This is a genomic window from Flavobacterium sp. NPDC079362 (assembly GCF_050267765.1).
Classification (GTDB): domain Bacteria; phylum Bacteroidota; class Bacteroidia; order Flavobacteriales; family Flavobacteriaceae; genus Flavobacterium; species Flavobacterium azizsancarii.
Map to the genome: position 1 here is coordinate 1 of NZ_JBNNFM010000023.1, position 57671 is coordinate 57671.

56 protein-coding genes and 2 pseudogenes (1 of these 58 running past the window's edge) are annotated in these 57671 nt (G+C 33.2%); 21 read left to right on the forward strand and 37 right to left on the reverse strand.

Annotated elements, in window-relative coordinates; all coding sequences use genetic code 11:
- Window positions 1-92 precede the first annotated feature (92 nt).
- The 5 genes from ACQKCJ_RS17355 to ACQKCJ_RS17375 all read right to left on the reverse strand — a co-directional run bounded on the left by ACQKCJ_RS17355 (window position 93) and on the right by ACQKCJ_RS17375 (window position 5401).
- Window positions 93-680, reverse strand: a complete 588-nt coding sequence (locus ACQKCJ_RS17355) for a hypothetical protein (protein WP_427402545.1) — start codon at window positions 678-680, stop codon at window positions 93-95.
- Between the two features lie 86 nt (window positions 681-766).
- Complete coding sequence (locus tag ACQKCJ_RS17360; RefSeq protein WP_271335536.1) at window positions 767-1411, reverse strand: alpha/beta hydrolase; 645 nt, start codon at window positions 1409-1411, stop codon at window positions 767-769.
- Window positions 1412-1676: 265 nt separating this feature from the next.
- A complete protein-coding gene (locus tag ACQKCJ_RS17365; protein ID WP_042564123.1) occupies window positions 1677-2003 on the reverse strand; it encodes a membrane protein in 327 nt (108 codons plus the stop codon).
- 5 nt (window positions 2004-2008) lie between these two features.
- Window positions 2009-3265: a dihydroorotase gene (locus tag ACQKCJ_RS17370; protein WP_271335537.1), complete on the reverse strand. Its 1257-nt coding sequence runs from the start codon at window positions 3263-3265 to the stop codon at window positions 2009-2011.
- Window positions 3266-3472: 207 nt separating this feature from the next.
- Window positions 3473-5401: a BatA domain-containing protein gene (locus ACQKCJ_RS17375; RefSeq protein WP_427402546.1), complete on the reverse strand. Its 1929-nt coding sequence runs from the start codon at window positions 5399-5401 to the stop codon at window positions 3473-3475.
- Between the two features lie 285 nt (window positions 5402-5686).
- Between ACQKCJ_RS17375 and ACQKCJ_RS17380 the strand changes: the two genes are divergently transcribed.
- Window positions 5687-6799: a lactonase family protein gene (locus ACQKCJ_RS17380; RefSeq protein ID WP_271335539.1), complete on the forward strand. Its 1113-nt coding sequence runs from the start codon at window positions 5687-5689 to the stop codon at window positions 6797-6799.
- Window positions 6800-6940: 141 nt separating this feature from the next.
- Here ACQKCJ_RS17380 and ACQKCJ_RS17385 read toward each other — a convergent pair whose 3' ends face one another.
- The 4 genes and pseudogenes from ACQKCJ_RS17385 to ACQKCJ_RS17400 all read right to left on the reverse strand — a co-directional run.
- Window positions 6941-8293, reverse strand: coding sequence for a DEAD/DEAH box helicase (locus tag ACQKCJ_RS17385; protein ID WP_271335540.1), 1353 nt, complete (start codon window positions 8291-8293; stop codon window positions 6941-6943).
- 202 nt (window positions 8294-8495) lie between these two features.
- Window positions 8496-9260, reverse strand: coding sequence for a TIGR02757 family protein (locus ACQKCJ_RS17390; RefSeq protein WP_271335541.1), 765 nt, complete (start codon window positions 9258-9260; stop codon window positions 8496-8498).
- Window positions 9261-9490: 230 nt separating this feature from the next.
- Window positions 9491-9940, reverse strand: a pseudogene (locus ACQKCJ_RS17395) (ABC transporter ATP-binding protein); the annotation flags it as partial.
- 216 nt (window positions 9941-10156) lie between these two features.
- Window positions 10157-10369 (reverse strand): annotated as a pseudogene (locus tag ACQKCJ_RS17400) (ATP-binding cassette domain-containing protein); the annotation flags it as partial.
- A gap of 132 nt (window positions 10370-10501) precedes the next feature.
- On the opposite strand from ACQKCJ_RS17400, the gene ACQKCJ_RS17405 reads away from it, so the two are divergent.
- Both ACQKCJ_RS17405 and ACQKCJ_RS17410 read left to right on the forward strand, forming a co-directional pair.
- Window positions 10502-11224 (forward strand): phosphodiester glycosidase family protein, encoded by a 723-nt coding sequence (locus ACQKCJ_RS17405; protein ID WP_427402547.1) that lies wholly within the window; start codon window positions 10502-10504, stop codon window positions 11222-11224.
- A 116-nt stretch (window positions 11225-11340) separates the two neighbouring features.
- Window positions 11341-11640 (forward strand): hypothetical protein, encoded by a 300-nt coding sequence (locus tag ACQKCJ_RS17410; RefSeq protein ID WP_427402548.1) that lies wholly within the window; start codon window positions 11341-11343, stop codon window positions 11638-11640.
- On the opposite strand, the gene ACQKCJ_RS17415 is transcribed toward ACQKCJ_RS17410, so the two are convergent.
- The 7 genes from ACQKCJ_RS17415 to ACQKCJ_RS17445 form a co-directional block, all read right to left on the reverse strand.
- Complete coding sequence (locus ACQKCJ_RS17415; protein ID WP_427402549.1) at window positions 11637-11945, reverse strand: DUF6787 family protein; 309 nt, start codon at window positions 11943-11945, stop codon at window positions 11637-11639. The genes ACQKCJ_RS17410 and ACQKCJ_RS17415 overlap by 4 nt on opposite strands.
- A gap of 32 nt (window positions 11946-11977) precedes the next feature.
- Window positions 11978-12418 carry a DUF6146 family protein gene (locus ACQKCJ_RS17420; protein ID WP_271335545.1) on the reverse strand — a complete coding sequence of 147 codons (441 nt, stop codon included), beginning with the start codon at window positions 12416-12418 and terminating at the stop codon, window positions 11978-11980.
- Between the two features lie 232 nt (window positions 12419-12650).
- Window positions 12651-13214 (reverse strand): hypothetical protein, encoded by a 564-nt coding sequence (locus ACQKCJ_RS17425; protein ID WP_271335546.1) that lies wholly within the window; start codon window positions 13212-13214, stop codon window positions 12651-12653.
- Between the two features lie 154 nt (window positions 13215-13368).
- Window positions 13369-13731 (reverse strand): hypothetical protein, encoded by a 363-nt coding sequence (locus tag ACQKCJ_RS17430; RefSeq protein WP_427402550.1) that lies wholly within the window; start codon window positions 13729-13731, stop codon window positions 13369-13371.
- 100 nt (window positions 13732-13831) lie between these two features.
- Window positions 13832-14782, reverse strand: a complete 951-nt coding sequence (locus ACQKCJ_RS17435; RefSeq protein ID WP_271335548.1) for a D-2-hydroxyacid dehydrogenase — start codon at window positions 14780-14782, stop codon at window positions 13832-13834.
- 234 nt (window positions 14783-15016) lie between these two features.
- A complete protein-coding gene (gene serC, locus ACQKCJ_RS17440; RefSeq protein ID WP_271335549.1) occupies window positions 15017-16087 on the reverse strand; it encodes a 3-phosphoserine/phosphohydroxythreonine transaminase in 1071 nt (356 codons plus the stop codon).
- A gap of 93 nt (window positions 16088-16180) precedes the next feature.
- A complete protein-coding gene (locus ACQKCJ_RS17445) occupies window positions 16181-17254 on the reverse strand; it encodes an acyl-CoA reductase (protein WP_271335550.1) in 1074 nt (357 codons plus the stop codon).
- Between the two features lie 139 nt (window positions 17255-17393).
- Between ACQKCJ_RS17445 and ACQKCJ_RS17450 the strand changes: the two genes are divergently transcribed.
- The 9 genes from ACQKCJ_RS17450 (at window position 17394) to ACQKCJ_RS17490 (ending at window position 29642) form a co-directional block, all read left to right on the forward strand.
- Window positions 17394-17747, forward strand: coding sequence for a 4Fe-4S dicluster domain-containing protein (locus tag ACQKCJ_RS17450; protein WP_271335551.1), 354 nt, complete (start codon window positions 17394-17396; stop codon window positions 17745-17747).
- 142 nt (window positions 17748-17889) lie between these two features.
- Window positions 17890-19050 (forward strand): hypothetical protein, encoded by a 1161-nt coding sequence (locus tag ACQKCJ_RS17455; RefSeq protein WP_271335552.1) that lies wholly within the window; start codon window positions 17890-17892, stop codon window positions 19048-19050.
- Between the two features lie 338 nt (window positions 19051-19388).
- Window positions 19389-20483 carry a redox-regulated ATPase YchF gene (ychF, locus tag ACQKCJ_RS17460; RefSeq protein ID WP_271335553.1) on the forward strand — a complete coding sequence of 365 codons (1095 nt, stop codon included), beginning with the start codon at window positions 19389-19391 and terminating at the stop codon, window positions 20481-20483.
- 421 nt (window positions 20484-20904) lie between these two features.
- A complete protein-coding gene (locus ACQKCJ_RS17465; RefSeq protein WP_414655390.1) occupies window positions 20905-21849 on the forward strand; it encodes a YihY/virulence factor BrkB family protein in 945 nt (314 codons plus the stop codon).
- Window positions 21846-22370 (forward strand): NADPH-dependent FMN reductase, encoded by a 525-nt coding sequence (locus tag ACQKCJ_RS17470; RefSeq protein WP_271335555.1) that lies wholly within the window; start codon window positions 21846-21848, stop codon window positions 22368-22370. Before ACQKCJ_RS17465 ends, ACQKCJ_RS17470 begins: the two co-directional genes overlap by 4 nt.
- A 3-nt stretch (window positions 22371-22373) precedes the next feature.
- Complete coding sequence (locus ACQKCJ_RS17475) at window positions 22374-23354, forward strand: transglutaminase domain-containing protein (protein WP_427402551.1); 981 nt, start codon at window positions 22374-22376, stop codon at window positions 23352-23354.
- A 119-nt stretch (window positions 23355-23473) separates the two neighbouring features.
- Window positions 23474-24649 carry a nicotinate phosphoribosyltransferase gene (gene pncB, locus ACQKCJ_RS17480; protein ID WP_271335557.1) on the forward strand — a complete coding sequence of 392 codons (1176 nt, stop codon included), beginning with the start codon at window positions 23474-23476 and terminating at the stop codon, window positions 24647-24649.
- Between the two features lie 163 nt (window positions 24650-24812).
- Window positions 24813-26684 carry a DNA topoisomerase IV subunit B gene (locus tag ACQKCJ_RS17485; protein ID WP_271335558.1) on the forward strand — a complete coding sequence of 624 codons (1872 nt, stop codon included), beginning with the start codon at window positions 24813-24815 and terminating at the stop codon, window positions 26682-26684.
- Window positions 26685-26921: 237 nt separating this feature from the next.
- Window positions 26922-29642, forward strand: a complete 2721-nt coding sequence (locus ACQKCJ_RS17490; RefSeq protein WP_271335559.1) for a DNA gyrase/topoisomerase IV subunit A — start codon at window positions 26922-26924, stop codon at window positions 29640-29642.
- A gap of 98 nt (window positions 29643-29740) precedes the next feature.
- On the opposite strand, the gene ACQKCJ_RS17495 is transcribed toward ACQKCJ_RS17490, so the two are convergent.
- The 10 genes from ACQKCJ_RS17495 to ACQKCJ_RS17540 form a co-directional block, all read right to left on the reverse strand.
- Window positions 29741-30367, reverse strand: coding sequence for a 3'-5' exonuclease (locus ACQKCJ_RS17495; protein ID WP_271335560.1), 627 nt, complete (start codon window positions 30365-30367; stop codon window positions 29741-29743).
- 2 nt (window positions 30368-30369) lie between these two features.
- Complete coding sequence (locus ACQKCJ_RS17500; RefSeq protein ID WP_271335561.1) at window positions 30370-32289, reverse strand: DUF294 nucleotidyltransferase-like domain-containing protein; 1920 nt, start codon at window positions 32287-32289, stop codon at window positions 30370-30372.
- A gap of 204 nt (window positions 32290-32493) precedes the next feature.
- Window positions 32494-33267 carry a TerC family protein gene (locus ACQKCJ_RS17505; protein WP_427402552.1) on the reverse strand — a complete coding sequence of 258 codons (774 nt, stop codon included), beginning with the start codon at window positions 33265-33267 and terminating at the stop codon, window positions 32494-32496.
- Between the two features lie 25 nt (window positions 33268-33292).
- Window positions 33293-33664 carry a DNA topoisomerase IV gene (locus tag ACQKCJ_RS17510; RefSeq protein WP_271335563.1) on the reverse strand — a complete coding sequence of 124 codons (372 nt, stop codon included), beginning with the start codon at window positions 33662-33664 and terminating at the stop codon, window positions 33293-33295.
- A gap of 187 nt (window positions 33665-33851) precedes the next feature.
- The gene (locus ACQKCJ_RS17515; protein ID WP_427402553.1) at window positions 33852-34427 is read right to left on the reverse strand and encodes a DUF1572 family protein; all 576 of its coding nucleotides are present in this window, start codon (window positions 34425-34427) and stop codon (window positions 33852-33854) included.
- Window positions 34428-34568: 141 nt separating this feature from the next.
- Window positions 34569-35141 (reverse strand): pentapeptide repeat-containing protein, encoded by a 573-nt coding sequence (locus tag ACQKCJ_RS17520; protein WP_427402554.1) that lies wholly within the window; start codon window positions 35139-35141, stop codon window positions 34569-34571.
- Between the two features lie 55 nt (window positions 35142-35196).
- A complete protein-coding gene (locus ACQKCJ_RS17525) occupies window positions 35197-35418 on the reverse strand; it encodes a DUF6095 family protein (protein ID WP_271335566.1) in 222 nt (73 codons plus the stop codon).
- Between the two features lie 207 nt (window positions 35419-35625).
- Complete coding sequence (murQ, locus tag ACQKCJ_RS17530; protein WP_271335567.1) at window positions 35626-36438, reverse strand: N-acetylmuramic acid 6-phosphate etherase; 813 nt, start codon at window positions 36436-36438, stop codon at window positions 35626-35628.
- Window positions 36439-37147: 709 nt separating this feature from the next.
- Window positions 37148-37816, reverse strand: coding sequence for a ZIP family metal transporter (locus tag ACQKCJ_RS17535; RefSeq protein WP_271335568.1), 669 nt, complete (start codon window positions 37814-37816; stop codon window positions 37148-37150).
- A gap of 84 nt (window positions 37817-37900) precedes the next feature.
- Window positions 37901-38665, reverse strand: a complete 765-nt coding sequence (locus ACQKCJ_RS17540) for a class I SAM-dependent methyltransferase (protein ID WP_271335569.1) — start codon at window positions 38663-38665, stop codon at window positions 37901-37903.
- Between the two features lie 132 nt (window positions 38666-38797).
- Here ACQKCJ_RS17540 and ACQKCJ_RS17545 point away from each other — a divergent pair, with 132 nt between their 5' ends.
- The 3 genes from ACQKCJ_RS17545 (at window position 38798) to ACQKCJ_RS17555 (ending at window position 41038) form a co-directional block, all read left to right on the forward strand.
- Window positions 38798-39961, forward strand: a complete 1164-nt coding sequence (locus ACQKCJ_RS17545) for a THUMP domain-containing class I SAM-dependent RNA methyltransferase (protein WP_271335570.1) — start codon at window positions 38798-38800, stop codon at window positions 39959-39961.
- Between the two features lie 138 nt (window positions 39962-40099).
- Window positions 40100-40336: a hypothetical protein gene (locus ACQKCJ_RS17550; protein WP_271335571.1), complete on the forward strand. Its 237-nt coding sequence runs from the start codon at window positions 40100-40102 to the stop codon at window positions 40334-40336.
- 9 nt (window positions 40337-40345) lie between these two features.
- Window positions 40346-41038, forward strand: coding sequence for an aspartate/glutamate racemase family protein (locus ACQKCJ_RS17555; RefSeq protein ID WP_271335572.1), 693 nt, complete (start codon window positions 40346-40348; stop codon window positions 41036-41038).
- 73 nt (window positions 41039-41111) lie between these two features.
- Here ACQKCJ_RS17555 and ACQKCJ_RS17560 read toward each other — a convergent pair whose 3' ends face one another.
- From ACQKCJ_RS17560 to rlmD, 3 genes are read right to left on the reverse strand one after another with little or no spacing between them, the layout of a single operon-like run.
- Window positions 41112-41930, reverse strand: a complete 819-nt coding sequence (locus ACQKCJ_RS17560; protein ID WP_271335573.1) for a DUF6048 family protein — start codon at window positions 41928-41930, stop codon at window positions 41112-41114.
- Window positions 41902-42459 carry a DUF6452 family protein gene (locus ACQKCJ_RS17565; protein WP_271335574.1) on the reverse strand — a complete coding sequence of 186 codons (558 nt, stop codon included), beginning with the start codon at window positions 42457-42459 and terminating at the stop codon, window positions 41902-41904. The genes ACQKCJ_RS17560 and ACQKCJ_RS17565 overlap by 29 nt, the downstream gene beginning before the upstream one ends.
- 10 nt (window positions 42460-42469) lie before the next feature.
- Window positions 42470-43882, reverse strand: coding sequence for a 23S rRNA (uracil(1939)-C(5))-methyltransferase RlmD (gene rlmD, locus ACQKCJ_RS17570; protein WP_271335663.1), 1413 nt, complete (start codon window positions 43880-43882; stop codon window positions 42470-42472).
- 195 nt (window positions 43883-44077) lie between these two features.
- Between rlmD and ACQKCJ_RS17575 the strand changes: the two genes are divergently transcribed.
- Window positions 44078-45091: a sensor histidine kinase gene (locus ACQKCJ_RS17575; RefSeq protein ID WP_427402555.1), complete on the forward strand. Its 1014-nt coding sequence runs from the start codon at window positions 44078-44080 to the stop codon at window positions 45089-45091.
- Between the two features lie 451 nt (window positions 45092-45542).
- Here ACQKCJ_RS17575 and ACQKCJ_RS17580 read toward each other — a convergent pair whose 3' ends face one another.
- From ACQKCJ_RS17580 to epsC, 3 genes are all read right to left on the reverse strand, one after another.
- On the reverse strand, window positions 45543-46529 hold the full coding sequence (locus tag ACQKCJ_RS17580) for an aldo/keto reductase (RefSeq protein WP_427402556.1): 987 nt from the start codon (window positions 46527-46529) through the stop codon (window positions 45543-45545).
- A 110-nt stretch (window positions 46530-46639) separates the two neighbouring features.
- Window positions 46640-47527, reverse strand: coding sequence for a cysteine synthase CysM (cysM, locus tag ACQKCJ_RS17585; RefSeq protein WP_427402557.1), 888 nt, complete (start codon window positions 47525-47527; stop codon window positions 46640-46642).
- Complete coding sequence (epsC, locus tag ACQKCJ_RS17590; protein WP_427402558.1) at window positions 47524-48315, reverse strand: serine O-acetyltransferase EpsC; 792 nt, start codon at window positions 48313-48315, stop codon at window positions 47524-47526. The genes cysM and epsC overlap by 4 nt, the downstream gene beginning before the upstream one ends.
- 193 nt (window positions 48316-48508) lie before the next feature.
- On the opposite strand from epsC, the gene ACQKCJ_RS17595 reads away from it, so the two are divergent.
- From ACQKCJ_RS17595 to ACQKCJ_RS17605, 3 genes are all read left to right on the forward strand, one after another.
- On the forward strand, window positions 48509-49210 hold the full coding sequence (locus ACQKCJ_RS17595) for a DUF1003 domain-containing protein (RefSeq protein ID WP_271335579.1): 702 nt from the start codon (window positions 48509-48511) through the stop codon (window positions 49208-49210).
- Between the two features lie 408 nt (window positions 49211-49618).
- Window positions 49619-49804, forward strand: coding sequence for a hypothetical protein (locus ACQKCJ_RS17600; protein ID WP_427402559.1), 186 nt, complete (start codon window positions 49619-49621; stop codon window positions 49802-49804).
- Window positions 49794-50345 carry a Smr/MutS family protein gene (locus ACQKCJ_RS17605; protein ID WP_271335581.1) on the forward strand — a complete coding sequence of 184 codons (552 nt, stop codon included), beginning with the start codon at window positions 49794-49796 and terminating at the stop codon, window positions 50343-50345. Before ACQKCJ_RS17600 ends, ACQKCJ_RS17605 begins: the two co-directional genes overlap by 11 nt.
- 152 nt (window positions 50346-50497) lie before the next feature.
- On the opposite strand, the gene ACQKCJ_RS17610 is transcribed toward ACQKCJ_RS17605, so the two are convergent.
- Complete coding sequence (locus ACQKCJ_RS17610; RefSeq protein WP_427402560.1) at window positions 50498-51493, reverse strand: hypothetical protein; 996 nt, start codon at window positions 51491-51493, stop codon at window positions 50498-50500.
- 87 nt (window positions 51494-51580) lie between these two features.
- Here ACQKCJ_RS17610 and ACQKCJ_RS17615 point away from each other — a divergent pair, with 87 nt between their 5' ends.
- A complete protein-coding gene (locus ACQKCJ_RS17615; RefSeq protein WP_427402561.1) occupies window positions 51581-52705 on the forward strand; it encodes a cysteine desulfurase family protein in 1125 nt (374 codons plus the stop codon).
- A 60-nt stretch (window positions 52706-52765) separates the two neighbouring features.
- Here ACQKCJ_RS17615 and ACQKCJ_RS17620 read toward each other — a convergent pair whose 3' ends face one another.
- The 3 genes from ACQKCJ_RS17620 to ACQKCJ_RS17630 form a co-directional block, all read right to left on the reverse strand.
- Window positions 52766-53326: an L-threonylcarbamoyladenylate synthase gene (locus ACQKCJ_RS17620; RefSeq protein ID WP_271335584.1), complete on the reverse strand. Its 561-nt coding sequence runs from the start codon at window positions 53324-53326 to the stop codon at window positions 52766-52768.
- Window positions 53327-53425: 99 nt separating this feature from the next.
- The gene (locus ACQKCJ_RS17625; RefSeq protein ID WP_427402562.1) at window positions 53426-54580 is read right to left on the reverse strand and encodes an acyltransferase family protein; all 1155 of its coding nucleotides are present in this window, start codon (window positions 54578-54580) and stop codon (window positions 53426-53428) included.
- Between the two features lie 225 nt (window positions 54581-54805).
- Window positions 54806-55762 carry a hypothetical protein gene (locus ACQKCJ_RS17630; RefSeq protein WP_427402563.1) on the reverse strand — a complete coding sequence of 319 codons (957 nt, stop codon included), beginning with the start codon at window positions 55760-55762 and terminating at the stop codon, window positions 54806-54808.
- Between the two features lie 657 nt (window positions 55763-56419).
- Between ACQKCJ_RS17630 and ACQKCJ_RS17635 the strand changes: the two genes are divergently transcribed.
- The gene (locus ACQKCJ_RS17635; RefSeq protein WP_427402564.1) at window positions 56420-57184 is read left to right on the forward strand and encodes a Kdo domain containing protein; all 765 of its coding nucleotides are present in this window, start codon (window positions 56420-56422) and stop codon (window positions 57182-57184) included.
- A gap of 84 nt (window positions 57185-57268) precedes the next feature.
- Here the strand turns inward: ACQKCJ_RS17635 and ACQKCJ_RS17640 are convergent, their stop codons facing one another.
- Window positions 57269-57671 carry the final stretch of a glycosyltransferase family 9 protein gene (locus ACQKCJ_RS17640; protein WP_427402565.1) on the reverse strand. The gene runs 662 nt beyond the window's last position, so 403 of the gene's 1065 nt are visible here — the last part of the coding sequence; its start codon lies beyond the right edge, outside the window; the stop codon is at window positions 57269-57271.

Below are 57671 nucleotides of genomic sequence, written 5' to 3' on the forward strand. Positions count from 1 at the left end.
TATCGTAAATTAAGAACCGCCTTGGTACGGATCCGTATGCCGGGTGGTGTGGAAGGTCGCCTAGGGAATTAATCCCTAGGCTCCTATCCGATTTAGGAAAAATATATTGTCATGAAAATGATGGCATAAATCCAAAAGTTGTAAAGGATTGTAAAACTGAATCCGTACAATGTACTATTTAAATAATTGCCTTTGCACTTGCCTGATTTCTTAAAAACCAGTCTCAATGCCCTAAAGAAAATCCAATAGAGCATAGCGATAAAAGTTAAGATAGAAAACCACAATATTGCACCAAAAGCCCAGCACAAATAGCTAATTACAATAGCCATAATAAACCATAAAATTAGGCTTATTATAATTCCGAAAATTCCTTCGCCCCCATCTGGTAGATCGTCAATACTTCGATCTGCAACGGCTTCTCTTATAAATTCAATTTTTAATGCATCAAAACGATCTGTTATTTGGCCAAGATTATCTTTTATTTTAATTCCCTTAAATAATCCAATAGATATAAATAAAAAGAATGCCGTAGATAAAATTGTTGTTGATAATAGCGAATTTTCAAAAAAAGAGCTATGATCGCCAAGTCCAAAAAGCCAAACAGTTAAAATAGTTAGGGATATAACAATGAGCGTAATTACAAATATATTCCTGGAGTTCAGAATTTTATAGTTGCTCATTTTGCTTAATTGATTGAAGATTAAATTATTATTTAATTGACTTAAAAACTGAGAACGAGACTCAATACTGCGAGTAAGTACTAAAACTACTCAGCCAGCCAATTTTTAAAATCAAAGAAATTTTGAGGAGCAACACCATGACCAACAGGATATTCCTTATAAGTCACGGGAATATTTAGTTTTTCAAGAATAGCAGGAGTTTTTCTTGCCCAATCAATCGGGATTACTTGATCTACAGTTCCGTGTGACGCAAATATTTTCAGGTTTTTAAAGTTATTTTTCTCAAAACCTTCTTTAATGATTTCTTCATTAAAATAACCGCTCATAGCCACTACTCTCTGAATTTTTTCAGGATAAGAAAGTGCGACAGCGTAACTCAAAATCGAACCTTGACTAAAGCCAACCAAAGTCACATTGTTAGCATCGATAGGGTAATTGGTAACTAATTCATCAACAAAAGCAGCAATTGCATCACGGGAAGTTTTTGCTTGTTCGTTATCCGAAAATTTATTCTGATCGGCATCAAAATTAATCGCGTACCAGGCATATGCACCATATTGCAAATCATAAGGCGCACGAGCAGAAATAATGTAGTAGTTATCAGGAAGTTCAGTAGCAAACGAAAACAAATCGGCTTCGTTGCTGCCGTATCCGTGTAACAAAAGTAAAACAGGATTTTTATCTAAGATTACTTTTGGCTCTTGTATTTTATATTCTAAAGATAGATTCATTTTATATTAGTTTTCAGTCGCAGTCTCAGTTTTCACTTAAGCTTCGACAAAGTTTATTTTGAATTTCTGCTTTGTCAAAGTTTTAAATTTTGATAAAGCTTGTTGAGATTGTTATAATAAGATTTGTTTTTATCTGCGTTTTAGTTTGCAAATCAGCGTCATCTGTGTTCTAAATTTACACGCTGATAAAACAGGTTCACTAACGCAAAAACGCGGATTGTAACGGTTTCTTTTTGGAATTTGGATTTTTAAAAATTTAGAATTTCTACCCGATAGATTTAAACCATTTCTGAAATAAATTTCCAACCAACGGTATTGGTCTCATTTGTCCCTGAATAGCACTAAAAATACCGTAAGTCCATAATATAGAAATACAAATCCACATAGGGAAAGTAATCATAAAGCTGTCGAAATTGCTGATAATCGCTCCAAAAGAGATAAAAGCAAGCGATAATCCTAAAGCCTGACGAATATGAAAAGAGGCAAAACTATTTTTATTTTCAGAGTTCATAGACATTGCGATCAAAACACCAATAATTAAAATATAACTGGTAATAGCGATTGATTTTCCTTCTTCGATTGAATTATTCATTGTAATTATTTAGTGATAACAAGTTGATTTTGATTTAAAATTCCGTACACAGAACCTTTTATTTCGGTTCCTAAAAAAGCAGAATTTTTAGATTTCGAAAGAATATTTGCTTTCGTAAAAGTTGATTTTCCTTCAGGATTAAAGAAAGTAAAGTTAGCTTTAGAACCTTCGGCAATCGAATTATTTTCAATTCCGAAAATAGCTTTTCCTGAGGTTAATTTTTCAATTATAGTTTCGATTGGTAAGACGGTGTGTAAAGCTCCAAAAGCACTTTCTAGTCCAATAGTTCCATTTTTAGCCGTGTCGAATTCCATTTTTTTGAATTCAATATCAATTGGGTTATGGTCTGATGTAATAATATCAATAGTTCCGTCCGTAACTCCGTTTAATAATGCTTGTCTGTCAGTTTCCGTTCTTAGTGGTGGCGTAACTTTAAAACGCGTATCAAAACCTTCTAATTTTTCGTCGGTCAAAACCAAGTGATGCACAGCAACGCTCGTAGTTACTTGTAATCCTTTTGCTTTAGCTTCTCTAATTAATTCAACTGATTTAGCTGTAGAAATTGTCGGAATATGAAGTTTTCCACCGGTATATTCTAATAGAAATAAGTTTCTGGCGATTTGTAATTCTTCTGCTAAATTCGGAATTCCTTTCAGGCCTAATCCGGTCGAAACGATTCCTTCATTCGCAACACCATTTCCTTTTAGATTAGCATCTTGTGTGTATGTAATTACCAATCCGTCAAAATCCTGTACATATTGCAAAGCTATTTTCAAAAGATTAGCATTGTCGATACTTTTATTGTAATCTCCAAAAGCAACAGCTCCGGACTTTTTCATGTCAAACAATTCTGCCATATCTTTTCCTTCGCTTGCTTTGGTTAAAGCACCAATTGGGAAAAGTTCCGTGGCAAAACCATTTGCTTTATTTTTTACAAAATTTACTTGTGACTGATTGTCGATAACAGGGAAGGAGTTGGGTTGCAGGGCAATTGCCGTAAAGCCGCTTTTTGCAGCAACATTCAATCCGTTTGCGATAGTTTCTCTGTCTTCATAACCTGGTTCTCCAAAAGAAACGCTGCTGTCAAACCAACCTTGCGACAGATGTAAGTTCTCCAACTTTACTTCGGTTGTGTCCTGGATATCAAGAATCGAAGTTCCTATTTTTTCTATTAAACCATCTGCAATTAAAAGATCAACCGTCTGATTATGAAACGGACTTTTTGAATCTATAATTTTGGCGCTTCTGATGATTATTTTCATATGTAGATAAATTTATTTTGTATACAAATAGTATTTTATAGCGTTCTATTTGTCATTTCGACGAAGCAGAAATCACATCCAATATTCTATGCAGTGCGTTCTCAGCGCATGTGATTTCTGCTTCGTCGAAATGACAATCTGTGTGTATGTCGTATTTCAACTTTATAAACTTAATCTCTTAATGGTTCAAAAAAGAAAACTTTAAGTTTATTTCACAAACTTGATAATTGCCATTTCTAATGCTAAAAATAACAGTGCAAAGATAACAAACCATTTCCAAATTTGGCTGTCAGTTCGTTCAGTTTGTAGCGTATTAAAAATGGTCGAAATCGTATCAGCAGTTTTAAAATCAGAAACCACGTTGGTATTCACCTGACTTAAATCGCTTTCGCTTCGTTTGTAATTGAAGCTCAGGTTTTCTACCCATTCTTTTTTATCAAAAACCCCATAATTCCCAGCTGTTTCAGGGAAATCATTGAAGATTAATTTTACTTTATTATTCATTATTTGCTGAATCGGAATAAAAGAATCTTCAGTTCCTCTGACTTCCAGAATGGCGTCTTTTGTCAATAAAACATCTGTAAAATAAGGTTGATTATTTCCAATGGTCAATGCATTAACACCGGTTTTCTGATTGTTTTGCCCCATTTTATAAAACAAAGGAACAATCAAAGGCGATTGCTGAAAGTTCGAATTTGTTGTATTTATTGGTGCTGAAAAAACAGTAATTCCTGAAACCGGATTCTGAATCGCTGTTACAAAAACACTTTGGTCTTCATACGATAAAACTGCCGGATATGGACTCGAAATATTAAATGAACTGTTTGTTTTTGGATATTGAAAATTAGTAATTTTATTCTCGAAAACGCCTGAAAACAAAGGATGATCAAAATTGATTTTGGTAATTAACTTATTTTTATTTTCAAGATCCTTAAACTGAATTTTTCCAAAATTCCCCAGAAAAGTATTCAGATTTGAAACAGAACTTTTTTCAGAAGGAATAACGACTAAATTTCCACCTTTAGAAACAAATGCTTTTAAGGTGGTTTGCAAAGCCTGAGGAATTTCAATTAATTCATTCAGGATAATAGTGTTTTGTTTTTCTAAACTATTATAATCTAAAGTACTAATAGAGTAATTGTTATAATTGAATTCAGCTGAAGTATAGATTCGGGATAAGAAATTACTTTTCTCCGGTTCTCCAATACTAATAACATTCGTTTTTTTGTTTTTCGAAATGCTAAAATAAAGTGTGTTGTCATACGTCAAACCATTGTCTTCGATAGTTACATAACCATGAAAGGCTTCTTTTGGAATCGTAAAATTGACTTTCTTTTTCTTTGCATCAAATTTGATAATGGTTTTTGCAATCAATTTGTTTTGATTGTATAATGCCATCGATACTGGTTTTAAATCCTCTCCGTAAGCGGATAGATTTACGCTGATTTCATAGAAATTCTCCAAAGTCTGATTGATAAAAACACTATCAATTGCGACATTATTTTTTTGCTCGGCTTGCGGAATAATAAAATACGGTTTCTCTTCTCTATCAATGTTTTTTACATCTTTTTCTGCGAGACCAACAGCATCTGTAATAATAACAATATCTTTTTTATAAGCCGATTTATGCGCTTTGATTTTTGCCATTATTGACGAAAGCTCAAAAGGAGTGGCACTGTATTTTAGATTTTGTAAAGCGCTTTTTGATGATTTTATATCCGTATTCCAGTAGTTTTCAGTGTTGGTTAATAACGAAAACTGAGTTGTTTCAGGAGTATTTTCGAGTAATTCCTGAACAGCACGTTTTAGTAATTCTCCTTTTTTACCTTTAGCCTGCATACTAAACGAATTGTCCAGAATAATATACATTTCGTTAGTTGCATTTTTACTATCCTTAGCTTCAAAAAAAGGTTGTGCGAAAGCAAAAATAATACAAGTCAGCAATAGTAAACGAGTCGCTAATAAAAGTCTCTTTTTGATTTTAGAACTTTTTCGGGTTTGTATCGAAAGTTCTTTTAAGAAGCGAACATTGGTAAAATAGGATATTTTAAAACGTCGTAATTGAAATAAATGAACCAAAATTGGAACGATCAATAAAAACAGAAAGTATAGAATTTCGGGATGTTTAAAATGCATTCTGGCTTAGATTTATTTCACTACGTTTTGTAGCTGCTGGTCAAAAATACAAATTTTTAGTCAAACCATATAGGTAATAGTATTTAAACCATATAAGTAATATACCGGATACAAGCTAGATTCGAATTTTGCAAAAGTTAAATGAACTTATCGTACTTGTATGGTTTAAAAATAGCAAAACAGAGTTTGAATAATGTAACTTATGTAATTTCTTTTGTAACAAAAAATAACTTTCCGAAAGGTATTATTGATTATTTTAGCCTATTCAAAAAACAAATGAAAACTATGAAAAGATTATATATAGTTCTTTTTTCGACTTTAGCTTTTACAGCTTCACAAGCTCAGAATAAATTCAATTTATTGGTGGGAACTTACACCAATACTTGCGAAAGTAAAGGAATTTACGTTTACGAATTTGATGCAGCTTCGGGTAATTTTAAATTAAAGAATTCTACCGAAAATGTAGTAAGTCCTAGTTATGTATCCGTTTCGACAAATAATAAATTTGTTTATGCGGTAAACGAAAACGGAACACAAAGTGCTGTAACGGCATTAGCATATGACGCGCCAACAGGTAAACTTAAGGTATTAAATACGCACTCTTCTCTGGGAGCGGATCCTTGTCATCTAATAAACGATGATAAAAACGTGATTGTTGCTAATTATTCCGGAGGAAGTATTGCAGTTTTTAAGAAAAATGCTGACGGGAGCATCACAGAAGGTCAACAAATGATTCAGCATGAAGGAAAAGGACCAAATGCTGCGCGTCAGGAAAAGGCACATGTGCATCAAGTTGTTTTTTCTCCGGACAAAAAGTTTGTTTTATCGAATGATTTGGGGCAGGATAAAGTTTTTATTTATAAATACAATCCGGGTGCGAGCCATGAAGTTTTAACTTTAAAAGGAACTGTAGATGTAAAAAAAGGAAGTGGCCCAAGGCATTTAACCTTTAGTAAAGACGGGAAATTTGTGTACATGGTTCAGGAATTAGATGCGACTCTTACTACTTTTAGTTATGATAAATCAGGAAATTTAAAACTTCTTGCCGAAACGAGTATTTTACCAAAAGGATTTACTGGAGGAACTGGCGCAGCAGCGATTAAAATTTCGCCTGACGGAAAATTTTTATACGTAACAGATCGTGTGGATGCCAATAATATTTCAGTTTATAAAATTCAGAAAGACGGAAGCATTAAGTTTGTAGAGCAGGAAAGTACTTTAGGAAAAGGCCCAAGAGATTTTGCCATTGATCCAACAGGAAATTACCTTTTGGTAGGTCATCAATATACAAATGATATCGTTATTTTTAAAAGAGATAAAACCACAGGAAAGCTTACCAATACCGGAAAAAAGATTGAATTGTGTTCTCCGGTTGGATTGGTTTTTACGAAGATATAGTTTTCTTAAAAGGTACTAAGGCTCTAAGTTGCTAAGGTTTTGAGTTAAAATAAAAAATCCTAAAGATTGTATCAATCTTTAGGATTTTTTATTTTATATCGTCTAAAAAGAAAGCCTTAGCTACTTAGAACCTTTAAAAATCTATTTATTCTTATCTTTTCTCTTCTTGTCTCTCGTTTTCAACATATTTCGATTGACAGATCCGTGGGTTTTCTTTTTGGTTTTAGAAGGTCCTCCAAGATTTACTTTTTTATTCTTTTTATCTTTTTCATGAAAAGCACCATCACCGGAAAGTTTTTGTTTTTTCATTAAAAACTTAATCGGCTGTTTGTCTTTTTCAGGCTCAATTAATTTTAATGAAATTTCAACTTCTTCAGGAAAATCTGCAATTGCAAGTTCTTGATTCATCAATACTTCAACTTCGACTTTAAATTCTTCTTCACGAGGCGTGATAAAACTAATCGCGGTTCCTGTTGCATCTGCACGACCTGTACGACCAATTCTGTGCATGTACAATTCAGGAAATTCAGGAAGTTCAAAGTTAATAACGTGAGAGATATTCGAAATATCCAAACCTCTCGCCATAATATCAGTGGTGATCAATCCGCGAAGATTTCCTTCCTGGAATTCTGCCATGGTACTCAAACGATAATTTTGAGATTTGTTCGAGTGAATTACTCCAAACTGACCTTCAAAATCTTCTTCGATTCTGGTATGAAGCATGTCTGAAATCTTTTTATTATTCACAAAAACCAAAACACGTTCCATGCTTTCGTTTGTTTCTAATAAATGTTTCAACAGGTTTACTTTTGTATTAAAGTTAGGAACATTGTATGTAACCTGAGTAATGTTTTCAAGCGGAGTTCCGGAAGCGGCAAGTGTAACTTCTTCAGGGAAATCAAAAAAGTCATTCAAAACAGCATCAACTTCATCAGTCATGGTTGCAGAGAAAAGAATGTTTTGACGTTTGGTTTTCATCATCGCCAAAAGCGCTGTCAATTGTGTACGGAAACCAAGATTCAGCATTTCGTCAAACTCATCGATTACTAATTTTTGAGTTTCATCAAAACGAATAACAGCATCAAGCGCTAAATCCATTGTACGACCCGGCGTTCCAACAAGAATGTCGACACCTTCGTAAACAGCTTTCTTTTGTGTATTGATATTTACTCCACCAAAGATACCAAGTGTACTAACTGACATGTATTTGGTTAATTTCTCGACTTCTTCTACAACCTGAACTACTAATTCACGGGTTGGAACCAGAATTACGATTTTAGGCGTATTGGTTGGTGTAAATTTATATAATTTTAAAAGAGGTAGTAAGTAAGCAAATGTTTTACCGGTACCGGTTTGCGCAATTCCCATCATATCACGGCCAGACATAATCACAGCAAAGGATTTTTCCTGAATAGGTGTAGGCGTAACAAAGCCTAATTCGTCGATTGCTTTTTGTACTGATTTTGGAAGATTGAATTTTTCGAAAGTGCTCATTTACATTAAATTTTGTGCAAATGTACGTTAAATTCATGGTTTTTTGTTAGATTTTATGTTTTTGATAGCGATGTATCACCCTGAGCGAAGTCGAAGGGCATGCCAATTGCAACTTTGGCTTCGACTTCGCTCAACCTGACATTTATGGAAACCAGTATGATATTTGTTGAGATCAGCTTTGATGTACGCTATTTTTAAAACTTTAAAACCCTTCAAAAACTCCCAGTCCAAACAGGGCAAAATCGTATTTTACAGGATCTTGAGCATCCATTTTTCTAAGCTTAAGATCCAATTCTGTCAAAGCTTTTCCGTCATTTTGTTTTCGGGTAAGAATTCCAAGTTTTCGTGCAACATTACCGGAATGTACATCTAGCGGACAAGATAATGCAGATGGCGAAATGGTTTTCCAAATTCCTAAATCGACTCCTTTTGTGTCCTGACGCACCATCCAGCGCAAATACATGTTGATTCTTTTTGCTGCCGAATTATTTAATGGATCTGAAATGTGTTTTTGAGTTCTTGGCAAATGATCTATTTCGAAGAATATTTTTTTAAACTCGTGAATGCTTTTTTGCAAACTGTCCTTTTCCTGATGTTTAGCAAAAACAGCTTCTAAACCATTATGGTTTTGATAGATGTGTTGTAGGCCTTTTATAAAGCCACCAAAATCTTTTCCGTTAAAGGTTCTGTGAACGAAATTTTCTAAACTCAACAAGTCTTCCTCAGAATGGGACATCACAAAATCATAAGGTGTATTGCCCATTAATTCCATCATTTGATGGGAATTTTTGATGATCATTTTGCGATTTCCCCAGGCAATTGTAGCACTCAGGAAACCGGCAATTTCAATGTCTTCTTTTTGAGAAAATAAATGCGGAATCTGTACAGGATCACTGTCAATAAAATCCTGATTATTATATTGAATGACTTTTTCGTCGAGGAATTCTTTAAGCTCTTTTTGGGTCATGATTGAAATGAAAATTCTTGTTATTCGGGTGTTCTGATGTGAACATATTAATGTTATGAAAATAAGAACACTAATTTCGCAAATTGACACTAATTTTAGTGCTTAACTTATTTCGTGTAATTAATTAAACAAACCAATCTGTGACAATTCGTGAAATTAGTGTTTACTTATTCGGGTTTCTTTGTTAGGAAGAGATAATATTGGCATACAGCAGTAAATAGCTCCTTATTCTAATTACTAATTAAACCATCGACCATTACTAATTTTCGATCCGCCATATTTGCCAGTTCTTCGTTATGTGTTACGATAACAAAAGTTTGCCCAAATTCGTCGCGAAGCTGAAAGAATAACTGATGTAAATTTTCGGCCGAAAGCGTGTCTAAGTTCCCTGAAGGTTCATCGGCAAAAATAACGTCCGGTTTATTGATTAAAGCCCTCGCAACGGCAACCCTTTGTTGTTCTCCTCCGGATAACTCGTTTGGTTTATGATGTATTCTGTGAGATAGACCAAGATATTCTAAGATTCGTTTGGCTTCTTTTTCCGTTTCGGCTTTTGGTTTATTAGCCATAAATGCGGGAATACAAACATTTTCTAAAGCTGTGAATTCAGGTAATAATTGATGAAACTGGAATATAAAACCAAGATTTAAATTGCGAAAACTCGACAATACTTTGTCTTGTTTGCTTTTCTTTTTAAAATAACGGTTCATATAAATTACAAATAACAAAACAGGCAAAATTAAAATGCCAACGGTGATGTTTCTCACTAAATCATCAAGAATTATATGCTTGAAAAAGAATGCGAAAATTACTAAAGCAATGGTATAAACAGCACCAATCCAGGATATCCATTTAAAAGCTTTTTCTTGTTTTGTATTGTCAGTTTCAACATCCTGTAATTTCAATACATTTTCACCGTTAATAGTCAGAGATGATTCAGTGTTTATTTCAGGCTTGTCCAGCGTTCCCAGAATTTGCAAAAGTGTAGTTTTTCCAGCACCTGAAGCGCCAACAATCGAAACAATTTCTCCTTTTTTGATGTGCAAGTCAACTCCTTTTAAAACCTCTAATTTATCGTAGAACTTATGTATGTTTTTTGCGTGTATCATTTTTGAAACTGTTTCTACAAAGAAACAAAGATTCTGCCGATATAAAAATGTGTTGTAACAGAATTTTAAGAAGAAGGCTATTTAATAAGTATTGAAAATTTATTTTACATTTATCATAAATATTTTAAAAAGATGAAAATAAAAATTGGTCTGGTAATCTTGATCATTGTACTTGCAGGAATATTTGTAAATGCAAAAATATATGCTGATGATCAATTTTTAGTATACAAAGTCGATCTTAAGAAACAAGATTTAAAATTATGCTGGAAGGATGATAAAGATCAAAATTTCGGAAGTATTCAGAATTTAAAATCTTGGTTAGAAGAAAACAATAAAACTCTTGATTTTGCGATGAATGCCGGAATGTACAAAAAAGACAATTCGCCTCAGGGACTTTATATTGAAAAGCAAAAAATATTATCGCCTTTAGATACCATAAAAGCCGCAGGGAATTTTTATTTAAAACCCAATGGTGTATTTTATTTAACGACGAAAAAAACGGCTGCAATATGTACGACCCAGGATTTTCGAAATAACGGAAAAATAGAATATGCGACTCAATCAGGTCCAATGTTGATTATTGACGGGCAAATTCATCCGGAATTAAAAAAGGGATCCAGTAATTTGAACATTCGAAATGGAGTGGGGATTTTGCCTGATGGAAAAATAGTCTTCATATTATCTAAAAAAGAAATTAATTTTTATGATTTCGCAAGTTATTTTAAAAGCTTAGGTTGCAAGAATGCTTTGTATCTGGACGGATTTGTATCACGTGCATTTGTCCCGTCTGAAAATTGGATTCAGACATATGGAAACTTTGGTGTGTTATTTGCAGTATCGAGATCTAAGAAATAATGAAAAGTGTTTTAACCGGATGATTATATGGTAATTAAGAAATAAAATTATGCTTAGACATAATTTTAATTTGACTAATTCTTTATAAATTCGAATAATATCTAATTTGAAATAACATGCAGGAAGTAAAAATGATAAACGAAGACGAGAGAACTAGAAAGCTGTTTTTAGGTCTGCTTTTGGATGCGATTGGAATGGTTTCCTTTACAATTCCGTTAGTTGGAGAATTTACGGACGTTATCTGGGCGCCGGTCGCCGCTTTTATAATGACCAGAATGTATAAAGGCCGAGTAGGGCGTGTTGCGGGTATTTTGACTTTTGTTGAAGAGATATTACCTTTTACAGATGTAATTCCATCCTTTACACTTACGTGGATTTATACTTATTATTTTCAAAGAAATAATAATGACGCTTAATTTTTATCTTTGAATAAAAATCCTAGTCCCATATTTTTGAGCATTTTTTTTTCGAAATTCCAAAAGAATCGAAATTGCCCAAAAATAGTTCCTATGGCAACCAGTAAAACCTGATAAATAGGAAAAATAATCAACAATCGGATTAAAGTAAACCAGCCACCAAAATCTTCTTTGGTGATGCCTAATAAAACGCAAAAAGGTTTAGACAACCATGCAGATGCCGATCCTGTGATGGCAAAAACAACAATTATAATGATGGCTTGTAGATTTGAGGTAATTCCCCAACGTTTCTTTAATCTGTTCATTTTTATATGCAATGATTACAAATATAAGAACATTATCTTATAGGAACATGGCCCGCGAGCTTTTGTTTGTATGTATTTTGAAAATAAATCATATAATTATAAATCAAATAATTTACTTCATATCCGTAATGAATATTTGGTCTGTAATCAATAGTCATTTCGTATAAATTAGGACTATATCTTTGTGGTTGTAAAACGCGATTATTCCATTCTGTAACGTATAGATAATTCTTGTTTTCAAGGTAAGATAAAGAATAGTAATTTCGAGGAAGCGCTGTAGAGGCTAACCAGGTACTAAAACCATTGTCGATAATAATTACTTCATATTCTAAAGAATCATTCGCAATTCGTACCGTATCATTTACTGCAAGACTTGTTTTAGTTGAAGGATTTACGGCAACAGTATTTTTAGAAGTTGTAGAACATGCTACTATTGTAAGCAAAAGAACTAATGAGGAAAGTATTTTTTTCATAATTTTTAATTTCAAACTTTAATTTACAGCTAGGGCAGCTTGCTATTTTATTGCTTAACAGCAGCATTGTGATTCTTGGCTGTAGATTTAAGTTTATTTATAAATTGAAATACTAAAATCTTGCCATTATTAGTTTTTAACTAAAAAAAAGCCATTTACACTAAAGTAAACAGCTTAGGATATTTTATGTCTTTGCATTTAATATGCAGAACCTTAGTGGTTTATTGGTTATTTATTTGCTGCCAAATATTTTCCCAATAAATCCTGCAATTCCACCTTTGCTTTTGGTAACTATCAGAACATCGGCAACATCGACTTTTCCATCATTGTTTTGATCTAAACCAAATTGCATTCCGTATTTATTAATAGTTTCCATAATTCCGGAAGCTTGTCCGCCATTTCCTGTAATTGAACTAATAATATCCGAAAGCTGAAAACCGCTGTCATTAGGATCCTTCGTCTTATTTACCAGTGAACTTAAAATTTGAGGAATCATCCCTGAAGCGACACCGGCTGAAGCCTCGCTGCTTAATCCAAATTTTTCACCAAGATTTCCGGACAATTGTTGTGTTATTTGTTGCACAACAGGATTAGAACTGTCGATAGGAGTTTTTCCACTAAATAAACTGGCTAATTGTTCGCCTCCGCCTTCTGAAGCAATCTTTTGCAATCCTGCAAATATTGACGTACTGGTTTCAGTTATGACAGCTTCATTATGCTCATTTGGGACAGCAGCGTTGTTTACTACAGCGTTGCCTCCGTATTGTTGTACTAATTGTGTTAATTGTTCAAACATAATTTAAAGAATTTAGATTAGAACTCAAATTTAATCAAAAAAAGAAAGAAATTTATTAAACAATGTTAATAAATTTCTTCTAACCGATTTAATTATAATTAATTAGCCCAATAAATTCTAAAAAATATTTATCCCTTATTTATATGGTTTTGAATTAAAGCTGTGCAGGGTTTGGTACTTTTACACCACACCACGTAGTTATATCTTCAGGATCAAATCCCAGGCAATTATTAATGTTCTTTTTAGGAAAGAATAAAACATCGTAAGTAAACGTACTTAGGTTGAAATAATAATTGGTAAAATCTTCCCCGTATCTCCACACATCACTTGAACCCTCATTTTGAACAGTTTCATTAAAAGTAAAAATTGATGATTGCTTTGGGATAAAATATTCTTTTTCGATAACAAGCGAAAAGATATTTCCAAATATAGAGGTACAGAATAGAGCAATTACAGCAATAAATAGTATAAAAATAATGATCCACTTACGACCAGAACTTTTTTTATCTGTTTTCATATTCTAGCTTAATTATGGTGTAAAAATATAAAAAAAGAAAGGGATTTACTACGGTTGAGTAGCAAATCCCTTTAATTGATTTTAATCTTTTTTTAATTGATTAGCTCAACAAAGTAATAATTTGTGATGCTAATTCAGTACCAATTCTATCTTGTGCTTCTCCCGTTGCAGCTCCAATATGTGGAGTCAAAGAGATTTTAGTATGCATTAAAATTGCCATTTCCGGTTTTGGTTCGCTTTCAAAAACATCCAATCCTGCAAAAGCAACTTTTCCAGAATCTAAAGCTTTTACTAAAGCTACTTCATCAATAACACCACCACGAGCACAGTTTACGATTCCAACACCGTCTTTCATGATTGCAAATTCTTTTTCACCAACGATGTAACCATCCTGAGCAGGAACGTGTAATGTAATGAAATCAGCTTCTTTGAATAAAGACTCTAATGACTGAGAAACGATTGTTGTAGTGATTGACTGACCATCAAAAAACTCCACTTTAATGTCTATAGACGGAATAAAACTATCTGCAGCAATTACTTTCATACCTAAACCAAGAGCCATTTTTGCAGTAGCTTGTCCGATACGGCCAATACCAACAATACCAAGAGTTTTACCTCTTAATTCAACTCCGTTAGCATAAGCTTTTTTCAAACCATCAAAGTTTGAATCCCCTTCAAGAGGCATATTTCTGTTAGAATCATGCAAGAAACGAACACCAGAAAATAAGTGTCCAAATACCAATTCAGCAACAGATTCTGATGATGAAGCAGGTGTATTAATTACGTGAATTCCTTTGCTTTTTGCGTAATCAACATCAATATTATCCATACCAACACCACCACGACCAATAATTTTTAATCCCGGGCAAGCATCAATAATATCTTTACGAACTTTAGTTGCGCTACGCACTAAAACTACGTCTACATTGTTTTCGTTTACAAAATTAGCTACTTGTTCCTGAGCTACTTTTGTAGTTATAACTTCAAATCCACCTTTTTCTAAGGCAAGAATTCCACTTTTAGAAATTCCGTCATTTGCTAATACTTTCATTTTAGTTTATGTGTTTATTTGTTTTATCGTTTAATCGTATAGACTAGATGATAAACATAATATTATATTTTTTCTTTTTTGATTTAGGAGCTAATCCCGCTATTCGTTACAATCTTTTATTTTTTTATAGAAAAAAAATAAAAGGATTTCCACTTCTATCGGGGCTAGAAACTCAGTTTGCAGTCTCAGTTTTCAGTAATAGTAAGACTGAAAACTGAGACTGCGAACTGAAAACTAAACTTTACCTTCCAATGCTTTCATTACATCAACCAATACCTGAACACTTTCGATAGGCATAGCATTGTAAATAGAAGCTCTGTAACCACCAACAGAACGGTGTCCTGGCAATCCTGAAATGCCTGCTTCTTTCCATAAAGCATCAAACGCAGCAGTATGATCCGCGTTGTTTAATAAGAAAGTAACATTCATTTTAGAACGATCTTCAACAGCTGCAGCACCTTTGAAAAGTGGGTTTCTGTCAATTTCAGTATAAATTAAATCAGCTTTTGCGTCGTTTAATTTTTCAACAGCAGCAACTCCGCCTTTTTCTTTGATCCATTGTAAAGTCAATAACGAAACATAAACAGCAAAAACAGGAGGAGTATTATACATACTTTCTGCTTTGATATGTTTAGCATAATCTAACATACTAGGGATAGTTCTTCCGCTTTTCTCCAAGATATCTTCTTTAACAACTACCAAAGTAGTTCCTGCAGGACCCATATTTTTTTGAGCTCCGGCGTAGATTAAGTCAAATTTAGAGAAATCTAAATTGCGTGAAAAAATATCAGAACTCATATCGCAAACAACAGGAACGTTAGTTGCAGGGAATTCTTTCATTTGAGTTCCAAAAATGGTGTTGTTACTTGTACAGTGAAAATAATCAGCATCACTAGGTATTTCGTATCCTTTTGGAATATGATTGTAATTTTGTTCTTTTGAAGAAGCTACAACAATAGTTTCTCCAAAATATTTTGCTTCTTTTATTGCGGCAGTTGCCCATGTTCCTGAATCTAAATAAGCCGCTTTTCCGCCTTCTTTCAATAAATTATATGGAGCCATTAAGAATGCTGTACTTGCACCACCTTGTAAAAATAGTGCCTGATATCCTTTTCCTGTAAGACCTAGTAATTCTAACGCAAGGGAACGAGCTTCATCCATAACGGCAACGAAATCTTTGCTTCGGTGCGAAATTTCAAGAATAGAAAGTCCTGAATCATTAAAATTTAATATAGCTTTTGATGCTTTTTCAAAAACCTCTTGAGGTAAGATACTTGGTCCTGCGCTGTAGTTGTGTTTTTTCATGGTTGTTGTTAAAAGTCGAAAATTTTAAAGAGGCAAATTTCGGCAATAGGAGCTTAAAAAGCGATAAATTATTCGAAATAATTAAACATATTTTTACTTTGTTGTTAACAAAAACGTTATAGTATCTACGTTATCTGCATAATCCCACAATTGAGGATTTTGCGTTTGACCAAACGGTATGCTGTTTTTGATCAAATCGTTGCTAACAATGCACTGAATTTGTTCAGCATCAGCTTCAAGGCGAGCCTGTAAATCTTCGATGCTTTCGTAAAACTCATAAAAAACGCTGGAAATAGGAGAGGCGTAACTTGAATCTTCTTTCAAAGTCAAAAAGCCATTATCCAGCAACTTGAAATTGCTCATTAAAAAAACCGCTTTATTATAGTCGTAATTATTGGCGTACTTCTCATAATGTATAACATCCTGATATTTGAAAATAGCTTCAAAAAAAGCAACAAATGAGTAATCTTTCGGAACAAAAAGTTTCGAAACGTTACGGCATCCTAAACCAAAATACCTGAAAATATCTTCGCCTAAAGCTTCTAATTCTTCGTGCGTTTCTTTTCCGTTTAAAACGGCTACCGAATTTCTGTTTTTTCGGATGATTGAAGGCTTATCTTTAAAGTAATATTCAAAATATCGGGCAGTATTGTTGCTTCCGGTGGCGATTACGGTATCAAAGTTTTCCAGTTTTCCATCTACGAAAGTAATCCTGTTTTTTAAGCTTTCATCAGCGAAAATCAAATATTTGGCTAAAAATGGTAATAAATGCTGATCGTTTGAGGATGTTTTTATTAATGCTTTATTTCCTGTGATTAATACTGATAAAAAGTCATGAAAACCAACTAACGGAATATTTCCGGCTAATATTAATGCTACATTTTTTTGATTTTTTTCTTCATGAGAAAAGTCAAATGAATACTCAGAAAGCCATTTGTCAATATTTTCTTGAGTTAGAGCATTCGCCCATGATTGTATTGCAAAGTACACTTGTTCAGGTGTATACCATCCGTTGTGTGATTGCGAAAGGGCTATCAGTTTTATAAAATCATTAAAAAACAAGTCATTACCTAAAACCGATTCATTTCGTGTGTTTTCTCGTTCAGAAAACTGACTTAAAAATCGACCTAGTGCTATAAAAGATTGTTTTTTTTCGTTTTGTAACATAAGTAATTTGTTTATGAAAGGTTTTGATTGTAATTTTGCACAAAAATAAGCTATATTAAGTTATAAGGCAAAGCCGATTATAATGTTTGACATTTTTAACGCATAACCTATAGCTTTTAACTCGTAACCAAGAACAAAAATGGCAATAATTATAACTGACGAATGCATAAACTGTGGGGCTTGTGAACCAGAGTGCCCAAATACAGCAATTTATGAAGGCGCTGATGATTGGAGATATAAGGATGGAACTAAACTTTCTGGGAAAATAATTTTACCTGACGGAACTGAGGTTGATGCTGATGATGCACAAACGCCAATTTCTGATGAAGTATATTATATTGTTCCTGGAAAATGTACTGAATGTAAGGGTTTTCATGATGAACCTCAATGTGCTGCCGTATGTCCTGTTGATTGTTGTGTGCCTGATGATAATCACGTAGAAGATGAAGAAACCTTGTTGAACAGACAAGCGTTTTTGCATGGTGATGAATAAAATATTATTTAAATTTAGATAAGTAAAAAATCCTGAGTCAACGCTCAGGATTTTTTTGTAATTAACTTTTTTTTGTATTGTCTAGGATTTTAATGTTTTATTTGTAGTTTTATAGTGGTTAATTTTGTATTAGCAACTATCTATGAGGAGATTACTACTTTTGTCTATTGTGTTTTTTAGCGTTAGTGTTTTTGCACAAAACACAGAATATTCTATTGTTGTTAAGGATATAGAAACTCAATTGCCTATAGAAAATGCGACAGTACTTATCATGAAAACGAAGCAAGTTTTGTTAACTAATGAAGAAGGTAAGGTTGGTTTTGTATTAAATGGTGCGTCGAACATTCAGGTTTCCGATATTGACTATGAAAATCTGACAATTCGTTGGGGGACTTTAAAAGACAATGATTTTGTGGTTTATCTAAAGAATAAGAATAAATTGGATGAAATTGTTGTGTCCAGAGAAAATCCGCAGAAAACACTACAAAAAATTGTTTCTAATTCGATCAAAAAACTCTCAACACCTTATCGTCTGAAGGTGTATGTGAGAGAGTTTTTTATGCTGGATAATAAATACTCCTATTATAATGACGGTCTTGTGAATTTTCAGTTTTCGGGAAACGAGAAAAAAATAAAAACAACATTACTGGTAGAACAAAATAGGTCGTACGGTTTATTAGAAACCGATATAAGTACTGATCTTAGAGGATATAATTTGAATAATATTATGGAAAATTATTCTAACCTTAAATATTTTGATCCTGTTTTAGATTCAAAAAAGAAGAAAGAATATGATTTCATAGTAAAAGGGCATCCTAATAATAGGAATTATCATGTAATGAAAATTACTCCTTTGGACTCTTCTAAAAAAGAACTCGAGAATTTTGAAATTATCTACGATCCGGAGAAAAAAGTAATTATAGAATTTATAATTAGCACGACTCCACAAAATTTTGATAAAATAGAAGTGAAACCCATTGTTGGATCTAAAAATATTACAAGATCATTTGTAAAAGTAGATTATAGATTAGATGGTGAAAATTATTATTTACTCAATTCAAATGAAGAAATTGCTTATAATATTATTTTAAAAGATAAGGTCAAAAATATTCAGGTTCGCAATAGTTTTATAACGACCAACTTTAATAAACAAAAATTTACTTATCGTGAAAGTGATGTTTTTAAAGAAAAAACACTTTTTAATAAACAGAATAAAATTCTGACGAACTATTGGGATATTTCCGGTTTTACAGCCACAGATCAGGAAAAAGCCATTATAAGTGCATTGGATTTTAAGATGTAACTTTTCGAAATGAGTATAAAATGAAAAGAATTCTAAATGTTTGAACCAAGGATTTTTTGTTTTATAATGTTGAGTAAAAGAGCTGTTTTTTAATAAAATTTTGAATGTATTTTAAAGAAGATGTTTTAAAATACATTAATCGTCATTTTTACTTCACTTACCAGCTATTAAATCTTATATTTGCAAAATTTTAAAGCCAAAAAATATCATTTTGGCAGAAGCAAAAAGCAAAGACACAAATAAAGATCATTAAAATAATTGCCTTTATATTAAGGTAAATTTATTAATGATAAGGCCTGAGAGATCAGGATCACATAAAAAATAAATAGAAACAACAAATGAAAGCAGGAATTGTAGGATTACCAAATGTTGGAAAATCAACATTATTTAATTGTTTATCTAATGCAAAAGCGCAAAGTGCTAACTTTCCGTTTTGTACAATCGAACCTAATATTGGTGTTGTAAACGTTCCGGATCCAAGAATCAATAAGTTAGAAGAATTGGTAAAACCAGAGCGCGTACAAATGGCAACAGTTGATATTGTTGATATCGCAGGTTTGGTAAAAGGTGCAAGTAAAGGTGAAGGTCTTGGAAACCAATTTTTAGGAAACATTAGAGAGTGTAATGCTATTATTCACGTTGTACGTTGTTTTGATAACGATAACATTGTTCACGTTGACGGAAATGTAAATCCAATTCGTGATAAAGAAACGATTGATATCGAATTACAGTTAAAAGACTTAGAAACGATAGACAAACGTTTAGAAAAAGTAAAACGTGCTGCAAAAACAGGAAACAAAGAAGCTCAGACAGAAGAAGCTTTGTTAAACCGAATCAGAGAAGCATTATTGCAGGCAAAATCGGCGAGAACAATTATTCCTCAAAATAATGACGAAGAAATTTTAATGGAAGCTTTCCAGTTAATTACTTCAAAACCGGTTTTATATGTTTGTAATGTTGACGAAAGTTCAGCTGTAAACGGAAACAAATACGTAGATCAGATTCGTGAACTGGTAAAAGATGAAGGTGCTGAAGTTATTATCCTTTCAGTAGGAGCAGAGGCTGATATTACAGAGTTAGAAAGCTACGAAGAGCGTCAGGTTTTTCTTGAAGATATGGGATTGACTGAGCCAGGAGCATCAGTTTTAATTCGTGCAGCTTACAAGTTACTAAAACAACAAACTTATTTTACAGCAGGTGTAAAAGAAGTTCGTGCCTGGACAATCAATATTGGTTCAACAGCGCCACAAGCAGCCGGAGTTATCCATACTGATTTCGAAAAAGGATTCATTCGTGCCGAAGTTATCTCATACGAAGATTACGTTCAATACGGTTCAGAAGCAAAAGCAAAAGAAGCAGGGAAATTCAAAGTCGAAGGAAAAGAATATATCGTAAAAGACGGTGATGTAATGCACTTTCGTTTCAACGTATAGATTTCTGGAGAATAAAGAATAAAGAATAAAGAATAAAGAATAAAGAGAATAGGCTAAACTGCTGGAGAGATTCAGCAGTTTTTTTATGCGCAAAAAACAATCAGCAGGTAGTGTGTTATTCTGAGTGTTATTACTTCGTATCTTCGTTATCGCTGCGGTCTTCGTTCGGTCGAAATTGACAAAAAATGTGAATAAAATCTGCTCAATCTACTTGAAACAAAAAACAGGCGACATAAAAAAAACCATACAAATCTGCGTTTTCGCTTTAGCAAATCCGTGTCATCCGCGTTCCATTTTAAGAATTTGGAATATTCATATTCAATATGGTAAAAATGTAAAATTTCCTCAAAAAGCGAGAATTAAAAGTTTTTAAATTTTTCTTAAATTTGAGAGAACATCTAAAACCAGAAATATCGTGAAAATCAAAAAATTATTCTCCAAGTCATGGTTTCTGCTCAAGAACACCTTTTTAGAATTTAATGATGACAATGCTATTAAATTGAGTGCTGCATTATCCTATTATACCATATTTGCCTTACCGCCTTTGTTGATTATCATCATCACTGTATGCGGATTTTTCTTTGGTGAAGATGCTGTAACAGGACAACTTTACGGGCAAATAAATGGTTTGGTTGGTAATGGCGCTGCAATCCAGATTCAGGAAGCAATAAAAAATGTGCAATTGTCAGGAGATAATGTTTTTGCCACCATATTTGGAGTTGCAATGTTGTTAATTGGAGCATCGGGAGTTTTTGCCGAGATACAAAGTTCTATAAACTTTATATGGGGTTTACGAGCAAAACCTGATAAAGGAATTAAAAAATTCATTCAAAATCGCTTAATGTCATTTTCAATGATCGCTTCAGTTGGTTTTTTAATGCTTGTCAGTCTTTTTATAAGTACCACATTAGATTTAATGAGTGCTCGTTTAAAAATGTATTTCCCGGAAAGTACCGTCTATTTATTTTATATAGTCAATATAGTGATCGTTCTTGCAAGTATTACGCTTCTTTTTGCAATTATTTTCAAGACATTACCTGATGGAAAAATTAGATGGAAAGACGCTTTTATTGGTTCCGGAGTTACAGCAATACTTTTTATGATTGGTAAATTTGCAATTGGTTTTTATTTAGGAAGCTCTACAGTTGCTTCAGTCTATGGCGCAGCAGGTTCTGTAATAATTATTTTGGTTTGGGTCTATTATTCGGCAATTATTCTGTATTTTGGAGCAGAATTTACCAAAGTATATGCAAAGTCATACGGAGGTAAAATCGAACCTAATGAATACTCTGTTGAAATTCAAAAGGAGATTTACGAAATAAAAGATCCAACAGAAAAAGAACCGTTAAAAAAAGCATCTTTATGAAAATTATAGCCTTTGGAGGAAGTAACAGTCAACATTCAATCAACAAACATTTTGCGACTTACGCAGCAAGCTTATTTGAAAATGCTGATGTTGAAGTTTTGGATTTGAATGATTTTGCTATGCCTTTGTTTAGTGTCGATGTTGAAAAAGAAATTGGTCAGCACGAAACGGCAAAAGCATTTTTGGCGAAAATTGGAACAGCAGATCTTCTTGTTGTTTCCTTAGCGGAGAATAATGGTAATTATTCCGTTGCTTTCAAAAATATTTTTGACTGGAGTTCCAGAATCACCAAAGAAGTTTTTCAGCAAAAGTCAATGTTGTTATTGGCAACATCGCCAGGCACAAGAGGTGGAGCTTCTGTGTTAGAAATTGCTAATAATGCATTGCCACGATACGGCGCACAAATAAAAGCTACATTTTCATTACCAGCATTTAATGCTAATTTTGATCTGGAACAAAATAAAATTTCAAATGCCGAGTTAGATATAGAATTAAAAGACATAATAAAGTCTGGTTTTTAATCGATGATAATAAAAAAGATTACTGTTATATTCCTTCTCCTGAATTTTGTTTTTATAAATTCATCTTACTCACAAAAAGATAGTGATGTAGACAGGATAGTACTAAAATACCCAAAACATTTTAGTTCTACAGAGGATTTAGCAGAAAGAATTCAAAAAGATTTTACTTCAGAACACGACAAGGCAAGAGCTATTTACAGTTGGATTGCCTTTAATGTAAAATATGATTATGCGGTATATTTAAATCCACCGCGAACACAAGGGTTTAGTTATTCTACTGAAGCTGAAAAGCAAAGAAAAATTCAACAAATCAATGATAAATTGATTGAAAAGAGTTTTAGTTCTCAAAAGGCAGTTTGTGAGGGTTTTACAGCTTTATATCAGCATTTGTCCGGATTGGTAGGGCTTAAATCAGAAATAATCAGAGGAGATTCAAAGATAAGATTAGCAGATATTGGCCGAAAAAAACTTTCTTCAAATCATGCCTGGAACATTGTTTTAATTGATGAAAAATGGCGACTGATTGATGTTACATGGGGTCAGGGATATTATGACAATAGTAAAGGAAAAATGGTCAATGACTTCACATCCATTTATTTTGATACAGATCCTGAATATTTTTTTGCTAAACATTTTCCGGATTCCGGTTCTTATTTAGGAAACAGATTAAGTAAGGAAGATTTTCTTAATGGACCTTTAATTTATAATAAAACAATCGAAGGCGATTATAAAATTAAAGCACCGGATTCCGGAATAGTGGAAGCGAAATATGGAGATAAAATTACTTTTGAAATTAAAAACGTTTCAAAATCAGATTTACTCTTCTATTTAAATAAAAAAAATCAGCCAGTAAAAATTCAAAACTCTAAAGCGAAACGCGGAGGTATAGAATTTGATATTACTTATGACAAAAATATAAGCGATTACATTACTATTTATCTGGATACATTTAGCATCGTTTCATTTAAAATAATTCCGAAATAAAGATATTTTGCATCTTTGTTTAAACGTTTTTCTTCTTTTATAGAATTGACGTATCTTAGCGATAAAGAGATGAATTTAATGATAGCAGTCAATAAAACTGTTGAAATGCAACCAAGGCTATGGAAACTACTTTCCTGAAATCTATTTTAGATAATGATTTCTATAAATTTACAATGCAGCATGCTGTAATTAAGCTTTTTCCAAAGGCAAAAGTGCGTTATGGTTTTATCAATAGAGGCAAACATATTTTTCCTCCCGGTTTTGGTGATTTACTTCGACGATCTGTTGATGCCATGGCTGATTTGCGTCTGACTAAAGACGAAAAAAATTATTTAGCCCACTTTTGTCCGTATCTTGATCCTACATATTTAGATTTTTTACAAGGATATAATTATGATCCGTCAGAAGTCCACATTACTCAGGAAGGATCAGAAATAAAAGTCACAATCGAAGGATTTTGGTATCGAACTATTTTGTGGGAAGTTCCTTTGATGGCTTTAATCTCAGAACTTTTTTATAAGGCGAATCACTTAATTCGGCTGAATGATGATGCGATAAAAAAATTAACAAAAGATAAAATTGATAACTATAATAAATTAGGGGTTTCAATTTTGGAATTTGGAACAAGACGTCGCCATTCTTATGATGTACATGTTTTGATCAACGATACTTTGCAGACTTTTGGTTCTGAAAGTTTTATTGGTACAAGTAATGTGCATTTTGCAATGGTCAATAATAAAAGACCCTTAGGAACGCATGCACATGAATGGTTTATGTTTCATGCGGCTCAGTTTGGTTTTAAAATGGCCAATTTAATTAGCCTGGAAAATTGGACACAAGTTTACGGAGGTGATCTCGGGATCGCTTTAACGGATACTTATACAACAGATATTTTTTTCGAACAATTTGATAAAAAATATTCTAAACTTTTTGACGGAGTCCGTCATGATAGTGGAGATCCCATCGAATTTGCGCAAAAGGTACTTTCGCATTATACAAAAATGGGGATTGATCCAAGATCGAAAGTGATTGTTTTTTCGGATTCGCTGAATTATGATAAAGTAAAAAGTATCACTGATTTTTGTAAAAATAAAATTAAAATGTCGTTTGGTATCGGAACCAATTTTAGTAATGACGTAGGTTTGCCGCCTATGAATATGGTTATAAAATTGACCGAAGTTAAACTGGATAATACACATTGGCAAGGCGTTGTTAAGCTTTCTGATGAAAAAAATAAAAATACGGGAACGCCCGAAATGATTGCTTTAGCAAAAGAAGTACTGGGAATCAAATAGCATTTTTTGGTTAAAAACATGATTTTTTTTATTTTTGACACCTGTATTATTTTAAAATCAATTTAAATAGGATTTAAAGCTGTTATTAATCATAACAAAAAAAAAAATACGCTTTCATTTTTTGACTATAAATGGTACATTAGCCAAAAATCCAATTCACTTTATGCTAGAGCAAAATCAATATACCGAAGATAACATTCGATCACTCGATTGGAAAGAACATATTCGTATGCGTCCCGGAATGTATATCGGGAAACTAGGAGATGGTTCTTCACCGGATGATGGTATTTATATTCTTTTAAAAGAGGTTTTAGACAACTGTATCGATGAGTTCGTGATGGGGTCAGGAAAGACTATTGAGGTGACTATCAGGGATAAAACGGTTACGGTTCGTGATTACGGACGTGGAATTCCGTTAGGAAAGGTAGTTGATGTAGTTTCGAAAATGAATACAGGAGGAAAGTATGATTCTAAAGCTTTCCAGAAATCAGTAGGTTTAAATGGTGTAGGAACAAAAGCAGTAAATGCACTTTCGAATTACTTTCGTGTAGAATCAGTTCGTGATGATAAACAAAAAGGAGCTGAATTTTCTGCTGGAAATTTAGTTTTAGAAGAAGATATAATCGAGACGACAAAGCGAAAAGGAACAAAAGTAACCTTTACGCCGGATGAATCGATCTTTAAAAATTACAAATTCCGTATGGAATATGTCATTAAAATGGTCAAAAACTATTGTTACCTAAACAATGGTTTGACGATTATTTTTAATGGAGAAAAATACATTTCTGAAAATGGTCTTAGAGATTTATTAGAAGAAACAATTAGTGCGGATGATCTTGAATATCCAATTATTCACCTGAAAGATCATGATATCGAGATCGCTTTAACGCACAGTAAAACACAATACAGCGAAGAGTATCACTCTTTTGTCAACGGACAGAATACAACTCAGGGAGGAACGCACTTAGCGGCTTACAGAGAAGCAATTGTAAAAACCATTCGTGAGTTTTACAATAAAAACTTCGAAGCTTCTGACGTTCGTAAATCGATTGTGAGTGCGATTAGTATTAAAGTTATGGAGCCGGTTTTTGAGTCTCAGACCAAAACCAAATTAGGTTCTACAGATATGGGTTCTGACGATGGAACGCCTGCTGTATCTGTTCGTACTTTTGTAAATGATTTTGTTAAAAATAAATTAGACAATTATTTACACAAAAATCCTCCAACTGCAGATGCTTTATTGCGTAAAATTTTACAGGCAGAGCGTGAGCGAAAAGAATTATCCGGAATTAGAAAGCTGGCAACGGATCGTGCTAAGAAAGCCAATCTTCATAATAAAAAATTAAGAGATTGCCGCGCGCACCTTCCAGATACAAAAAACCCGAGAAACTTAGAAAGTACGCTTTTTATTACCGAGGGAGATTCGGCTTCCGGATCGATCACAAAGTCACGTGACGTAAATACACAAGCCGTATTTAGTTTACGTGGTAAGCCTTTGAACTCGTACGGAATGACGAAGAAGATTGTATATGAGAATGAAGAATTCAACTTATTACAAGCAGCTTTAGATATCGAAGACGGACTGGAAAAATTGCGTTACAACAATATCGTAATTGCAACCGATGCCGATGTCGATGGAATGCACATTCGTTTGTTGTTGATTACTTTCTTTCTTCAGTTTTTTCCTGAATTAATCAAAGAAGGACATTTGTATATTTTGCAAACGCCACTTTTCAGGGTTCGAAATAAAAAGGAAACCATCTATTGTTATTCAGAAGAAGAGAGAAGAGATGCGATCGAAAAACTAAAACCAAAACCGGAAATCACCCGATTTAAGGGTTTGGGAGAGATTTCGCCGGATGAGTTCAAAAACTTCATTGGAGAAACCATTCGCCTTGATCCAATTATGATGGATAAAAATACTTCGATTGAACAATTGTTATCTTTCTATATGGGGAAAAATACTCCGGACAGACAAGAATTTATCATCAAGAATTTGAAGGTGGAATTGGATGCTGTTGAAGCTGAAGTTTAGAAAGAAAATAAAAATATGAAAACCTCAGTCAATGACTGGGGTTTTTGAAATATAAAATTCTGCGACAGTGTTGCTGAATTTATAATTTGAATTTCGTTATAAGTGTCGATGAATTTTTAAGTTAGCACACTAGATAATTTTGCCAGTAAATATAAAACCGTTTTACCAAGTGAGTCAGATTTAAAACGACTTTTGGAGAATAAATAATATCAAATTTATAATTTCGAATATAAATAAATGAAAGACGAAGAAGACGATAACATAATTCCAAACGACGACGAGAATAATTCTGAAGAGAACCAGATTGATGAAAATCAGGATGGAGATGATTCTGAGGAAATTATAAACGTAGATGCTAAGAATTTTGAAGGAAAGCATTTTTACGAAAACCAGGAAGAAGAAGGAGACGACGTTATTACAAAAGTAACGGGAATGTACAAAGACTGGTTTCTGGATTATGCTTCATACGTAATTCTGGAACGTGCAGTTCCGGCGATTGAAGATGGTTTTAAACCTGTTCAGCGTCGTATTATGCACTCTTTAAAGGAGTTGGATGACGGTCGTTATAATAAAGTTGCCAATGTTGTTGGTCACACCATGCAGTATCACCCACACGGAGATGCCAGTATTGGTGATGCGATGGTACAAATTGGTCAAAAAGATTTACTAATTGATTGCCAGGGAAACTGGGGAAATATCTTAACAGGCGATGGAGCTGCGGCTTCTCGTTATATCGAGGCACGTTTGTCTAAATTTGCTTTGGAGGTTTTGTATTCTCCAAAAATTACCGATTGGGGTGTTTCTTATGATGGTCGTCGTGCAGAACCCAACAATCTTCCGGTAAAGTTTCCGTTACTTTTGGCACAAGGAGCAGAGGGAATTGCGGTTGGTCTTTCGACTAAAGTTCTGCCTCACAACTTCAATGAATTAATTGATGCTTCGATCAAGATTTTAAAAGGAAAACCATTTACATTATATCCTGATTTCATGACACAAGGTATTGCTGATGTGTCGAATTATCATGATGGACTTCGTGGCGGACGTGTGCGTGTGCGTGCTAAAATTGCCCAATTAGACAAGAACACGTTGGTAATTACGCAAATTCCGTTTTCGACCAATACCACAACTTTGATTGACAGTATTTTGAAAGCCAATGATAAAGGTAAAATCAAAATCAAGAAAATTGAAGATAATACAGCGGCAGATGTTGAGATTTTAATTCATCTTTTTCCGGGTGTTTCTCCAGACAAAACTATTGATGCTTTGTTTGCTTTTACAGCCTGCGAAACTTCTGTAGCGCCTTTAGGTTGTGTTATTGAAGATAATAAGCCGTTGTTTATTGGAGTTTCTGAAATGTTGAAAATTTCGACTCACAGAACCGAAGATTTACTTCGCCAGGAACTAGAAATTCAATTAGAAGAATTAAAAAATAAATGGCATTTCTCTACTTTAGAGAAAATCTTCATTCGTGAAGAAATGTACATTGATTTCAAATTGTATTCAGATAGAGAATCGCTGTATAAGTATTTGTATGACAGATTTGAGATTTTCAAAAAATCATTCGTTAGAGAAATCAATGATGATGATTTGCAAAGACTAACTCAGATCCCAATGATTCGTATTACTCGTTTTGACTCTGATAAAGCAGATGATTTTATCTCTAAGTTAGAAGACGAGATGAAAGAAGTAGAGCATCATTTAGCAAATTTGACAGATTTCGCAATTGCTTATTTTACGAAATTAAAAGAGAAATACGGAAAAGGCCGCGAACGCCAGACGGAACTTCGTGTATTTGATAATGTCGAAGCTACCAAAGTAGTTTTGCGTAACACAAAATTATACGTAAACCGTGAAGAAGGATTCGTAGGAACCAGCCTTAAAAAAGATGAATATCTTACAGATTGTTCTGATATCGATGATGTAATCGTGTTTTTACGTGACGGAAAAATGCTGGTAACAAAGGTAGATTCCAAAACATTTGTGGGTAAAGATATTATTCATGTCGCTATTTTTGATAAGAGTGATAAACGTACGATTTACAACATGATGTATCGTGACGGAAAATCAGGTCCATCCTATATCAAACGTTTTAATGTTTCTGGTGTAACACGTGATAAACCTTATGACTTGACGAATGAAACGAATGGTTCACAAGTAGTTTATTTTTCGCATAACCCGAATGGGGAAGCAGAAGTCATTACGATCTTATTGCGTCAGGTGGGAACGATCAAGAAATTGAAATTTGATATTGATTTTGCCAAATTAGCGATTAAAGGACGTGCTTCAAAAGGAAATTTGGTAACCAAATATCCAATCAAGAAAATTGAATTAAAAGAGAAAGGAATTTCGACTTTATTACCAAGAAAAGTTTGGTTTGATGATACCGTAAAACGCTTAAATGTTGATGCAAGAGGTGAATTATTAGGTGAATTTAAGCCAAGTGATAAAATCTTAATCATCAATCAAAGTGGTAAATTAAAAGTAATCATTCCGGAATTATCGACTCATTTTGAGGAAGATATGATCGTATTGGAGAAGTTTAATCCTAAAAAACCAGTTTCGGCAATTTATTTTGACGGAGAAAAAGAACGTTACTATTTAAAACGTTTTCTCGTAGAGACTGATAAAGAAGAATGCTTTATTACAGAACATCCAAATTCGCAATTAGAGATTGTATCAACAGATTATCGTCCGGTGGCACAACTTATTTTCGCAAAAGTAAAAGGAGTTCAGAAAGAGGATTTACATATAGATGTTGAAGATTTTATTGCTGTAAAAGGCTTTAAAGCATTAGGAAATCAGTTGACAGCGGATAAAATAAAACAAGTAAATTTACTTGATCCTTTACCTTATGAAGAACCTGTCGAAGAAGTTCCTGAAAAACCTGAATTATCAGATGATGATTCAGTCGAAACAGAATTAGACGACGACGGCCAGATTGGTTTGGTCTTAGATTAATATAAAAATGAAAAACGCTAAGATTCTCTTAGCGTTTTTTTATATGATTGTTTTTCTAAAAATAATGCCCTATTTAATGATTAACGCAAACCTGATTGTTACTTAAACAGCGAATTCAAATTAACGTGTTTCTTCTCTTTTAGTTTTTTTATAATTTTCAAAAAGGCAATTGCGGTAATATAAGCATCTCCCAAAGCAGTATGTCTGTCCTTTTTAGAAATGTCAAATTTATCGGCAAGATCGTCAAGAGTATAATGATCTTTTCGCTCGAACAAATGCGATTGGATGAGTGTCTTTTTGTATAAAATAGCAGTATCTAATCGTTTATTAGTCAATTCAGGATCACCATTTCGTTCTAACGCTTTATTGATCATTGTAACATCAAAAACAGTATGATGCGCAATAATAATCGAATCACCCAGAAAAGCTAAAAATTGTTCTAAAGCCTCTTTTTCACTTGGTCGTTGAACAACGAAAGCCTTTAAAATACCATGAATCTGAGCCGTCGATTTGTCGTAATGATCTTGTTGTATATAAACTTCAAAACTATCCTGAACAGAGATAACCCCATTTTGTAAAACTAATGCTCCAATGCACAATATACGGTCGTTATCGTAATCAAAACCAGTTGTTTCTGTGTCCAGAACGACAAAACGAGTTTCTTCAATAGTGATGTTTTCATCAAAGAGATCTTCTTCTTTTTTCCAAAAATTAAATAAACTCATAGTTATACCAGATTTGAAACATTAAAACGTACCGAAATTAATTCCTGAAGTTCCTTGATGGTTTTAAAAGTGCGTTTCAGTTTTATCTTCTCCATTTTAGATAATGTTTCCAATGCAATAAATTGTCCTGAATCATTGTGTAGAAGTCCTTGTTTGGTTCTGAATTTCAATAAAGCCTTAAACGAGTACGAACAGGAAAGATATAATTCTCTATTGTTAGGTTCTAGATCTGCAAGTTTTTCGAATCGCTCAGCTGTATTACTGATACCTTTTATAGAATGTGATAATATCAAAACCCTTGCCGCATCTGTCAATGGCATTAAAGCCCTTCTTTTAATGTCAAAATGATCTTTATTCGCCCCATCTTGTTCTACTAAAAATTGCCTGAAAAATCCTGTTGGAGAAGGGCTTTGCAAAGCACCGCTAACTAAATGAACATAAAAAATAGGATTTGCTTTTACATTCTCAAAAATAAAATCAGACAGTTCATTTGTAATCGCGGCATCACCATAAGTTAAGCTATAATCGAAGAAAATAAAAGATAGTAAAACCTCATTCTTTCCTGGATTTGTGATCCAGTGATGTACCTGATTTTTCCATTCATCCAGACTCATGCACCATTTTGGGTTTGAGGCCATCATTTCGGCAGGGCAATAATCATAGCCAATTTCAAAAAGTCCCTTGTTGACAAGTGTGGCAAATTTTAGGAAATATATTTTTGTTTCCTCTTTAAAAACATCCGAAACATTTTCATAAACAATGGCATTATCCTGATCCGTATGAAGCATTTGTTCACTTCGTCCCTGGCTTCCTAACGCCAGCCATGCAAATTTTACAGGTGGCGGACTGCTCATTTTTTCTAATGATATTTCGATAACCCTGGTGATGCACGCTTCGTTTAGCTCAGTAATGATCTTAGAAATTAAAGTCATTGGTATATTTTGATCCAGATACCCTTGAAGCAATTGCATGATTCTGGCTCGAATAGGTTTAATCTCTTTGGCTTTTTTAGTTCTTTTAAGTGCTTTTATTAAAACGGCAGGATTATTTCCTAAAGCCACCATTACATCATGTTTGGATAAAATCCCAACGGCTTTAGTATTCGTTGTTCCGTCTTTTGTCAGGCATAAATAACTGATGTTACTTTTCATCATCGCCATTTGAGCCTCAGTAACTGTCATTTTTTTAGGATACGTAATAACGGGTTTCGTCATTATGGTTTCGGCAGTTGTGAGGATCGAATAATCGCCTGTAACAATTTTATTGCGTAAATCTTTGTCAGTAATAATTCCTATAGGCAGCATTTCGTCTACAATTAATATGGCGCCAACTTTATTCTTTGTCATGATTTTTGCAATATCCCGAGCCGTGGTCGACGGACTGCAAGTGACAATTTTCTTGGAATATTTTATGGGTTGTAAGTCAAAAGAATCTCTTTCAGAATGGTGGTTTTCATGCAGTAGATCATCGCCATATAATTTGTCTTTGTGAATATCAGAGTAAGGATTACGGGTGTTAGACGCATAACTTTCGATCAGGAAATTTCCAACATTTCTATTTTCAAGCGCATAAGGTTTAAAAACAGCAATAGGAACGGCATATAGGATGGTTTCTTCATACGCAACAGCCTCCATAATATAATTTTCCTGCGCCAAAAGCGGGCGCAATCCAAAAATATCACCTTCGTCGCACATATCTAAAACGGTATTTTTTGGACTTTTTTTAAGCGCAACAGCACCTTTATGAACGACATAAAAAGAGTCGTGAGTTTTGTCGTTTTCTGCAAAGATTACAGCATCTTTATCTTTATAAACAATAGAAATTTGTTCAGATAGTTTTTCTAAATCCTTTTGATGTAAAAAACTAAAAGGAGGGAAGTTCTTTAAAAAGTCGGCAACTCTTTGCGAAATAGTATTTTTCATACGTAAGATTTAGGTTCTAATGTAATACTTAAAATAGAAATGTAAAAGAAACACGCTTAAACTTTTTTGTTCTTGCTACAAAGTCACAAACGCACGAAGATTTGTTTATTCTTTGTATTTTTTAAAAGATGTTACAAATGAGTTTTTGTTTTCTGAGAAATGGTGGTATAAAAAAAGTTCCAATAGGAACTTTTAAATTATGATTTAAGATTGTCTCTTTCGAACCCGCATATTGATAAACTCTACAGCCAATGAAAACGTAATGGCAAAATACAAATATCCTTTTGGTACTGCGCCAATATGTTCTCCCAAAAGTGCAGCATTCGATAAATGCATACTTTCAGTAATCAGCATAAAACCAATCAGGATTAAAAACGAAAGTCCGAGTATTTGAATTGAAGGGTTTTTATTGACAAAATTTCCCACCGGAACCGCAAATAACATCATAACCAAAACTGAAATGATAACAGCCGTAATCATAATTGTTAAGGCACCGTGAACACCGTTTGTCATACCAACTGCCGTTAGAATCGAATCGACAGAAAATATTAAATCGATTAGTAAAATCTGGACAATAACATTCGAAAATGATTTTTTTGCAGCATTGCCAATCGTCTTTTCCTCATCGCCCTTATGATCTACTTTTTCGCTAATTTCCTTCGTACTTTTATAAATCAGAAATAAACCTCCAAGAAATAAAATCAATGCCTGACCAGTAAAGTCGCCTTCAAACCAACCCCAGTGAATACTGAAAATGGTGGCTTTCATGGCAATCAGATACGAAATACCCATCAATAAGGCGATACGCATAAACATAGCCAGAAACAAACCGATTCGGGTTGCTTTTTTACGATCTTCTTCAGGCAATTTGCCAGTTACGATCGATATAAAAATAATATTATCAATTCCTAAAACAATTTCAAGAAAAGTCAGAGTCAATAAAGCGATCCATGCATCGGGATTCAAAAATACTTCCATACTAAAAATTGTTTAGTTAGATTAATTATTCCAATTTTACTACTGTTCCGCGTTGTTTCTGATCAGAACCCACCATTCCAAATTCAAACGTATAAGAATCTTTAGAAGTTGTTAAAATCTTCATATTGATAGCTTTTTCTTCTGCCATGTTTTTTGGGTGTTTCTTTTGCAGGATATATTCACAATCACTTACCCAACGTACTGTCGATGTATCTGTTTTACCTTCAAAAGTTTCGATTTCTATCCCATCTTTACGTTCAAAGACTGTCGTTTTTTTTACGCCGTTTACATCAAACTCAAATTTGAATTTTCCGGTTTTAAAATCTTTGCAATTATGTTCTGCATCATAACAAGATACTAAGGTAAGTAACGGAAGTAAGAATACTATTTTTTTCATTTTAAATAATTTGTTTTTTAAGGAGCTATTCCTGCTTTCCATTTCAATCTTTTTGTTTTTAAAGAAAAAACAAAAAGGATTTCCATTACAATCAGGGCTAGGGCAATCGTTTTTATCACACTAAATGAAGTTGAAAGAATTTGTTCGTTTTATTAGGGCTTCGACTCCGCTCAGCCTGACAAACGGATCATTTCAATCTTTCTAATTCATCATCGGTAAAGTTCTTGATTTCTTTTTCCTTGGCAAACTTTTCGGCGTTATAATTTCCGGAATTATTTCTGGGAATCGATAAACTATTCCAGGAAGCATTTTTTAATTGTTTCGCATAAAATACAATTTGTCCCACATGATACGGATAATGTGCTAGTTGACGATTTATGGCTTCGATAACAGTGTGACCTTCATTACGAATGTAAATAATATCCGAAAGTTGTTCTGGTTTTAAGCTGTTTAAGGTATTGAGAAAACAATCCCATCCTTTGTTCCAGACGATTAAAACTTCCTCTTTGGATTGTAAATCATTATCAAATTCGGCGTCTCGATTGCGCCATTCTTTTTCGCCATCAGAAGTTAAGAAATCGGACCATCTTGAAAGCATGTTTCCCGAAATGTGCTTAATTATAGTTGCAATACTATTAGTGTCTTCGTTTACAGTAACAAAAAGCTGTTGAGGCTCTAATTGGTCTATGGCTTTTTCGCCCAGTGTTTTGTAATATAAAAATTGCTTTTTAACACTTTCTAAATAAGATTCTGTTGCTTCCATAATTATTTTATTTGTTGCCACGAATTTGCTTCGCCTGTTCGCTATCGCTCAAGTCACGAATTTATAAGTCTGCAAAAAAAAACAATTCGTGCTAATTCGTGAAATTTGTGGCTTTTATTTTAAAATTATTAATATTAGATGTTAGACAATTTTAATATCGTATTTATCTAAAAGACCCACAATTCCATCATTAGAAAATTGCGCTTTTTTCATTGGGTTAAATTCCGGATCAATTTTATAATTGTATGCCGTCTTAAAATTAACAGCAGCCAATTGGGTATCGTTAAAAATAGCTCCTTCGAGATTACAATTATCAAAAACCGAACTCGTTAAGTTGGTTCCTATAAAAGTAACTTCTCTAACTGAGCAATTAATAAATTTGGTTTTGGCCATTTTTTTATTTGAAAAAATGGCATAATCTAAAGTGCTTTCCTCAAAATAAACCTGAAATAAAAAATCGTCACATTCGTTGAAAGCAATTCCAAGAAGTTTGCAGTTTTTGAAACTTACATTTTTTAAACTTGTACCTGATAAACTCGTCATCGACAAATTGCAATCAATGAATTCGCAGTCTAAAAAGGTATTGTATGCAAAGTTACTGTTCGAGAAATCACAATTTTTAAAAACACAATCTTCAAACTCCCGATTGTTTATTTTTTTATCAATATAAGTGACTTTCTCGAAGGTTTTCTGAATGTGAATTAGACTTTCCATATTTTAATTATATTGGATATTTTTTTAGTAATGATGCTAAACCCGGGCGTGTAATTTAGTCGTTAAACAAACCTTTCATAATAATTTTCAATCCGTAAAAAATTAAAAACATTGCACTCAGACAAGCTACAATTCCAATTCCTAAAACTAAATAATGCCAATTGGTATGCTGATTCATAAAAGCATTGTAAATCAATGAAGGACCAATAAATAAAAGTGGTAATGAACCTGACATATATTTAATTCCTTTTCCTAATAATTCTTTATTTGTTGACATAATTTCTTGTTTGATTTGCAAAGTTTCCGGTTTCAGGTTTCTTTTAGTTTCAGGTTTATCGCAACCTTGTCATTTCGACGCAAGGCGAAATCACACAAGAAACTCCCAATATATATCTTCAATCTTTGTCGATTTGCGAGTGTAATTTCGCCTTGCATCGAAATGAATATTGTGTTGTAAAAAGATATTGCTTATTCACAAAAGCTTTTACTTTTTATAATTATCAACAGCATTTCGTACGCTGCCGTATTTTTTTAATAATTCTGAACCTTCTTCATACGAAACAGGAATTTCGCCCATAATCATTTTCACGCCGCGATCTACCAATTTAATATTACTTAATTGCATATCGACCATTTTGTTGCCTTTTACTTTTCCCAACTGAATCATTGCAGCTGTAGAAATCATATTCAGAACTAGCTTTTGAGCTGTTCCGGCTTTCATTCTGGAACTTCCGGTAATAAATTCAGGTCCTACAACTACTTCTACAGGAAATTGAGCTGTTAATGCTAGCGGGCTTCCCTCATTATTAGTAATACAGCCGGTAAGAATATTATTTTGATTACAGGTTGTTAAGCCGCCAATAACATAAGGAGTTGTTCCGGAAGCAGCGATACCAATCACGACATCATTCGCACCTATATTATTGTTTTGCAAATCGATCCAGGCTTGGGTGGCATTGTCTTCGGCATTTTCTACGGCACGACGAATAGCAGAATCTCCACCGGCAATAATTCCGTTTACTAAATCAAAAGGAACGCCAAAAGTGGGAGGACATTCTGAGGCGTCTACAACACCTAAACGTCCGGATGTTCCGGCTCCAATATAAAACAATCTCCCGCCCAATTTTAGTTTAGCGACCACTTGCGCAACCAGTGCCTCTATTTGTGGTATTGCTTTTTCAACTGCATTAGGAACGGTTTTATCTTCCTGATTGATGTTGGTAAGCAATTCATGCAGAGACATTATTTCTAAATGTTCGTATTTTGAAGATTGTTCTGTAGTTTTGGTAAATGCCATTTTTTCGTGTTAATTAAGCCGGCTCAAAATTAATCTTTTTTATTGCAATCCCGAAATTTAGAACGTAAAGTAGCGAAGATTAAAAAAACTTTTTTCTTTTAATTCTTACACGGCGATTGCTTTACTGAATCTTCGGGTGAATGATGTTTTTTAGTCAATTAGAAAATTGAAATTATAACATAAATAAAGGTATGTGTATTCTAACAAGTTTTTAAAACCTGTTAGGTGTTTTTTGCGTGAGGGATAGTGGTCAATGTCATTAATTTAATTTTTTTTGATCAAAATTTTTCTCTCAATCCCAAAACTTCGGGACGGCGCTACAAAATAAAGCATACCTCTGGAATTTTAGAAAGAGTTCCGGAGGAACAAAATATATTGTAGGGATGGATTTTAATCGATTATTCGCAAAGTTTAAACGCAATCTTGTCATCCCAAGGAACGAGGGATCACACTAGTATTTCCGTTCAGATATTCGCCAATCTTTGTCGAGTTTCTTGTGTGATCTTTCCTTCGTCGAGATGACAAGATTGCGGATTCTGATAGAGGTATTGATAAAGAAATAGTTAATCCGTATTCAAAAATCTCTTAACTTAATGACATTGGGATAGGAGATCCGTCACGGAGGAAAGGATAGTCCGACTGGATTTGCGAAAGGTGCATGTAAGTGGTTTGTTAAATAACGCCTTTTGTGAATTTGGTCACGCCCGGATTATAACATAAATGCCAGTAAAATTCCCAGAACAATCATAGAAACTTTGGCAATATTGAACTTATGTCCTTCGCTGCTTTCGAAAATAATTGTGGATGAAATATGAAATAAAATCCCAATTACGATCGCAGTGATTTCAGTATAATATTCATTTAAAAAAGGCAAATATTCGGATGCAACCGTACCAAGCGGCGTCATAAGTGCAAAAGTAAGCATGAAAACAAAAATGGCTTTCTTGTCAAGATTTGCATTGATAAAAAAGGTTGTTAAAATCACTGCAATTGGCAAATGGTGAATTGCTATACCAAGTGCTAAATCGTGATGATGACTTACGGGGAAACCTTCTAAAAAAGCATGAATGCACAAGCTTATAAAAAGCAACCACGGAATCTGACTCATTTGTGCATGTCCGTGTACGTGACCATGCTCAGCTCCTTTAGAGAAAAACTCTAAGATGATCTGGAATAAAATTCCAACCATAATAAAGATACCAATATTATGATTGTGTGTTTCGTAAACTTCCGGAAGCAAATGCATTACGGTTAACGACAATAAAAATGAACCGCTAAAAGCAAGCAATAATTTTAGATTGGTCTTATTTTTTGGTTTTAAAAACAAAGCCAGAATATAACCTAAAAGTACAGAAAATAAGGGTAAAAGATAATTCATTTTTTATTGTTTAATCGTTGATTTGTTTAATCTGTTAATTGTTTATTCGACTAAACGGTTTAAACAATTAACGATTCACCAATTTTACTTAAAAATCATGATTAATCGTTCGCTTTCGGTTTTATGAAACTTTTTGAGTTTATAATCTCCAAAAATATCCAATAGAAAAATTCCGGCTTCTTCCATTAAATCTTCAAAATCTTTTAGGGTTAAAGCTTTTACTTTTTCGGTAAAATGATATTGACGCCCTTGGTCTTCAAAATCTATTTCCTTAAAAATATGTCCGTCCTGAACATATCTTTTGATTTTAAAATCGATATCGTCAACGGTTTTTACTTCTTCCGGAACTAAAGTTTCAATTACATTGGCCACATTCATAAAATCGATTACGGCAAAACCATATTCAGATAAACTTTCTTTAATGGCTTTTAGCGTTGTTAGATTGTCATCATCGTTTTCGAAATAACCAAAGCTCGTAAACAAATTAAAAATGGCATCAAATTTTTCATCAAAAGGTTCACGCATATCGTGCACTTTAAAATGCAGGGTTTCGTTGCTGTTTTTGCTGGCTTCGGCAATGCTGTTTTCAGACAAATCAGCACCAAGAACATTAAAGCCTAATTGATTCAAATAAATAGAATGGCGCCCTTTTCCGCACGCTAAATCCAGCACTTTTGCTTTTTCAGGCAAGTTTAGATAATGTGTAAGGTTATCCATAAAAATCTGTGCCTCGCGGTAATTTCTATCTTTATAAAGTATGTGGTAATAAGGAGTGTCAAACCATGATGTAAACCAATTTTCGGTATTACGCTCCTGATTTGGTGTTGATGAGTTTGGTGCTTCAGACATTTATTCTATTTCAATTAATTCAAAGTCCCGCAAATTTAGTGTATTTTTGCCGAAAAATAACTATTTCGCGACGATACCTGAATAATCAGATTTGTGTCTGCGATCGGAGTTTTTTTTAATACAAAAATAAAGATGGAAGAAAATTTTAGAATGATTGCCAAATGTTTTTTTGGTTTTGAAGAAATATTAGAGAAAGAATTAAAAGACCTTGGTGCTCAGGACGTCGAAAAAGGGGTGAGAATGGTAAGCTTTAAAGGTGATAAAGGTTTTATGTATAAAGCTAATTTATCGTTGCGTACTGCGCTTAAGGTTTTAAAACCTATTTACTCGTTCAGGGCTAATAATGAACAAGCATTATATAAAGGGATTTCTGGTGTAAACTGGTCAAAACTTTTAAATGCAAACCAGACTTTTGTGATTGATGCAACGGTGCATTCGACTTATTTTAATCATTCTGAGTTTGTTTCTCAAAAATGTAAAGATGCAATTGTAGATCAGTTTAGAGAAAGAACGGGACAGCGCCCAAGTATTGATAAAGCTTTTCCTGATTTACGAATCAACGTTCATATCGATAAAGACCAGGTTTCGGTTGCTTTAGATACTTCCGGAAATTCATTGCACCAGCGTGGATACAGAACGGCTACGAATATTGCGCCTATCAACGAAGTTTTGGCAGCAGGAATTTTGTTGTTATCAGGCTGGGAAGGACAAAGCCACTTTTTGGACCCAATGTGTGGTTCAGGAACTTTCCTTGCAGAAGCGGCGATGATTGCTTGTAATATTCCGGCAAATATAAATCGTAAAGAATTTGCTTTTGAAAAATGGAAAGACTGGGATAATGATTTGTTCGAACAGATTATAAACAGTTTGATGAAGAAAACAAAAGAGTTTCATTATACTATAAAAGGTTTTGATAAAGCGCCAAGTGCTGTAAACAAAGCCAAAGATAATATCAGGAATGCTAATCTTGAAGATTACGTTTCGATTGAAGAAAATAACTTTTTTGATACTGAAAAATCAGTAGAAGGAAAATTGCATATGGTTTTTAATCCGCCTTATGATGAGCGTCTGGATATTCATATGGAAGAGTTTTACAAAAATATTGGTGATACTTTAAAGAAAAGCTATCCGGGAACAAATGCCTGGTTTATTACAGCAAATCTTGAAGCATTGAAATTTGTAGGTTTAAAACCTTCTCGTAAAATCAAACTTTTCAACGCAAGCCTTGAAGCGCGTTTGGTAAAATACGAAATGTACGAAGGAAGTAAGAGAACGAAATTTCAAGTTTCTGAATAAAGCTTCTAAGATGCTAAGTTTCTAAGTTAATAAGAAGTTTGGCTGAGAATAAAATATAATTTTAGGTTAAAGAAACTAAGTTATAAAGAGAAAATCTTAGAAACTTAGTACCTCAGGACCTTAGCAACTTAAAAAGAAATGACAAAATTACAAGTAAGAGCTTTTTTATACCAATTGGGGTGTTTCGCAATTTTATTTATTGCAGGAAGGTATGTAGTAGCGATGTATACAGGATTAACAGGACTTTGGATTCCGATGACTGCTTTTATTATAGCAACTTTGATTTCGCCTAAATTTCAGGCAGTAAAAACTAAGGATGGCGAAAAGCTTTTTATGAAATGGATTTTCATGAAGGGTATCAGAGAAATAGGATAGATCAGTTTTATGAAGATAATTGGGCTTATAGGCGGGATTAGTTGGGTTTCTACCGGTGATTACTACAAACTTATAAATCAGGGTATAAATGATAAATTGAGAGGGTTAAACTTCTCGGAGTGTTTGATTTACTCTTTTAATTATGCTGATATAAAAAGGAATAACGAAAACAACGATTGGGATTCTACTTTTAATATGCTTTTAAAAGGATGTCAATTCTTAAAGCAGGGCGGGGCAGAAGCAATTGTATTGTGTGCAAATACGATGCATTTTATCGCTGACAGACTTGAAGCGGCAATAGATTTACCTATTATTCATATTGCAACAGTAACATCGATCGAAATTCAGAAACAAGAATTGAAAAAGGTTGGTTTGTTGGGGACTAAGTTTACAATGGAACTCGATTTTTTTAAAGATAAACTTATCGATAAAGGAATAGAAGTTTTGATTCCGAATAATGATGACGATAGGGATTTTCTTCATACTACAATTTTTGAAGAACTAGGAAGAGGAATTGTAACCGCAGCAACTAAAAAACGTTATTTGGAAATTGCCAATCAATTAATAAAAGAAGGAGCGGAAGGAATTATTTTAGGATGTACCGAAATTCCTTTAGTGATACAAGCAGAAGATCTTTTGGTACCCATTTTTGATACTGCTTTGATACATTCAAATGCAGCTGTTGAATTTCAGCTCTCTTAAGATTAGAACGTAAATAGAAAAGCCATGAATTTAAATTAATTAAGTTCATGGCTTTTTTTATTTTTAGAAGAGACTATTTTTTAGGGGCTTCTTTGGTATTGGTCAATACGGGGATAATTGTTTTTTTCTTATAAAGCGGAATAAAATAGGAAACGGTATAATTGAATCCTACTCCAAAATTACCATCATAAGTCCTGTTAAAGCCCGGAATGTATAGGTTGTCAAAACCAGATGGTTTTGAGTTGGCTACTAACATTTTTAACTGAACGCCAAACCCAACAAATACATTATTAAAAACCTTTGCTTTTAGTCCCATGGCAACTTCGATCCATCCGGCTGTAAGGCCAGTATATTTTTGACCATCAACAATTGGGGGTTGTTCTCCCCAATACGGATTTGCGTTGTAGATTTTGTAGCTGTTTAACTGTTGGCTAAAAGTACTAAAACCACCACGCATACCTATTGTAATTAAGTTTTCCATGTCCATCCAGTTTTCATATAAATTATAGTCAAAACCTCCTTTAATATAAGTTCCTGTAGCTGTTGAATTTAATCTGGTATCATCTGTAGTTTTGTCTTCAAAACCAAGTTCGGCAGCGATATAGTATTTTTTCGTTAAACGAAAATCACCCACAACTTCAATTCCTTTATAATCTTTATCATAAAGACCACGGGTTAACTTGTATAAATCAACTCCTACACGAAGGCCATAGCGATCTGTTTTGATGCTGTCTTTTTTTACTTCCTGGATTTCAGGTTTTGCGGCTCCGGTTTTAGGTTTTTCCTGAGTGGTACCTTTTGTTATTGTTTTAGTCGATGTTTCCTGGGCTTGAGCCAAAAACATTGAAAACAATAAGCAAAAACTAAAATAATACTTTAATATGTGTTTCATTTTCAGAATCGACTTTAGGTTGTAATACGATAACTCTTTGCATCCAGAGTCCATCATTGTTTGGGTCCGTTTGCTCGAAAGGGCTTGATACTGGATCAGCAAGCGATAGTGGGTCTAACTGAAAAATCGTTTTAAAACCACAAGCTCTGGATACATATACGTTTTCACGTGTATAGTTGAATTTTATTACATCTGTATTTATTGCAGCGGGATTAGGATTTCCTGAATCCAGAATAAAACTATAGGTAACTGAATTTTCATTTGTTTTTAACGGTATAGAAATAGTATTAGCACTGGTTCGATACTTTGTGATGGAGTCGCCACTTTTATTGAAAATAATTCCATTAGACTGATCTTTACCAATTACTTTTAAGTTGGTAACATTTTTAGCTAAGCTAGGAGTCTTGACTTCATAAAAGGAAATCACTAATCGGGGAGTAGTGGGCGTATTTGCATCACAAATATCATCTTTCTCACAGCTGGATAAACCAAAGGTAAAGACTAAGAAAAGACAGATTATTTTTTTCATTTAAATTTTATTAGCGAAGTTCTAAAAGTACAACATTTTCGACATGATGCGTTTGTGGAAACATATCAACAGGTCTTACACGTGTTACCTTATATTTTTCGTCCATCAAAGCCAAATCACGTGCTTGTGTAGCTGAATTACAACTTACATAAACTACTTTTTTAGGTGCGATTTTTAGAATTTGATCGATAACTGCCGCATGCATACCATCTCTTGGAGGATCTGTAATAATAACATCCGGTTTTCCGTGTTCTGCAATGAAGCTTTCGTTAAAAACGACTTTCATATCACCTACAAAAAACTCACAATTCGTTATATTATTGCGTTCTGCATTTGCTTTAGCGTCTAAAATAGCTTCAGGTACACTTTCTACACCAATTACTTTTTTTGCTTTTTTAGAAACAAACTGTGCAATAGTTCCAGTTCCTGTATATAAGTCATAAACAGTTTCGTCTCCGGTAAGTCCTGCAAAATCACGTGTTATTTTGTATAATTCGTAAGCTTGGTCAGAGTTGGTTTGGTAAAAAGATTTAGCGTTGATGCTAAATTTTAAACCTTCCATTTCTTCAAGGATATAATCCCTGCCTTTGTACAGCTTAATATTCTGATCGTAGATAGTATCGTTTTGTTTTGAGTTTACGACATATTGTAATGAAGTAATTTGCGGGAACTTCTCGTAAAGGTGATCTAAAAGAAGCTCACGATTTTTCTTGTCATTTTCGTAAAACTGAATCAAAACCATGATTTCGCCAGTAGAAGCTGTACGAATCATAAAAGTTCTTAATAAACCAGATTGTTCTCTTGGATTAAAAAAAGCTAAATTATGTTCGTTAGCAAAATCCCTGATTTCGTTTCTGATTGCATTAGATGGATCTTCCTGTAAGTAACATTTTTGAATGTCAAGGATTTTGTCCCACATCTTAGGGATATGAAAACCTAACGCATTTCTGTTTCCTAAATCTTCAGTGCTTTCAATTTCTTTTTCAGTTAACCAACGGCTGTTAGAAAACGAAAATTCCATTTTATTTCTGTAGAAAAACTGTTTTTCTGAACCCAAAATAGTTTCGAATTCAGGAAGTTCAACTTTTCCTATACGCTGTAAATGATTTTTTACCTCGTTTTGTTTGTAATACAGCTGTTGGCTGTATTTCATATTTTGCCATTTACATCCACCACAAACTCCAAAATGATCGCAAATAGGTTCAATGCGATGCTCTGATAATTCATGAAATTTTACGGCTTTACCTTCATAGTAGGCTTTCCTTTTTTTGAAAGTTTGTACGTCAACTACATCACCCGGAACCACGTTCGGTATAAAGATTACTTTTCCGTCAGGAGCCTTTGCTACTGATACTCCTTTTGCCCCGGCATCAAGAACTTGAATTTGATGAAAGACAACTTTGTCTGTATTTTTTCTTCCCATAGCGCAAAAATAAGTGTTTGTAAACTTTTTCAAATTTAAATTTCAAAATATTTTATCAAATTGTTTAATTTATTATTTTAATTGACTTTAAAAGTTAACTTTGTTTTTAACAATTTGCCCAAATCCTCCTTTTTTTAACCTAGATTATTGTTGTTTTTTATGAAGTTGTATCATAATCTTTCACAAATTGGCTTTTTGAAAAAAAGTTATGCGTTCAAGTTTTTATTTGTTGCCTTTGTTGGTATACATATCCCTTTGATCGGAATTTTATTTTTTGTGCTTTATTACAATCACAGTGTTTCGCCTACTTCAATATTGGTTTTCTCATTAATAATGACTTTGCTGGCTACCGTACTAACGCTAATAGTGCTCAATCAATTGATTAAGCCAATATCAATTGCATCGAAAGCATTAGACGATTATAGAAATAATAGAAAATTATCTGTTTTGCCAACTGAATATAGTGATGAAGCCGGTTTGTTAATGGCTAATATTCAGGAATCTATTTATGAAGCTGAAAGTTTTATAAACGAAAAGCAGGATTTGATTTACATGCTTTCGCACGATTTAAAAAATTTTGCAGGAAACCCGCAAGGTTTGGCTAATTTAATTATAACCGAAAATCCTTCTGAATCAATACGCCAATTGGCAGAGTTAATTCGTGAATCGACAAATTTACAATTTCGATACATCGAAAATTTTATCAAATTACTGCAAGAGCAGGATCGTGTTGTAAAAGGAAATCTGGAACTAAGAACGATTTTGTTTCCCGGTATTTTACCTTTTATTAACGAACAGGTAGAACAGCGTTTGGTAGATAAAAATATAAAATTGAGTTTAGATTTAGGACTTACTGAAGCTAAACTTAGAATTGATGAAGGTTTGTTGATTCAGGTTATAGTCAATTTAATAAGTAATGCTATTAAATTCTCTTATTTTGATAGCGAAATTAAGGTTAGAATTTATAATGATAATTCAAAATTTGTCATAACGGTAACTGATGCGGGAATTGGCTTTGATAAAAGTCAGATTGATGAATTGTTCAAGAAGTTTACAAAAATGAGCCGATTAGGAACCGCAAATGAATCCTCGACAGGAATTGGATTGTATTTGTGTAAAAAAATCATCGAAAAAAATAAGGGGACTCTTAATGCAACCAGCGAAGGTAGAAATAAAGGTGCCGAATTTAGAATTGAGTTTGATGTATAGGTTTCTACTTAATTTCTATATTTTCATTGCCTTCATCATCTTCTTCTAAAAAAAGTTTCCATTTTAGTTTTTTTGCAATATCTAAAAAAGTATTCTGATAAATTTGCTGATCTATATTTTTTCCTTTAGAACAAACTATCGCGATTAGTTCACATGGAAATTTTCTTTCTGTGACGAATGAAAATTTCCATCTGAAGTTTCAACTAAAATTATGTCTGTCCACGGAAAAACTTCTTTATTGTTGAGACATTGGTGATTTTTCTTTATAAAGAGATTGGTTTCAATAAAAACCTGCATTGCTTTTTTTATATGTACTTTTTGACTAAAATTCTCATCGCTTTGAATATTGTAGTAACTATATCTGTCGCTCCACATTTCTTTTATGAGTTTATATTTTAAAGAGGTCAAAAACTTAGAACCTCAGCACCTTAGAATCTTAGTACTTTTTAAGTTACCATAACTGATGTACAGAAGGTTTTATATGCTCTTCATAAATTTTATTCATTGCCGAAATTTTCTCAGGAGTTAATTCAGGAAAGTCATAAACAGATAAGTTAGACAGTACATGATTAGCTGTTGAAGCCCCCGGAATGATGCAGCTGATATCTTTAAAACTCAAAATCCATTGTAGTGCGATAGGCGCCAGGTTAGTTGTTTTGGGAAATAAAGCCTTTAGTTTTTCAACCGCTTTTAATCCCAATTCGTAATCGATGCCTGAAAAAGTTTCGCCTTTATCAAAAGCATCTCCGTTACGATTGAAATTACGGTGATCTTGTGTATCAAAAGTTGTCTTTGCATCAAATTTACCAGTCAAAAGACCGCTTGCTAAAGGTACTCTCGCAATAATCCCGATATCTTTCTTTCTGGCCTCAGAGAAAAATAATTCTGAAGGACGTTGGCGAAACAGATTAAAAATAATCTGAACCGTAGTTACATTCGAAAATTCAATTGCTTTTAGCGCTTCTTCGACTTTTTCGACACTAACACCCAGATTTAGGATTTTCCCCTGATCTTTTAATCGATCAAAAAGTTCAAAAATTTCAGGTCGGTAAAAAACTTCAGTAGGAGGACAGTGCAGCTGAATTAAATCTATAGTTTCTAATCCCATTCTTTTCAAACTGTCTTCAACGAATTTCTGAAGTACTTTTGGCTGATAGCCTTCACTCACATGAGGATTTATATGGCGGCCGCATTTTGTGGCAACATAAATACGTTCCGATCTTGAACGCACTACACGTCCAACAGCAGTTTCGCTCAATCCGTTTTCATAAACATCAGCAGTGTCAATAAAATTCACACCGTTGTCAATTGCAGTATTTATCAGTTCGTCTGCAGTTTTATCATTAAATCCTGATCCCCATTTTCCTCCAACTTGCCAGGTTCCAAGTGAGATTTCAGAGATATTAAAATTCGTTTTTCCTAGTTTTCTATAGTTCATTTTTTTGAGGTGCTAAGTTGATAAGGTTCTGAGTTGCTAAGTTTTCTTTAAGATATTCTCTAAACAAATCTTAGCAACTTAGTAACTCAGAACCTTAGTGTCTTTATTCTTTAATCAAATAAATCCGATGATAAATATCGATCGCCACGATCACAAATAATTGCTACGATAACTCCGGATTCTAATTGTTCTGCAATTTTTAAGGCAACAGCAACAGAACCTCCGCTGCTCATTCCTGCAAAAACACCTTCTTCGAGAGCTAATCGTTTTGTCATAACACGCGCTTCCTCTTCGCTTATATCTACAACCGTGTCTACTTTTGAAGCATCAAATATTTTAGGTAAATATTCTTGTGGCCATTTACGGATTCCCGGAATCTGAGAGCCGTCGCTTGGTTGCGCACCTATAATCTGAATTCCAGGATTTTTTTCCTTCAAATAAGTCGAAGTTCCAATGATAGTTCCCGTTGTGCCCATAGCCGAAACAAAGTGAGTTACAGTTCCGTCAGTATCGTTCCAGATTTCAGGACCAGTGGTTTTGTAATGCGCTTTCCAGTTATCATCATTTGCAAATTGATTTAGCATGATGTAACCACCTTCTGCTACCTTTTTGTCGGCATAGTCGCGTGAACCAATAATTCCTTCGCTAGCGGGCGTTAAAATCACTGTAGCGCCATAAGCTCGCATAGTTTGAGTTCTTTCTTTTGTAGAATCTTCCGGTAATACCAATTCGATCTCAATTTGAAACAATTGTGCGATCATTGCAAGAGCAATTCCCGTATTGCCACTTGTGGCTTCAATAAGCTTGTCGCCTTTTTTAATATCACCTCTTTCAAGAGCAGCAGCGATCATGTTATATGCCGCTCTGTCTTTTACGCTTCCGCCCGGATTATTTCCTTCCAGCTTCAGTAAAAGTTTTACATTTTTATTCTTAACCAAATTGACAGTTTCCATCAAAGGAGTATTTCCAATTAGGTTTAGCAATTTCTGTGCGTTCATTTTTTTTCTTTTATTTTAACTTCAGTTGTAGTAGTGTTGGTTACGATAGAATCTTCAGGAATCGATTTGGTTACCCAGGCATTTCCTCCCACAATACTATTTTTGCCAATAATAGTTTCACCTCCCAGAATAGTAGCGTTCGCATAAATGCAAACATTCGCTTCGACGGTTGGATGTCTTTTTGCATTTTTCATTTCCTTGCTTACGCTCAAAGCGCCCAAAGTAACACCCTGATATATTTTTACGTGTTTTTTAATCACAGTCGTTTCACCAATAACAATTCCGGTGGCGTGGTCAATAAAAAACGGAGAATCAATATTTGCACCCGCATGGATATCCGTTCCCGTAATTCTGTGGGCATATTCGCTCATTAATCTCGAAAACAATAATAAGTCCAGATGATACAATTCATGACTTAAGCGATAAATAGCAATCGCATAAAAGCCGGGATAGCCCAAATAAACTTCATCGATACTATTTGATGCCGGATCGTTTTCTAAAATATATTCAGCATCCTGATTTAGTTTTTCTAAAACTCCCGGTAGCTTTTCTAAAAACCGGTCCCAGATCGATTCGCATAAGTTTTCAGGTTTTTTGCAAGCCAGTACAGCAATTTCTTTAAATCGTATTTCGAGCTCGTCAATACTTTGAGCCAATGCTGCATTCGAGTCAAAAAGGGTATAAAAAAGCTTTTCGGTAAAATCTTCAGTTTTGGTTTTGATACCGTAATTTATATTAGAATGGCTTTTTAGAGCTTTTATATTCTGTATGATAGTGTCTTTTGTCACAATTGAATAATTGAGTGGATTTTTTAAAACGTTAAAAGTAATGCGTTTTTTGTAAATAAAGGCACGAATTATATAAAGAAATTTTGTTTTGAGAATTGTATTTGTGATAAATAAAAGAAATATAAAGGAACATTTTTTATATGATTCTAAAGAAGTTAAATGCGTAAATTAGCCCGTAAAATTTATAAAAAAAATGAAAAACAATTCGACCTTTAAGAGTGCTATATCTAATCTTTCTTTTCCTGAAAAGGAGAAAATTTGGGGCAAATCTATTCATGACCCAATTCTGGGACTTATTGTTAAAGACCATCCCTCTTTTAGCGAGGATGATTGTATTGCAGTAAAAGAGCTAAATCTATACCGTCAAAAATACATTTCGAATTATTTGTCTACCGAAATCGGAACGCTTTCCGATCTTGAAAAAAGTGTTATCGATTCTCTGAAAGAGGATAAATCAATAGTGAGTATTGTCGAAGATGAACAGGAGCTAAGAAGTTTTGGTCAAAAGATAGCCGATAAAGTTGCTGACTTTGGCGGAAGCTGGACTTTTATTATTTCCTTTTTACTTTTTATCGTAGTCTGGATTGGTGCCAATGTTTACATTTTGGTCAATAAAGGTTTTGATCCGTATCCGTTTATTTTGCTTAATTTAATTTTATCCTGTATTGCTGCTTTGCAAGCTCCGGTAATTATGATGAGTCAAAATCGTCAGGAAGAAAAAGATAGAAATCGTGCCAAGAAAGATTATATGATCAACCTGAAATCTGAATTAGAGATCAGAATGATTCACGATAAAATTGATCACTTGATTATGCATCAGCAACAAGAATTAATCGAAATTCAGAAAGTTCAAATCGAGATGATGAATGATATTCTGAACCAGATTAAAAAATAATTTCTGAAGGTTTTCAACTCAGAAAAATCAGATTTCGAAGTGTTGTAAAAAACTCTTTCCGATATAAAAAAGAAGGTTTAAGAGGGGGAAAAGAAAAGTACATTTTTGACGTTTTCGTGATGATTGAAAAAAAAAAACAGAGTCATGAAAATGAAAATATAAACGATGAAATTGATACTGGAATTTGATCCGAAAGACTGTTTTAAAAAGTAAGAATAAATCAGGATGGTAGTAGGTTTCTAATATTCGATTTTGGGTCGTGTTTTTAAATTCGAAGAAGGTTGTTTTTTGTGATTAATTCGGTATTGTCATTTTGTGCAATTTTGAAAAAAAATAGAGGATAAGATTTTAGGAGTGATGAACTTCTATTTTAAAGTTTCTTACTTTTGAATTCTTATACATGAAAATATGAAAGCTTTTAAAATTTTAATAATGATCCTTGCAATTTCGGTTGCGTTATATGAGCAGGTATCAGCAGAAAAAAATATCTATATTATGGTAATTGCGATTGCAGTTTTCATGTATGGAATGATGCAGTTGAGTGCAAAAACACCGAGTAAAAATCAAGATAAAGAGGAACAAGATGCTGACTAAAGGAGATAAAGTTTCAGTCTTAGACGAAGCAATAAACGGAACAGTGGTTTCGGTGAAAAACAATGAGGTTTTGATCGAAACTGAAGATGGATTCATGATGACATTTTTTGTCAATGAGTTGATTAAAAATCAGGAAACCAGTAATTTAATGAATTCTATTAGAAGAATTGATTTAGATGAAATTTCGAGAGAGAAAACAGAGCCAAAACCAAGGAGTTTTGTTAAAGAAAAGAAAGATAAGCGTGAAATTTCGGCTCCGGAATTTGATTTGCATATCGAAAAATTGGTTCCAAATAAACGCGGAATGTCGAATTATGATATCCTGACTTTACAGACTGAAACGGCAAAAAGACATATTGAATTTGCGATTCGAAATCGCATTCCCAAGATTGTTTTTATTCATGGTGTTGGTGAAGGAATTCTAAAATCCGAGCTTGATTTTTTATTGGGTCGTTACGACGGAATTGATTTTCAGGATGCTAATTATCAGAAATATGGCTTAGGTGCAACCGAAGTTTATTTTAGACAAAACAATAAGTAAGTTATTTTTTAGCGTTAAAACTGTTCGTTTTAGTGCATAAAAAAAACGTCCGTTTTCTTTCTAATTCTGTAATAAGATTAGTTTGAAAATGGACGTTTTTTTTTGTAAGAATAAAAAAAAGGTTTTTCTAATAAAAAGAGCTTTATTTTTTACTAAGGCAGTATAATAGTTACGGTACCTAAAACGAAATTATCTCCTAGTTTAAAAGTAGTATTTCCTTTTTGTAATGTTGCTTTTTTAAGCACTATTGTATGTTTATATACCTTAAGAGAATGAGTGGTAGTTACCTGTATTATACCACTTACATCAGCAAGTCCGTCCTTACCAAACCATGTGTCTAATACAGCAGGTGATGCAGGTGTTTGGCTGTTACAAAAGTAAGTACTTGCATTTACAGGCAATACCCCGGCATAGGTTCTGTAATATAATTTATTAAAAGAGTTTAAGTTGATTGCACTTTCTCTTGGTTCTCCTGTTGGGGTATCTTCATTCACAATTATATTGTCACTTAAGTTTTCCAGAACAAGAGAAGATGTCGTGTTTTCGATATAAACTTTCTTTTGATCGGGACAATATTGAGCGGTTTGAGCGCTAAAATCTACAACTACCGGAGTAACTGTTGTTACGAAATTTCCAAAATCAAATACGTCATTCACCTGGTCTATTCCGGATGGTTTAGCAAAAGTGATATTGTTAAAAACAATATTATGGGTGTAACCTGTAATTTTACTACTTCCTGTAGCATCATCTATTACTTCGTTTTGTGTCGTACTAATTACAATTTTTCCTGCTTTGGCTTGCCATTCTTCTGTTACACTTGGTGATGTTGGTGGTATTGTACCACAAATGTTGGCTGTCTCAACTTTACCGTTATAAGCTCTGTAAACGACACGGTATAAATTGTTGTCAATATTATAGATTACTGGAGCTCCAGGTAATGTTACATCGTTTATAATCATATTGTCCGGTAACTGTATCAATAAAGATTCCTGACTCTTAAGCCTGTATACTAAGCTGTTCGTTAATGTATTGCAGGTTTGAGATGAAATAGTAGGGTCATCAAAATCAATAGTGTCAACTGTTAAATCACCGTCATCGCAACCGTTTAATAAGAGTGCGAATACTAGAAGGCATGCATATTTTTTCATCGTAATTTTATTTGACGTCAAAAATAGTGAAAAATTTGGCAAATGATATTTAAGAATAGACAATTGATATTTCATAACTTTGCAATAATGAAAAAAGTATACCTCGATAACGCCTCTACAACTGCTATGCGTCCTGAAGTTATTCAGGAAATGACAAAAGTTATGACAGAAGATTTTGGTAATCCTTCTTCTACACATAGTTTTGGAAGAAACGGAAAGACTATTTTGGAGCTTTCCAGAAAGAGTATAGCCAAATATCTAAATTGTTCTGCACAAGAAATTATTTTTACTTCAGGAGGAACTGAGGCTGATAACTGGATACTTCGTTCTGCAGTTGAAGATCTTAAAATAGAACGTATCATTACCACTAAAGTAGAGCATCATGCTGTTTTGCATACTGTTTTGGTTCTGGAATCTGAATATAATGTTCAGGTTGATTACGTAAATATGAATCCCGACGGAAGTATCGATTTAACCCATTTGTCTAATTTACTGGCTCAGGAAAAAAAGACAATTGTGAGTCTGATGCATGTAAATAACGAAACAGGGGCCATTTTAGACCTGAACAGGGTTGGTGTAATCTGTAAGCAATATGGTGTTTTATTTCATTCAGATACCGTTCAGTCTGTGGGTAAAACTGAAATTGATTTGCAGAAAACCCCGGTCGATTTTATTATTGCCAGCGCACATAAATTTCATGGGCCAAAAGGAGCTGGATTCGCTTTTATTAGAAAAAATTCTGGATTACAACCCTTAATTTTTGGTGGAGAACAGGAAAAAGGACTTCGTGCAGGAACTGAAGCAGTGCATCAAATTGCAGGAATGGCAAAAGCTTTATCTCTTTCGTATGAGAATTTAGATCATGAAAGAATATATATAACAGAGTTGAAAATGTATCTTATTGATCAGCTTGAAATTCATTTTCCGGGATTTAGAATCAATGGTAAAAGAGATGATTTTTATAATATTATCAATATTATTTTACCTTTTTCTGCTGATAAAACTTCGATGCTTTTGTTTAGTTTAGATATGAAAGGAATCGCTGTTTCAAGAGGAAGTGCATGCCAGTCCGGAAGTATAAAGCCTTCGCATGTTTTAAAAGAAATGCTTTCAGAAACAGATTTAAAATTACCAAACCTGAGAATTTCGTTCAGTCATTATAATACAAAAGAAGATATAGATTGGCTAATTGAAAGCCTGAAAAGCGTTTAACTAGGTTCAGAGCTTCAAGTTTCAGGTTATTTAACCAGAAACTTGAAACCTGAAAAAAAACTATTTTCTAATTACCTTAACCTGTGCGTCCTTTGTTAATTTTATGATTGTTGAAGGCTTTCCTGCAACTTTATCATGATATAGATTAACCACATAATCAACGCCTTTAATGATTTCAGGACTAATATCCTTGAAAGCAATAGGAGTAGGCTGTCCCGAAATATTAGCCGAAGTTGAAACCAAAGGTTTTTTCATTCTTTCTAATAATTTAAAGCAAAAAGGCTCTTTTACCAAACGAATTCCAAGTGAATTGTCTGCTGCAATAATATTTGGAGCAACATTTCTTGGTTCATCCAGAATCAAAGTTGTAGGTTTTTCAGATAAATCTAAAATCTGCCAGGCAACTTCAGGGATGTTTTTAAATACGTTATACATCATTTTCTCGCCGTTCATCAGTACAATCATGCTTTGTGTTTCTGCACGTTGCTTGAGTTTGTAGATCTTGGCAACAGCTTCAGGATTTGTAGCATCGCAACCAATTCCCCAAACGGTATCAGTAGGATAAAGTATAATTCCGCCCTCTTTGATGACTTCGTATGCTTTTAAAATTTCTTCGTTCATTCTATAATTATATACTTGTTTTGTACGCTTGCTTAAGCTGCAAAGGTATAAATAAAAAGAAGATGAATTATTTGTACCGCACGATCAAATAATCAGCTGTTATGATTTTTTTGTTTTATTTCTCTTAGATATCGACATCAAAGGTAATTCGATATACTTAAAAGTAAGCTGACAAATCAGTATCAGAGGAAAAACAGAAGCTGTAATAACAAGCCAAAACTCGGTATTAGTTAGTGTTTTTGCTCTTTCAAGACCAATTATAAAATAGAATATTATGAATAATAAAATACCGTGCAACAGATACAAACTGTATGTTATTTGTCCGAATTTGCGTGAAAAAGCACTTGATAAAATACCAAAGAAGTTATTTCCTGAAGCAATAATCAAAAATACAACGGATGATATTACAATCTGAATTGGTTTTCTGCCACCATTGAAAAAGTAGACTGAAATTGATAATAGAAGTATAGCTAGAAGAGTATATTTTTTCTGCTTTAAGATCCCTTCAAACTTTTTAGTATTGAGTAAGATGGCAACAATTATACCGCCTACAAAAGGCATAAAATGTCTCAAAGACGATTTGTTAATGATCATGATTACTGCAGCCGCAGCCGTAAAAGCCAATACAGCTTTTAGATTTACTTTTATTTTAAACCATAAAGCAATAAGCGGTAACAAAAAGTAAAACGTCCATTCGTAAGGTAATGTCCAGGTTATTCCGGAATTCAGTATAAAGGTATCTTCTAATCCGTTTAGGTTTGAATTTTTGCTCACGTTAAAAAATAACCACGAAAGTGTACTTTTTAAGTTTTCGATAAACGGAACCCTTATTGTAAACTGGGTCAAATAGGCAACTAAAAAAAAGATGATAATTACCGAGAAAAAATACATTGGAAAAAGTCTGAAAAACCTTGATTTAAGATAGTCTGACCAATCGATTACCCCAGTTTTATTATTGAATAATTTAGTAGTAAATAAAAAGGCAGTAATTATAAAAAAGAAAACAACAGTCGTTTCTCCAAATTGATTAAATAAGTTCGATGCAGGATCTTCCCAGTTTTTAGTTTTTAAAAATACCTGCCATATGTAACTGTGATGCAAGAAAACGAAAAAGGCTAAATATCCTCTCAATCCGTCAATTTCAGGATATCGAATTTCACTTAAATCAGTTTTTATAAGCCTGTTTACAAGTAAAACAGATATAATCAGCACAACTAATATAGGAAGCAGAAAGGCGTAAATGGTAAAATTCATTTTTTTATGTGATTGAATAGTACCATGTTACCATTGTTTTTAAAATAGTTTAGTGGTATTTAAATTTTTTGCAAACATACTGAATGATACATATAATTGAAACAATATGATTGTAAAAGTGATGTTTTTGTAGTGAACAAATTATTAATGAAATCTTAAATAGATTCGATGATTCGGCAAAATACTTTTCAGCAGATTTAATTGCGGGAAGTTATTTTTAGAATCTTATTTTTTGAGAATAACATTATCGACCCAACCTTCTAAAGTGTATTTATAAAAAATGTGATCAGGGATCTTCTCATATTCATTTTCGAAAAAATCTACCGGTATAACAGGATTTTTTTCGTCTATTATAAGGATGTTATTAGGATTGTAAAAATCGTAAGTTTTTATATCAGAATTCGTTGTAATCAATTTTTTTTCTAACCCCAAACTTTCAAAAACCCTGAATGTTAAGCCAATCTGACCAATTCTGTTGATGTCTAATAATACTTTTGAACGGTTTATATAATCATTGACTTCAGACAAAGGCATATGTTTGTTGATATACGTAATAGTAGAATCTGTTGGCTTGTGTTTTTTATCATAAATAATAAATTTAAAATTTATTTCTTTAGATTTTAATTCCGCTGCTATTCGTTCTAGTATAGGTAACCTTTTATCAATAGAGCTAATATTGAAAACATCAAACTCAAAAGTATTATCCTCGTTTAAAGGCACATTTTTATTGTAGATCCAGTTAGGGGCAAATTTTAGATTAAAGTTTTCGCAATCGTCTTTTTCGAACGAATAAACTTCATCAAAGCAATGTAAGACCCTTTTGATTTTATGACAACGATAAATATTATCATTAAAAAAGCCTACAGATTTTTTAGTATATTTCTTAAATTCAAGAATGCTTTCAGGATCAATAAAATCCCCTTTTATGGTTAGGATAACATCCTGGATTTCTTTGCTTTCTTGTAATTGCTTTATAATTTCTTTTCCATAATGCAAGTGTTTTAAGTTCGTTTTAAAGAACGCCTTTAGTATAAAATTATAAGCCTTATGTAATACAGATGGATATTTATACTTAAAAACATTAAAATCAATATGCTTTACAGTATGACCTTGTTTCTCGAGAGTTGAAGCAATATTTGTATTGAGTCCCCAATTATCGAGGCTTATTAAGGTAATATTCATTTGATATTTTATTATAAAGTTGTGGCGAAATTAGTAAATAAATAGCAATTATATTTGCTTTCATTATCTTATACGCAGATCCGGATAGCGATGATAGATTTATATGTACCGACGTCATTGATATACAAGTTAAGAATTTCTAATATAGATGAGTGATTTTAGTAATAGATTAGCTTTGTTAGACATTTCGTTAATGGCGCCTGGTATATGTTTTTCAGAAGTACTTAGCGCTTTTAAATGATGGGGAAACATTTGTTTTTGATAGATTATGAGCTTTACTATCCCATTTTTATTTTATTAAAGAACTAAAAGATAATGTAGTTATAGACCTTTTTCTAAAACGGTATTATGGATCAAATAAGATTATTTTAAATTTATTTTATTTAAGATTAAACCTTTTTGCTTTCTGAAAGTCTTAATACGAAACATATATGTTTCGTATTAATTTGTTGCAATTGATATAAAAAGAATAAGCTTCTTTTTTGTTGAAAGTCAGACGTTTTTTTACTGAATTATATGTTTTGATCTGTTAAAATAAATAAACCCCAAATCCGGTAAATTAGTGTAGTTATTACAGTTAAATTCTTATGAATTGATAATATTAATTTGAAGTGTTGTATTCTATGCGTATTTTTGTCGTTTATAAAAAAAAAGTAAATGAATTTTAAAGTAAATCCCATTTTTATCAAAAGCAGTTCGTCTATTCAGAATATTATTGAATCGTTTAGTGATTCAGGTACTATTTTTGGCGATGGACAACGTAATATTATAAAGTTATTTGATTTTGATGGAAAAACAATTAATATTAAATCATTTAAAATTCCCAACTTAGTAAATAAGATTGCCTATAACTATTTTAGAAAATCTAAAGCAAGACGATCTTTCGAATATGCTACAATTTTGTTAGAGAAAGGCATAGGTACACCACAGCCAATAGCATATCTTGAAAATTTTAATTGGTTAGGTTTGCGAGACAGTTATTATGCAAGCGAACATTTAGTTACTGAATTAACGTATAGAGAATTGGTAGAAATTCCGGACTATCCGGATCACGAGAATATATTAAGACAGTTTACAAAATTTAGTTTTGAACTTCACGAAAAAGGAATTGAGTTTCTCGATCATTCACCGGGAAATACACTGATTAAAAAGAAAGCCGATGGAAATTATGAATTCTTTTTGGTCGATTTAAACCGAATGGTATTTCATAAGTCGATGACTTTTGAAATGAGAATGAAAAATTTGTGTCGTTTAACTCCTTTAAAAGAAATGGTTGCAATAATGAGCAATGAGTATTCGAAATTATACGGAGAATCTGAGCAAAAAACATACGATACTTTATGGAAATTTACTGCTGATTTTCAGGAGCAATTTTATAGAAAGAGACGTTTGAAGAAGAAACTTAAATTCTGGAAAAAATAATAATAAAAAAAGGATAAAAAACATAAGTGAAATTGTTTTTTATCCTTTTTTTATTTGTCTTTCAGTACCAATGACCTGAACGCTTTAGTTTTTATATTCCTTGAAATAAGTTTCTAATTTTTCGAGCATCAGAGGCAAAGGATATTCAGCATAAAAGTCAAAAGTATGCTCTTTGATATATTGCTCGGTATGTTGTTCATATATTTCAGGTTTTAAATCTTTTAAGTGAATAGAAGCGTTTTTTGCTTCATTTTCAAATAATTGCCATGTTTCCTTTCTAACCGAAGGAGTAAATATTGAGAAAGTAGGAATATCAAGTGCTTTTGCCATATTTACAGCTCCGCCTTCGTTGCCTATCAACATTTCACATTGCGAAAGTAAAGCTAAAAACGGCCTTAGCTCAGTACAATATAAATCAAACACAATATGTTTTTTGGTTTCTTCAGAACAATAATTATATACTTCCAGAGCTTGTTCTTTTTGATTC

Coding starts and splice junctions, on each gene's coding strand:
- ACQKCJ_RS17355 (WP_427402545.1), bottom strand. CDS start 680: ATGAGCAACTATAAAATTCTGAACTCCAGGAATATATTTGTAATTACG.
- ACQKCJ_RS17360 (WP_271335536.1), bottom strand. CDS start 1,411: ATGAATCTATCTTTAGAATATAAAATACAAGAGCCAAAAGTAATCTTA.
- ACQKCJ_RS17365 (WP_042564123.1), bottom strand. CDS start 2,003: ATGAATAATTCAATCGAAGAAGGAAAATCAATCGCTATTACCAGTTAT.
- ACQKCJ_RS17370 (WP_271335537.1), bottom strand. CDS start 3,265: ATGAAAATAATCATCAGAAGCGCCAAAATTATAGATTCAAAAAGTCCG.
- ACQKCJ_RS17375 (WP_427402546.1), bottom strand. CDS start 5,401: ATGCATTTTAAACATCCCGAAATTCTATACTTTCTGTTTTTATTGATC.
- ACQKCJ_RS17380 (WP_271335539.1), top strand. CDS start 5,687: ATGAAAAGATTATATATAGTTCTTTTTTCGACTTTAGCTTTTACAGCT.
- ACQKCJ_RS17385 (WP_271335540.1), bottom strand. CDS start 8,293: ATGAGCACTTTCGAAAAATTCAATCTTCCAAAATCAGTACAAAAAGCA.
- ACQKCJ_RS17390 (WP_271335541.1), bottom strand. CDS start 9,260: ATGACCCAAAAAGAGCTTAAAGAATTCCTCGACGAAAAAGTCATTCAA.
- ACQKCJ_RS17405 (WP_427402547.1), top strand. CDS start 10,502: ATGAAAATAAAAATTGGTCTGGTAATCTTGATCATTGTACTTGCAGGA.
- ACQKCJ_RS17410 (WP_427402548.1), top strand. CDS start 11,341: ATGCAGGAAGTAAAAATGATAAACGAAGACGAGAGAACTAGAAAGCTG.
- ACQKCJ_RS17415 (WP_427402549.1), bottom strand. CDS start 11,945: ATGAACAGATTAAAGAAACGTTGGGGAATTACCTCAAATCTACAAGCC.
- ACQKCJ_RS17420 (WP_271335545.1), bottom strand. CDS start 12,418: ATGAAAAAAATACTTTCCTCATTAGTTCTTTTGCTTACAATAGTAGCA.
- ACQKCJ_RS17425 (WP_271335546.1), bottom strand. CDS start 13,214: ATGTTTGAACAATTAACACAATTAGTACAACAATACGGAGGCAACGCT.
- ACQKCJ_RS17430 (WP_427402550.1), bottom strand. CDS start 13,731: ATGAAAACAGATAAAAAAAGTTCTGGTCGTAAGTGGATCATTATTTTT.
- ACQKCJ_RS17435 (WP_271335548.1), bottom strand. CDS start 14,782: ATGAAAGTATTAGCAAATGACGGAATTTCTAAAAGTGGAATTCTTGCC.
- serC (WP_271335549.1), bottom strand. CDS start 16,087: ATGAAAAAACACAACTACAGCGCAGGACCAAGTATCTTACCTCAAGAG.
- ACQKCJ_RS17445 (WP_271335550.1), bottom strand. CDS start 17,254: ATGTTACAAAACGAAAAAAAACAATCTTTTATAGCACTAGGTCGATTT.
- ACQKCJ_RS17450 (WP_271335551.1), top strand. CDS start 17,394: ATGGCAATAATTATAACTGACGAATGCATAAACTGTGGGGCTTGTGAA.
- ACQKCJ_RS17455 (WP_271335552.1), top strand. CDS start 17,890: ATGAGGAGATTACTACTTTTGTCTATTGTGTTTTTTAGCGTTAGTGTT.
- ychF (WP_271335553.1), top strand. CDS start 19,389: ATGAAAGCAGGAATTGTAGGATTACCAAATGTTGGAAAATCAACATTA.
- ACQKCJ_RS17470 (WP_271335555.1), top strand. CDS start 21,846: ATGAAAATTATAGCCTTTGGAGGAAGTAACAGTCAACATTCAATCAAC.
- ACQKCJ_RS17475 (WP_427402551.1), top strand. CDS start 22,374: ATGATAATAAAAAAGATTACTGTTATATTCCTTCTCCTGAATTTTGTT.
- pncB (WP_271335557.1), top strand. CDS start 23,474: ATGGAAACTACTTTCCTGAAATCTATTTTAGATAATGATTTCTATAAA.
- ACQKCJ_RS17485 (WP_271335558.1), top strand. CDS start 24,813: ATGCTAGAGCAAAATCAATATACCGAAGATAACATTCGATCACTCGAT.
- ACQKCJ_RS17490 (WP_271335559.1), top strand. CDS start 26,922: ATGAAAGACGAAGAAGACGATAACATAATTCCAAACGACGACGAGAAT.
- ACQKCJ_RS17495 (WP_271335560.1), bottom strand. CDS start 30,367: ATGAGTTTATTTAATTTTTGGAAAAAAGAAGAAGATCTCTTTGATGAA.
- ACQKCJ_RS17500 (WP_271335561.1), bottom strand. CDS start 32,289: ATGAAAAATACTATTTCGCAAAGAGTTGCCGACTTTTTAAAGAACTTC.
- ACQKCJ_RS17505 (WP_427402552.1), bottom strand. CDS start 33,267: ATGGAAGTATTTTTGAATCCCGATGCATGGATCGCTTTATTGACTCTG.
- ACQKCJ_RS17510 (WP_271335563.1), bottom strand. CDS start 33,664: ATGAAAAAAATAGTATTCTTACTTCCGTTACTTACCTTAGTATCTTGT.
- ACQKCJ_RS17515 (WP_427402553.1), bottom strand. CDS start 34,427: ATGGAAGCAACAGAATCTTATTTAGAAAGTGTTAAAAAGCAATTTTTA.
- ACQKCJ_RS17520 (WP_427402554.1), bottom strand. CDS start 35,141: ATGGAAAGTCTAATTCACATTCAGAAAACCTTCGAGAAAGTCACTTAT.
- ACQKCJ_RS17525 (WP_271335566.1), bottom strand. CDS start 35,418: ATGTCAACAAATAAAGAATTATTAGGAAAAGGAATTAAATATATGTCA.
- murQ (WP_271335567.1), bottom strand. CDS start 36,438: ATGGCATTTACCAAAACTACAGAACAATCTTCAAAATACGAACATTTA.
- ACQKCJ_RS17535 (WP_271335568.1), bottom strand. CDS start 37,816: ATGAATTATCTTTTACCCTTATTTTCTGTACTTTTAGGTTATATTCTG.
- ACQKCJ_RS17540 (WP_271335569.1), bottom strand. CDS start 38,665: ATGTCTGAAGCACCAAACTCATCAACACCAAATCAGGAGCGTAATACC.
- ACQKCJ_RS17545 (WP_271335570.1), top strand. CDS start 38,798: ATGGAAGAAAATTTTAGAATGATTGCCAAATGTTTTTTTGGTTTTGAA.
- ACQKCJ_RS17550 (WP_271335571.1), top strand. CDS start 40,100: ATGACAAAATTACAAGTAAGAGCTTTTTTATACCAATTGGGGTGTTTC.
- ACQKCJ_RS17555 (WP_271335572.1), top strand. CDS start 40,346: ATGAAGATAATTGGGCTTATAGGCGGGATTAGTTGGGTTTCTACCGGT.
- ACQKCJ_RS17560 (WP_271335573.1), bottom strand. CDS start 41,930: ATGAAACACATATTAAAGTATTATTTTAGTTTTTGCTTATTGTTTTCA.
- ACQKCJ_RS17565 (WP_271335574.1), bottom strand. CDS start 42,459: ATGAAAAAAATAATCTGTCTTTTCTTAGTCTTTACCTTTGGTTTATCC.
- rlmD (WP_271335663.1), bottom strand. CDS start 43,882: ATGGGAAGAAAAAATACAGACAAAGTTGTCTTTCATCAAATTCAAGTT.
- ACQKCJ_RS17580 (WP_427402556.1), bottom strand. CDS start 46,529: ATGAACTATAGAAAACTAGGAAAAACGAATTTTAATATCTCTGAAATC.
- cysM (WP_427402557.1), bottom strand. CDS start 47,527: ATGAACGCACAGAAATTGCTAAACCTAATTGGAAATACTCCTTTGATG.
- ACQKCJ_RS17595 (WP_271335579.1), top strand. CDS start 48,509: ATGAAAAACAATTCGACCTTTAAGAGTGCTATATCTAATCTTTCTTTT.
- ACQKCJ_RS17600 (WP_427402559.1), top strand. CDS start 49,619: ATGAAAGCTTTTAAAATTTTAATAATGATCCTTGCAATTTCGGTTGCG.
- ACQKCJ_RS17605 (WP_271335581.1), top strand. CDS start 49,794: ATGCTGACTAAAGGAGATAAAGTTTCAGTCTTAGACGAAGCAATAAAC.
- ACQKCJ_RS17610 (WP_427402560.1), bottom strand. CDS start 51,493: ATGAAAAAATATGCATGCCTTCTAGTATTCGCACTCTTATTAAACGGT.
- ACQKCJ_RS17615 (WP_427402561.1), top strand. CDS start 51,581: ATGAAAAAAGTATACCTCGATAACGCCTCTACAACTGCTATGCGTCCT.
- ACQKCJ_RS17620 (WP_271335584.1), bottom strand. CDS start 53,326: ATGAACGAAGAAATTTTAAAAGCATACGAAGTCATCAAAGAGGGCGGA.
- ACQKCJ_RS17625 (WP_427402562.1), bottom strand. CDS start 54,580: ATGAATTTTACCATTTACGCCTTTCTGCTTCCTATATTAGTTGTGCTG.
- ACQKCJ_RS17630 (WP_427402563.1), bottom strand. CDS start 55,762: ATGAATATTACCTTAATAAGCCTCGATAATTGGGGACTCAATACAAAT.
- ACQKCJ_RS17635 (WP_427402564.1), top strand. CDS start 56,420: ATGAATTTTAAAGTAAATCCCATTTTTATCAAAAGCAGTTCGTCTATT.